Genomic DNA, 57671 nt, shown 5'->3' with positions numbered 1-57671 from the left:
TACGGACAATCGCATTTTCCAGCATTCGTACATTGCCTGGCCACGGTGCTGACATTAATTGCTGCAACGCATGTTCACTGATACCGGTGATCACTATATTGACATCAGTTTTATGTTTATCGATAAAATATCGTGCCAATACAGGGATATCTTCTTGTCTTTCCCGTAAGGCTGGAAGTTTGATTAAACCAACATTTAATCGATAAAATAAGTCACTGCGCATTTTACCGCTTTTTAACAATTCCGCTGGAGACTCATTCATCGCCGCTACAATTCGTACATCAGCATATTTCTCTTTATTTCCACCTAAAGACCAATAGGTTTTTTCTTGCAAAAAGCGTAATAGTTTGCTTTGCATTTCAAGAGGCATAGCGTTGAGTTCATCAAGAAATAAGGTTCCGCCATTGGCCAGTTCGAGATAACCTTGACGATTTTCAGCACCGGTAAAGGCTCCTTTAACCGTCCCAAATAAAGTACTTTCAATCAATGTGGTTGGTAAAGCGCTACAGTTTAGTGAAATGAATGCTTTATCTCGGCGTTGACTGGTTTGATGAATTAAGCGAGCAAATAGCTCTTTCCCTGTACCAGTTTCACCAACAATTAATACCGGAACATCATTACTACCTAAAATATTAGTTTGATCGATAACCTCTTGCATTTTTTTCGACGCAAAAACAATTTCCGGTAGCGGTTGTTCTTTATTGTGATATAACTTTCTATTAAGGCGAAAAACCTGATCTTGCAACTGCCGAACATTGGATATATTTCGACCTATTTCAACTGCGCCGATAATTTCTTTATTATGATTATAAAGCGGTACAGTTGTGTGTTGATAATCAACTAATTTACCCACATGATTATAGTAAGTTTGATAGGTATCTTGATATTCTTTACCTTGTAAAGCTTGTAGCATAGTACTATCTTCTTTTTTCAAATTAGGGTAAACTTTAAGCATTGGTTTACCGATGGCTTGCTCCATTGTATAGCCATCAAGTTCTGCGCTTTCCTGATTGTAGTAAATATATTTACCTTCTTTATCAATAATAGCCATTGGCTGATGTATTAAATCAAAAAAATGTTTAAATATTTCCAATGCTTGTAATAATTCAGGATCAATTATCATGATTCTAAAACCTTTTTAAAATTGGATTATTGCTAAGTATAGCTAGCGTTGATTTAAATATCTTTCAAGTATTAATAAAAATAGTGACAAATTTTCGTCAGAAAACCATATTTCTTACTAAATGACTAGTATTTTATTTGTAATTATTTCGTTAAGATATTGATTATTTGTGTTTTTATAAGTTGGCACGTTGATTGCATTGTAAGTGAGTAATCTTTTTACTTACCTTTTTTATGTACTAATTAACTGGAGGTCATATGTCCGACACAATTATGTCAAATTATAACAAATTACGTACCGATCTAATAACAAAAGATCGTCGTTTTAGTGCGCAAAACGGCAAACTTTGTTTTGATGGTGTGAATTTGGAAGAATTAGCAAAGAAATATCCAACACCTTTCTATGTATTTTCTGAAAAAGAAATCGATCGTAATATTCAGGAAATCAAAGATTCGTTTAAAGCTCATCCAAACACAAAAATTTTCTATGCGTCAAAAACATGTTCAGTAATGGGGGTACTTAAAGCGATTAAAGATGCGGGTATCTATGCAGAAGCGAACTCAATGTTTGAAGTGCGTAAATGTTTAGAAATTGGTTTCCCTGGTAGCCAAATTGTTTTCAATGGTGTAGTTAAAAAACCGGTAGATTTAGAATTTGCTATTCAAAATGATCTTTATATCATCAACGTTGATAGCTTATATGAATTAGATATCATCGATGAAATTTCTCGTCGTTTGAAAAAAATGGCTAATGTTTGTGTGCGTGTTGAGCCAAATGTTCCATCTGCTACTCATGCAGAATTAGTTACTGCTTATCATGCTAAATCAGGTATTGATTTAGAACAAGCTGAAGAAACTTGTCGTCGTATTCTTGAAATGCCTTATGTACATTTACGTGGTTTACATATGCACGTGGGTGACCAAGTGCCAGAAGCGGAACCATTTGCTAAAGCGACTAAAGTATTAGTTGATGAATCACGCCGTTTAGAAGAAGTTTTAGGCATTAAATTTGATTTAATCAACGTCGGTGGTGGTATTCCTGTTCCTTATAAATATGATGATGAAAATGGTAACCCATTACAAGACAACATGTATGCAGGTATTACAGCACAAGATTTCGCTGATGCGGTAATTAGTGAAGTACATAAATGGCGTAAAGACGTTGAAATCTGCATCGAACCAGGTCGTAAAGTTACCGGTTCAGCAGGTGTACTTTTAACTGAAGTTGCTTGTGAAAAACGTAAAACTAACTACGATTTAGATGGTAACATCGAAGAACATGTTGAATGGAAATTTGTTGACGCAGGTTATAGCGTATTATCTGATAGTCAACATTTTGATTGGTTCTTCTATGTATATGATGCATCAAAAATTACTGAACAACATGATGAATACATTAAATTAGCTGGTCCATTATGTGATGGTGGTGACTATTTCCATGTTGGTGTTAAAGGTGAAGAATTCTTATTACCTAAAGACACTGAGATTGGCGATATCATTGCTTTCCTTGATGCTGGTGCTTATACCATCGAAAGCCAAACGGTTTATAACAATCGCCCACGTACGGCTGTTGTTATGATTGATAAAGAAGGCAAAGACCGATTGATTCGCCGTGAAGATACTTACGAGGATATGGTTGGATACGACGTGTATTAATCATGAGCTATCTGGGGCACTCAGTGCCCCAGATATTATAATGTGAGGTTATTTTATGAGTGATTCTAAAGATTCAAGTTTACTTGGTATTAAAGACATTGTGTTTATGAATGTCATTGCGATTCTAAGTTTACGTCAAATTCCTAATGTTGCTCCTTATGGAGCGTCAGCAATGGTGCTTTGGCTACTTGCTGCATTTTGTCTGTTTTTCCCATTAGCTATGGTTTGTGGCGAACTTTCTACTGGTTGGCCTAAAGATGGTGGGATATTTGTCTGGGTAAAAGAAGCGTTTGGTAAACGAATTGGTTGGATAGTAGTCGTTTGTTTCCTATTCTCATGCGTGCTTTTCTTCCCACTCATGTTGCAATTTGGTTTTACTGCAATTGGTTACATGTTTAGTCCTGAATTAGCACAAAATCAGGTGTTTATTGGTGTTGGCTCTATGGTGGTATTCTGGATCTTAACATTAATGAATATCAAAGGGATGAAATGGACTAAAATCATTAACAGTGTTAGTGCATGGTTAGGGGTATTTATTCCTGCTGGTATTATCGTGTTATTAGCTATTGTATGGTTAATGACTGGTCATCCAATGGCAACTGATTATAGCCATGTTAGTGATTGGATTCCGGATTTAAGTAGCTGGGACACTATTGTATTTTTATCAAGCATGATGTTCGCTTTTGCTGGACTTGAAGTTGCACCAATGATTGCAGGCCGTACTCGTGATCCACAACGAGACTTCCCTAAAGCAATGGCAGTATCTGCAATTGTTATTGTAGGTATCTATATGATCGGAACTTGGGCAATTAATACTTTATTACCTGCTGCTGATACTGATATTGTTGCCGGTGTAATGCAAGCGATGGAAGCTGCCGCTGAAGAATTAAATATGCCTTGGTTATTACCTGTAATGGCAATCTGTTTATTCTTTGGTGCATTAGGTCAAATTAACTCATGGTTAGTTGGTCCTATCTATATGTTACAAGAAGCATCAAAAGAAGATAACTTACTTGGTGAACGTATTGGTCGTTTACATCCAGTATATCAAACACCAGCATTTGCTTTAGTTATCCAAGCGATAATTGTAACGGTACTTTGCTTCTCAACATTTGTATCGCCAAGTATTGCTGCTGCATATTGGATGTTAACCGCATTAACAACCATTTGTTATTTTATTCCTTACTTAGTAATGTTTATTGCCTATTATCGTTTACGTATTACTCAACCTGATGTACCACGTAGCTTTAAGATCCCAGGTAAAGTATTACCAATTGTTTTACCAGGTTTAGGATTCTTATCTACATTATTTGCGGTGATCTTAGTCTTTATTCCACCAGCACAAATTGATATGGGTGGATATGTTGAGTATATCGCTAAAATTGTTGGTGGTGCAGTGCTTGCAATTGTGTTAGCTGAATGGATATACCATCGCGCACAAAAACGTAATCGCTTGCAACAACAATAAGATATAGAGGAGTAATTTATGTACAAACCTATATTAGAAATTGATTTAGGTAAATTAAAAGACAATGCTCGTGTTGAAAAAGAGCTATTAGCTAAACACGGCATTGAAGTTATGGCTGTAAATAAAGTTTTTGATGGTTGCGTTGAAACTGCCAAAGCAGTGCTTGATGGTGGTATTGATGTTATTGCTGAATCAAGAACCTACAATTTGAAGAAACTTAAAGATGCATTAAATTGTAAAACTTGCCTATTACGCAGCCCTTGTTTAAGTGAAATCAGTGAAGTTGTTAAGTATGCTGATATCAGTTTAAATAGTGAAAAACAAGTTATTCAAGCACTTTCTGATGAAGCGGTAAAACAGCAAAAAGTCCATCAAGTTTTATTAATGGTGGATATGGGGGATTTACGCGAAGGGATTTGGTTTGAACATGTAGACGATATTATTGAAACGGTCAAACTGATCCTTTCTTTACCCGGTGTTGAGCTTTATGGGCTTGGTACTAACTTTAACTGCTATGGAACTGTGCTACCGACAGTGAAAAATGGCGTAGATTTTTTACACATAGCACGCAAAGTTGAAGAAGCTTGTAATATCAAGATCAAATATCTATCTGCTGGTAACTGTACTAGTTACCATCTGCTTGATAAAGGGATCTGGCCAGAAGGACTAAATCACATCCGTATTGGTGGTTTACATGAGTTTGGTATTGAGTATGTCGATATGAAATATCTTGATGAGTTTCATCACTCAAACAAACCGGTCGAGAAAGCTTGTAGTGACATGTATAAATTATATGCACAAGTTATCGAACTTAATAGTAAACCTACCGTGCCTGTTGGTGAATTAGGTGTTGATGCCTTTTTGAACAGCAAAACTTTTGTTGATCACGGTACTCGTAAACGAGCTTTGCTTGCTTTTGGTCGTCAAGATGTGCCGGCGGAAAACTGTGTACCGGTAAATGATAACATTACGGTATTAGGTCAAACGAGTGATCATACTATCGTTGATATTGAAGATGTTTCTGAAACATTGCGAGTTGGCGATATGATCGTTTTTGAGCTTGATTACACAGCTCTGCTTATGGCTTGCCAAACCAACGGCGTAGAAAAACGATTTGTTTATTAATATATAACTGCTGCTGGGCAACCAGCAGCTATTATTGATTACTAGGCGGTTTACATGGCAACATCAGAACCTCAAGAAAGTCCTTATCCCAGTACTTTAAAGAAAAACTTAAAGAATCGTCATTTATTGATGATTTCATTAGGTGGTTCAATTGGTACAGGATTATTTATTGGTATTGCAGCGCCACTTAGCACTGTTGGGCCTTTAGGGACCATTATCGCTTATCTACTTGCCGGCAGTATTATGCTGTCTACCATGCTTTGCTTAGGTGAACTTTCTTGCGCATTCCCTCATGCAGGGTCTTTCCAGCATTATGCATTAATGTTTATTCCACATCCTATTTGGAGTTATACTATTGGCTGGTTATATTGGTTAAGCTGGGTACTATCTATGGCTGCTGACTTAACAGCGGCGTCTATGATTGCTCATCAAGTTTTTTCCTCTATTCCTATCTACATTCTTAGTCTAATTATTCTAACCGTTATCACTTGTGTTCATTTAACCTCTGTTCGAGCTTTTGGTGAAAGTGAATATTGGTTTTCAACAATCAAGGTATTAGCCATTATTACGTTTATAGCAGTTGGTATATATCTACTTTATCAACAATATAATCAAACACATGTGTTACCAACTTTTAAGACAGAGCAGGGCTGGTTTCCTAATGGATTTTTATCAATCTTTGTTTGTATGACTATTGTGACTTATTCATTTCAGGGGGTTGAATTAATTGGTAGTGCCGCAGGTGAAGCGCAATCACCCCAAACTGTTTTGCCTAAAATTATCACCGGTGTGGCGTTTCGGATAATTTTGTTTTATGTGTTAGCAATAGCCGTGTTAGCACTGGTATATCCCTATGGTACAACACATGATGAAATTAGCCCATTTGTTTGGGTATTCAATAAAGCGGGGATAACCTTTGCATCGTATGCAATGCTGTTCGTTATATTTTGTGCTGCGATTTCGGCTGCTAATTCGGCAGTTTATGCTAGTTCTAGAATGTTATGGTCGATGGCTCAGGATAATTTAGCACCAAAATATTTCTCAGAAGTGAATAAACGTGGCGTGCCAACCAAAGGAATATTGTTTATTGCTATTATTGCTTTAGTTTCGCTATTTTCTAAGTATATCGCAGCTGAAAAATTATACCTCTATTTAGTAGCAAGTACTGGGCAAGTTGGTTGTTTTGCTTGGATTATTATTGCTTGGTGTCAGTATCAATTTCGGAAAGGAGTAAATGAAGGTAAATATAGTAAAGATATGATTAAATTTAAATCCCCACTATTTCCTTGGTTAGCGATAATATCTATTACCGTTAACATTGTTATTATTGTTGGGGTCTGGTTTGGTGAATCAGGACATTTTATTTTATTATCTGAGGTAATCTTAATTTTTGTTATCTTGAGTACATACTACTTTTTTAAAAAACGAAAAGTTAAGTTGGATAACCAAATAGATTAATCATATTCATTATATATGTAATCACCTAATGATTAATTATCGGTGATTACATACAATCAAATATTAATATTTGCTGACAATACACAAATTCTATTTCTAACCTATTGTTAGCCAAATTATTTTAAGAATGCGGAGACACCTGTAAATACCACTTGCGCTGCAATAGCCGATATTAATAACCCCGTTAGTTTTGATAGAATAGCAATACCTGTATTTTTTAATACTTTAGCAATGCTTTTAGCGCATAATAGCATGGCATAAATACCACTAGAGGCAATTAGTAGAGAAATTGCACCAATCAAATTTTGCATAATACCAACTGAACTTGTGCCCATTACAATAATTGTACCGATTGATGCCGGCCCCATACATAATGGTATTGCTAGTGGTACGACACTAATATCATCATCGTCACTATGAATTTTATTTTTTTCCGGTGAATCATTCATTAAAGCAACAGCGGTAATAAATAATAATGCTCCCGAGCCAATTCTAAACGCATCGAGTGTAAAACCGAACACACTAAACATGGCATTACCAAAAAAGAATAGCACAATACCAATAATAAATACTGCACAAGATGTTTTTAATGCTATTTTGCGACGTTGTGCTTCATCATATTGTTTGGTACCACTTAAAAATGCACTTAACACTGCTGGTGGCGTCATCAATGCGAATAACTTGGTTGTGGTGGCAAGAATCTCAACAAGATAGTTATCCATTATGTTACCTTTTATATCATTTAGATATTACTTGAATTGTGTCAACGATTGTTGGCGGGAATGAACATTTACTATACACATAAAAACGGTCACCATAAAGGTGACCATTTTAATTGGATATATTTTAATTAGTTTATTAAATATGAACCAATTGGAATTAGTTAAGGCGCTCTTTGATACGAGCTGCTTTACCACGAAGTTCGCGTAAGTAGTAAAGTTTAGCTTGACGTACTTGACCACGACGTTTCACAGTAATTGAATCAACAATTGGTGAGTGAGTTTGGAATACTCGTTCAACACCTTCGCCATTCGAAATTTTACGTACTGTAAATGCAGAATGTAAACCACGATTACGAATTGCTACAACTACACCTTCATATGCTTGAAGACGTTTTTTGTTACCTTCAACAACCCATACTTTAACTTCTACCGTATCACCCGGGCGAAAAGACGGGATGTCTTTTTTCATTTGTTCTTGTTCTAATTGCTGAATAATTGCATTTTTCATAATTTTGTCTCTTACTAGTTATACTGAAATATTATTGGCTCGGTTTATCATTATATTCCTGTTGGAATTCAGTGAGTAAACGTTGCTCTTCATCAGTCAGAGCTAGATTTTCAAGAAGATCTTCTCTTCTCAACCAAGTTCGTCCTAGTGATTGTTTTAATCGCCAACGACGAATCGCTTCATGGTGACCAGACATTAATACATCGGGCACCGCCATTCCATCTAACACCTCTGGACGAGTATAGTGTGGGCAATCAAGTAAACCGTTAGCAAAAGAGTCTTCTTCTGCTGATGATTCATGATTTAACACGCCAGGGATAAACCTTGCTAATGCATCAATCATTGTCATCGCCGGTAATTCACCGCCACTTAACACGTAATCCCCAATTGACCATTCTTCATCAATTTCGGTTTGGATAACGCGTTCATCTATACCTTCGTATCGTCCACAAATCAAAATCAATTTTTGATATTGTGACAACTCGCAAACTCCCTGTTGGTTTAATTTGCGCCCTTGTGGAGAAAGATAGATTACTTTAGTCTCTTCACCTGCTACAGCTTTGGCTGCATGAATCGCATCTCTAAGTGGTTGTACCATCATTAACATGCCTGGACCACCACCATAAGGCCTATCATCGACAGTCTTATGCTTATCATGCGCAAAATCGCGCGGGTTCCAATAATCTACTGTTAACAGCCCATTTTTAACGGCTCGACCAGTTACGCCATAACAGGTAATAGCTTGGAACATTTCGGGAAAAAGGCTAATTACGCCAATCCACATATTCTTACCTTACCAATTAAAATGCAGGATCCCAATCGACCACAATCATTTTTGTTGTTAAATCAACTTGTTTAATAAATTGTTCTTCAACAAAAGGGATTAAACGTTCTGTTGCTCCAAATGCATCTTTTAGATTTGCTTTAACAACCAATACATCATTAGAACCGGTTTCCATTAAATCAGTTACCTGACCTAAGTCATAACCATTAACTGTTTTTACTCGACAGCCAATCAAATCTTTCCAATAAAAATCACCTTGATTTAGTTCAGGCAATTTCTCAGCATCAACAAATACTTCAGCATTCGTTAACGCATTAGCTTGGTCGCGATCATCAACGCCTTTGAGTTTAACAATCATGTCCTGATTATGAGGTTTAAAGCTCTCAACGACTACTTCTTGCCATTTACCAGCACGCTGGATATACCAAGGTTTGTAATCAAAAATACTATCTGGAAATTCTGTAAACGAAAAAATCCTGAGCCATCCACGAATGCCGTAGCTTGAACCAAGTTTACCCACAACAATTAGATTCTCAGTATTCATCATCACAGTTACTATTACTTAATTAAGCAGCTTTTTGTGCTTGTTTGATCAATGCATTAACACGATCAGAAACAGTTGCACCTAAACCAACCCAATGATTTACGCGATCAAGATCTAAACGTAATTCTTCTGCTTTACCTTGTGCAATTGGATTAAAAAAGCCAACGCGTTCAATAAAACGACCATCACGTGGGTTACGGCTATCAGTGACAACTACTTGATAAAAAGGGCGCTTTTTAGAGCCACCACGAGCTAAACGAATAGTTACCATAACATCCTCTTAAATTAAAAAATAATCTTTCTTTTGCCCAACATGGACAAAATCAAAGCCCCAGAATTATACTCTTTCTAGCAAAAAGTGCAATGATTGATTGAGTGTGAAAAAGCGTGGTGGATTTGGTTATTGGCAAGTTTTGTTATGAATGAATATAAATTAATCTTTTAACCAATTTATATTATAGATAATAAGCTTAAGTTATGTTGGCTAATTAGCTGAATTATAATATTGCGATAGTTAGCCTTTTAAATAGCTGTGTGCCCAATAATTAAGGCTTTTTACGCCTAAATGCGCGAATTAAAACATCAAAAAAACCTAATGATTTAACCATTCTCTGACTATCAACATATACTCGGATAGCTCTTAATACTTGTTTGGGATCTTTAGATGCAAATGCAAATGTACCATCTTTTTTGGTTTGTATAGAGTAACGTGATATCCATCTTCCTTTAAAAAATACCGATGCGATGACATAATCGATTTCTTCCCAAGGTATTTGAATATATTTGCGAGGATCTCGCTGATGATAAAATTCGAACGCTTTATCGCCAATCATAATATGACCGTATTCTGAAAGTCCTGAAAAAGCTGTCGCTTTTACTGTTAAATCTATTTTGCTATTTAATGACTGAACCATTTAGTTGTTTGTATCCCTTATGCAAATTTGAGTTACTCATTACACCCTTTTTTGATTATTTTGAAAAAAGGGTGATTAATGTTTGAGGAAAGCGACAATTTTTGCTTTAAAAAGTACTCTCCTCAATTTTTTTAGTCAAAACGATTATTTTTATAAAAGACCGACAACGTGACCCAAAATACCGACTAAAAATAGTCCAAGAATAATTAAAATTGGCGATACTTTTTTACGAAGTAACCACATACATAAGAAAGTTAATAATAATGGCACTAGTCCAGGTATTAACTGATCTAAGTTATTTTGTAAAGTAGTGACTTTTTCTTGGTTAAGCGCCAATCCACTTTGCATTTGAATCAATGCTTGGTGAATACCTTCGGCACCAGCTGGAAGGGAATTCCAATCGATAAATGCACCATTATCTAATTTAACCGTTGATACAATTGGTTGGAATTTTATTGAAACCCATCTTTGCACTAATGCTGCTAGTACAAACATCCCCAAGATAGATGCACCTTTGGTGATTTTTTGTAGCAAACCACCACCTAAATTATCGGTAATTTTTGAACCAGTACGATACCCGAATTCCTGGGTAAACCACATAAAGCTCCCACGAATAATATTCCAAAATAAGAAGAATAAAATTGGTCCTAAAATGTTACCGCTTAGGGCGAGTGATGCACCAAGTGCGCCTAGCATTGGACGAACAGTAAACCAGAACACAGGATCACCTACACCGGCTAAAGGTCCCATCATTCCCACTTTTACCCCTTGAATTGCAACATCATCAACTGGTGCACCATTAGCTCGTTCTTCTTCTAAGGCTAGAGTTACACCTAGTACTGGTGATGCTAAATAAGGGTGAGTATTAAAAAATTCTAAATGGCGTTTCAAAGCCGCTGAACGGTCTTCTTTTGTAGTATATAATTTTTTGATAGCGGGAATCATTGAATAGGCCCAACCACCATTTTGCATACGTTCATAATTCCAAGAACCTTGGAGGAAAGTTGAACGCCAAGCTACCGCTAAACGGTCTTTTTTGCTTAATTGAATTCGATCTGTCATGTTCTTCTCCAAGTTCCTAGTAATCATTCAAAATATCATCAAGTGGATCGCCTTTACTTCCACCACTTGATGAATTACCACGTTCAGAAAGGTTTATATAAATCAGTGCTAAAGCGATACCTAAGGCACCGAGTGCAATCAAAGTTAATTGTGATATTGCTGCAACCACAAAACCGATAATGAAAAATGGCCAAACTTCGCGGTTTGCCATCATATTGATTACCATGGCATAACCAACGGCAACAACCATTCCACCACCAATAGCCATACCAGTTGTTAACCATTCAGGCATTGCGTTTAATGCTTCTTTGACGGCTTCAGCAGGAATAAATAATAGTGCAGCAGCTGGAATAGCAATACGTAGACCTTGTAAACAAACACCTAACATTTGTAGCCATTCTATTTTGCGAATATTACCTTCTTCAGCTGCGGCATCCATTAAGTGTACTAAAGGTACGGCAATCGTTCGCACAATCATAGTTAAAAATAGGCCGGCAACAGCAAGCGGAATGGCAACGGCAATCGCAGTTGATACACCTGCAACACCTTGACCACCAAGCACTAAGATAATCGATGAAGCGACAGCAGCAAGAGCGGCATCAGGTGCTACAGCGGCACCAATATTTGCCCAACCTAATGCAATCATCTGTAATGATCCACCTAGTACGACACCAGCTTCTAGATTACCTGTTACCAGACCAATTAAGGAACAAGCAACCAATGGTTGGTGGAATTGGAATTGATCCAAAATACCTTCCATCCCGGCTAAAAAAGCAATAACTATCACTAGAATGATAGCAACAATTGATAAAGTCATAATAATAACCCCTTAATTAAACTATTTTTGTTCAGCTAATTCTTGTTTCGCTTTTTTTAATAATTCATCCATATTATCGTTTGAATCATTAGGCACTTTGCGAACGTCAAATTTCACATTTTTCGCTTTCAATTTTTCGAATGCATCAACATCTTCAGCGCTCATTGATAACACTTTATTGACCATTACTTTGCCAACTGAATGTGCCATTGAACCCACATTTAATGTTTCAATATCGACACCACCGTCTAAAGCACGCAGTACATCTTCAGGGTTTTCGAACAGTAATAAGGCTTTGGTATTGCCAAAACGCGGATCATGGGCAACTTGAATAATCTTTTTAATTGGCACGACATTGGCTTTAACTCCAGGAGGAGCCGCCTCTTCAATTAGTTTTTTCCGTAATTCATCTTTGGCTACTGAATCGGAAACCACGATAATCCGATTAGGATTTGTGGCTTTAGTCCAAGACGTCGCCACCTGACCATGTAATAAGCGCGAATCAACACGAGCTAATACTATTTTCAACTTACCATCACCTAACACGGTACCTTCTGGGATAGTATTTGATTGTTGGTTGTTTACTTGTGGTTTAGCCGCAATTTCAACAGTTGTTCGAATTCCTTCCTGAGCTGACTCTATAATTGCTGTAGCCACTTGTTTGGCACTATCCATGGATAAACGTGATGAATAGGCTTCGATCAGCATAGGAAGATTCAAGCCAGCAACGATAGCCCAATTTGGGTGTTCGCCACAGAGTGTATTGGCTTGATTAAATGGTGTTCCACCCCATAAATCAACTAAAAACAGTACTTCATTTTGGTTATCGAAAGTAGCTATTGCTGCTAGCATCCGTTCTTTTAAACTTTCTGGACTATCACTTGGGTGCAAGGTAACGGCTTTAACGTTTTCTTGCTCGCCAAATATCATCGTCCCTGATTGTAAAATACCTTCAGCAAATTCACCATGAGTTGCTAGGATAATTCCAACCATAACGTACCTCCTAGGTTTTTATATTATTGCTAATATAAAGTTAATAAAATAAAGCAAAGTAATTTTATTTTAGTTAACAACATAAGCTATTACCTTGATCTGTATCAAAGATTAATAACAATAATTGTCAACTGATTAAATAATCTTCATTTAACTAACATATTAAAATTATGTCATGCTTTCTAAGGCTACAGCGTAATAAGAGAATAAATTAGGTATTATTTTGTACTAATGCTTTACGAATGAAGCCATTATTTTGTTCGAGTTTTGTTTTTGCTTGCTGAGCGGTTAGTCCGGCAAGAATCATTAAAATAGCTGTTTTACAATGTTGATTACATTGATTTAACGTTGTTATAGCTGTATCTCGGTTGCAATCGGTGGCTAGCATAACAATTGATATTTGCCGTTCAACAAGCTTAGCATTAGTGGCTTCAACATCAACCATTAAATTACCATACACTTTACCGATTTTAATCATACTGGCTGTTGTTAACATATTGAGGATCATCTTTTGTGCAGTGCCGGCTTTCATTCTTGATGAACCGGTAATGACTTCGGCTCCGACAATAGGAGTAATAGCAATATTAGCCAAATTAATCATTGGTGCATTAGGGTTGCAACATAAACTTACCACTGTAGCGCCAAGTGATTTTGCATATTGCATGCCTCCAATAACATAAGGTGTGCGCCCACTAGCAGCGATACCAACTAAAATATCTTTAGCACTAAAATTAATATGTTTTAAATCATTAATTGCCAATTCGGGGGAATCTTCTGCATTTTCGACAGCTTTAAATATGGCAGGTTTACCGCCAGCAATTAGACCAATGACTTGTTCTGGAGGGGTTCCATAAGTGGGTGGGCATTCGCTAGCATCTAAAATACCTAATCTCCCCGAGGTCCCAGCTCCAAGGTAGATTAAACGGCCATGATTTAGGAATGCATTGCTGATTGCATCCACGGCATTAGCGATGTAGGTAAGTTGTTTTTCGACTGCGAGTGCCACTTGTTTATCTTCATTATTGATAATTTGCAGAATTTCAATTGTGGATGCGCAGTCAATATTTTCGCTCGCATTGTTGCGATTTTCGGTGACCATAGCCGATAAATTAATGTTTGGCATGTGATTTTAATCCTAACCATACAAAAGCAATAAGAATAGCAAATAGCATACCAAAACCGACGCCAATTGTAATGACTGATAATCCACCAGCGACAGCTAAGGTATAAGCACTTAACATAATCATCATTGCGCTATACTCGCTTAAGTTCTGTATTGAAATAACACTTCCGGCACCGACAAGCTCTTTACCAATTTTTTGAATTAGTGCATTTAATGGCACTAAAAAATAACCGCCTAATGCACCAATCACAACTAATAATATATAAGAGCTAATCATATTACTTTGTAACGTGAATGCGATGACGGCAAATCCCATTAATATCCCAGCTGGAATACAACGTAATGTATTCGAAATTGAAACCAAAGCACTAGCCAATGCCGCACCAATAACAATACCTATTGCTACAACAGCATTTAGATTCGTTGGAGTTGAATTGTCGGTAATACCTAAAACAATTGGTACCCAGCTGATTAATAAGAAACGCAGAGTAATGCCTGCCCCCCAAAATAGACTGGTACCAAGTAAAGTATAAAGGGCTTGTTTATTATTGAAGATGATTTTGATGGTTTTAGCGAAATCTTTTATCATACTTATCAACTTCCACTCAATATCTTGTCGAGCAGCAGGTAATTTGGGAATAAAAATATTTGCTATTACCGCTAGTCCATACATAACAACACAAGTAAGCAACGCTAAAGTAATATCTAAATCAGCAATATGGCCACCGGCAAGTGAACCAAGCAAAATAGCTGCAATGGTTGACGCTTCTATTAAGCCATTCGCTTTAACTAAATTATCGCCGGAAGTGAGTTCTCCTAAAATACCATATTTTGCTGGTGAGTAACCGGCTGCGCCAACACCGACTAAAAAATAGCCTAAAAATGGATTGATATTTAAGCAGATAATCGCTGCACCTAATAATTTAACGCCATTTGCAATCATCATCGCTTTGCCTTTCGACATACTGTCAGCAAATTGACCAACAAAAGGAGAAAGAAGGATAAAAGGAATTACAAAACCGATTTGCAATGCTGATTGGCTCCATTCTGGATAATGGAGCTGCTTAATAAAAGCAAGAATAGCAAAAAAAATTGCATTGTCAGCAAAGGCTGAAAAAAACTGAGCTAGCATGGTCGCTGCCATGCCAACTGATAACAATGGTTGTTTAGACATATCGAATCCTTGCTGTTATTGATTCTCATCGGCCATTTTGCGTAAGGTAATAAAATCGATTTTACCTGTACCCAATAATGGTAACTCTTTAACAACACGAATATCTCGAGGGATCGCTAATGCAGGGATACCTAAATCCTGCGCAGCCTGATTCAGCTGTTCCCTAGTTAATTTAGTCGAGGTAGTAAATAGCACAATAGCTTCTCCTTTGGCTGCATCGGCTTTTACTGTTGCACCATGCATGGCATCAACATCGACCTTTTTAGCTAAAGCTTCAACATTTTCAAGTGAGACCATTTCGCCAGCAATTTTTGCGAAGCGTTTTAATCGTCCTTTGATAGTTAAAAACTCATCTTTATCAATCGCAACGATATCACCGGTATCATACCAACCTTTATCAACATTACCGTTTTCATCAATAGCAACTGGCTCTTCAAGTATCCCCGGTTTCTCAACACGTAAGTAACCCTTCATTACGTTAGGTCCTTTAAGTTGTAGCTCTCCGCCATTGCTAATGCCTGGAACGGGTATTAATCTTGATTCCATTCCCGGTAATAAACGACCAACAGTACCAGCTTTAAATGCCATCGGCACATTAAGAGCAACAACGGGTGCACATTCGGTTACACCATAACCTTCTAAGATTCGAATACCGTATTTATCTTTCCATTGTTCACGCACCGCATCAGAAAGTTTTTCAGCACCAGCAACTACGTAGCGTAAACGCATAAAATCGTATGGATGTGCATATCGGGCGTAGTTGGCTAAAAATGTTGGTGTTCCAAATAACACTGTACAGTTTTGGTCATAAATGATTTCCGGTACCATACGATAATGTAACGGATTTGGATATAAAAACGTACGACTGCCAGAGAACAACGGTAAAAATAAGCCTGCGGTAATGCCAAAGGCGTGGAAAAGAGGTAACGCCGACATAAAACGGTCAGCAGGCGTTGGATCGATAACAGTACGAATTTGTTCGACATTAGCCAATAAACTGCCATGGCTATGGACGACCCCTTTCGGATTACCTTCTGAGCCTGAAGTAAATAGAACTAAAGCCTCGTCTTGACTTGATTGTCGTCGTTTAACTAATCGAGGAATGTATTGATGTACGGCAACGTATAGTTTATCAAAAAAGTTCAAACTGCTGCGCAAATCTTCAAGGAAATACCAATTTACATCGTTAATTTCTTCTAAAAGGTAATCAAGCTTCCCTTTTTTAATAAATTTGCGTGAAGTAATAATGGTTTTTATTTCAGCAGCAGTAATTGCACAGGTTAATCCTTTAGTACCAGCCGTGTAGTTGAGCATTGCTGGAATACGATTTTTAACTGATAAACCAAAAATAGTGGCAACAGTAATTGTTGCATTGGGTAGTAATAGGCCAACTCGTTCTTTCGGTTTGGTAATTTTAGAAATAATACAACTTACACCGATAATCTGCTTAAGTAAGTTTCGATAGGAGGCTTCATGAGTGGTAGGGTCTTGAACCATTCTTGATTTTACGCCATAACGAACTTGAGCTTCAAGTAGAGCCTCAAAAAGGGTTAATTTAGGGCGACTTGCCATTCTGGCATTCATCATAATTTGATGTAATTTTTCACCAGCAATATATCTTCGATCACTTGCTTTTGCTGCGTCAGGCATTGGGATTGATTTTGGTTCCAATACATGAATAGTAATTTTTGGAAATAGACGACGTTTAAATAAGCCTTTTAAGCGACTGGTTAAGGTAAATTCGGCACCTTCTATCCAAACAGGTACAATGGTCGCTTGAGAACGTGCCGCAACAAATGCCGCACCATCATAAATCTTCATTAATGATCCGGTTATGGTAATTCGACCTTCCGGAAAAATAACAATTGGTCGGCCTTTTTCAATTTCACGGACCAATTTTTTTATTGCCATAGGACTTAATGGATCCATTGGCACAAAATCGACATAGCGTTTGGCTAAACGAACTAGCCAGTGATTAATATATCCTGCGTAGATAGCAAATACTGGTTTTACTGGTAAAAATACGCCGATTAAAACGCCATCTAGAAAGGAAACATGATTAGGAGTGATAAGAAGTCTGTCTTGTTTTAGGTTATCAAGATTACCTTGAATCTTGACATGGAATAAAATCTTTAAAAAAAATTTTAATATTTTAAATAACATCTGATTTCTCAATTTCCGTGCAAAATTGCACTCTGTCATAATAGTGAAAATTATTGCAATATACAAGAAGCTAAATTTCAATTGAATTTAATTGATATTAAACAAATTGTTATGCGAATTCTTTCAGTTTGAAATATTAATTAATAGACAATAAAGAGTAAAAAAGTAAAATAAAAGTTAAATAACAGTAAGGAATGAAAATGTTAATTTTAACAGCTCAAGATATCCAACAATTTTATACCATGAAAGATGCTGTAGCAGCAGATAAACAAGCATTAAAAATTTATACTCAGGGTAATAGTGAAGTGCCTTTACGTATCAACTTTGATATGCAAAAAGGACAATGCCTAGTTATGCCAGCTCATATTAAAGAAAACGATGTTGTTGGTTTAAAGATTGTCTCGGTTTTTCCTGATAATCCTAAATTGGGCAAACCATCGGTTCCGGCGCAAGTGTTTATGATCGATCCTCAAACTGGCGAAGTTTGTGCGATATTAGATGGCACGTTTGTTACGCAATTGCGAACCGGTGCGGTACAAGGTGCTGCTACCGATTTATTAGCAAAAAAGGATGCTAAACGAGCAGTATTAATTGGTACTGGTGGGCAAGCTGCTGCACAATTAGAAGCTATGTTAACGGTACGGCAGTTAACAGATGTAGCTATTTATGGGCTTGATGCCAAAAAAGGCAAGCAATTTACCGAAGAGATGAAAAAACGATTTGGCCATTTTTCGGCTAACCTCTATTTTTCACAAAATTTGGATGAAGATATTCGCCATGCTGATATTATTACTTCAGTGACTACATCAAAAGAAGTGACTTTCAATGGTGAGCTAGTTAAACCCGGAACTCATATCAATGGTGTAGGTGCTTACACACCTGAGATGCACGAAATCCCAAGTAATATAGTGGCAAAAGCAGATCTTCGTGTACTTGATACTAAAGATGGTGTATTTGCTGAAGCTGGTGATATTATCGACCCAATTAATCAAAATTTAGTCACAAAACAAGATTTTTATGAATTGGGAGATTTAGTTATCGATCCGCAAAAATGTCGTCAAAACGATCAGCAAATCACGTTATTTAAAACTGTGGGAACGGCAGTTTTAGATGTCTATGTCGGTTATGATATTTATCAGAAAGCTAAACAAAAGGGTATTGGAACGACTATCTAATAATTCTTTTTAACCCCAAATCACCCCTTAACCAAAAATTTGAGGAAAGGGGTTTTTTAATGTCTAAAATTGGCATTAATAGTGCTTATTATTAGTATTAACAATAAGTTAGTTCTATAAAATAAAAAATTATAGGAAAGTGTTTTTAGCGCTTAAAATTGTCGTTAATGGTATTACTTATTAACATCAACAATAGATTAGCCATTATCAATAAAATAATGCGAGGTAAGGGCGGTTCTAAGATCGAAACTTAGCTTTTCAGCTCTTCTTTTTGTGAACGACCTAATAATGACATGGCAGCCTGTTTTGGATCTTTATGTTCGTAAAGTACTTTATAGATTTGTTCAGTAATAGGCATATCGACGTGATATTTTTGTGCTAATGACCAAACTTCTTTAGTATTTCTACAGCCTTCAACCACTTGAGCAATGATCTCTTGTGCTTCTTGAATTGATTTGTTTTGACCCAGTAAAATACCAAAACGGCGATTTCGAGATTGATTATCGGTACAGGTTAGTACCAAATCACCTAATCCTGCCATCCCCATAAAAGTGGCGGGATCGGCACCAAGTGCTTCGCCTAATCGCATCATTTCAGCCAATCCACGAGTGATTAATGCTGTTCTGGCATTAGCACCAAAACCAAGCCCATCCGACAATCCAGCACCAATGGCGATCACATTTTTGACTGCTCCGCCAAGTTGAACTCCGATAAAATCTTTACTGCTGTAGACTCGAAACGATTTACTACAGTGGAATAAATTTTGTAGTTCTGTTAAAAATTGTTCATCAGTTGAGGCAACAGTCACTGCAGTGGGTAAACCAGATGCCACTTCTTTAGCAAATGTAGGACCAGAAATAACCGCTAATGGAATTTTGTCACCTAAAACTTCGCGTGCAACATCTTGTAATAATCGTCCAGTATCAACTTCAAGGCCTTTCGTTGCCCAAACAATTTTACTATCCTTTCTTAACAATGGTTTTATTTGTTTAAGAATACTACCAAACGCATGGCTAGGTACAACAATAAGTAAAATAGGTGCAGCAGCAACAGCAGTGGCTAAATTAGCTTCAATTTGCAGTTGCTCTGGGAAAGGGATATCAGGCAAAAACTGTCTATTTTGTCTATCATGCTGCAAAATAGCCATCTTATCTGGGTTATGTCCCCACAATAAGGTTTCATGGCCATTACGTGCTAGTAATATTGCTAGTGAGGTTCCATAAGAACCTGCGCCAATTACAGTCACTGCAGCATCTTTACTCATATATAATCCAATAGACTTTATTAATTAACTTAACAATTACGATTATTGTAAGGTTTCAGTTACACTATTTTGCGCTTGTTGTTCTTGTTGTTGTAAATAGTTAATGAACAATGCTTCAAAATTTACTGGCTCTAAATTAAGTTGTGGGAATGTCCCTTTATTCACTAGGCTTGAAATAACCTCACGCGCATAAGGGAATAAAATGTTTGGACAATAAGCACCAACACAATGTTGAATTTGTGCATCATCAAAACCAATAAGAGAGAAAATTCCTGATTGGGTAACTTCACAAATATACACAACTTCTTCTTGTTGTTTTACCGTTACGGTAACACGTAAAGAAACTTCATGCACTTCATCACTTAATGCTTGTGATGCTGAATTTAGCTCTAAATTCATTTCTGGTTGCCACTGCTTAGTAAAAATTTCAGGGACATTATTGGTTTCAAAAGAAACATCTTTAGTGTAAATACGTTGAATTGCAAATTGTGTTTCTGGTTGTTGTGTATTGTTTTGTTCTGTCATGATAAAACCTTATTTTAAAATTATATTATTTTCTAACTAATGGTAAGTTTTCGCCGTTCCAACCAGCAATACCATCTTTTAATGTAAATACATGTAAAAAACCTTGTTTGACTAATACTTCACCAATGCCTGCTGATGTTAAGCCATTTTCATCAATCACAATAATGATATTTTCTTTAAATTTTTCTATAGTTTTAGCACTAGCATTCTTTATATCAACAGGTAAGATGTTGTGTGATTCAGTGATATGCCCTTTTTTGAAGCTATCTGCTGAACGAATATCAACAATAACTGCATTTTGTTTATTGATCATATTAATTGCTTGCGCGTTATTAATTATTTTTACTTTTGACAATTTACTTTTTACGGTTAATACAATGATTGCAACAAATAACACAACCCAACCTAATGAAAGTAAAAGATGATTTTTGACAAAAGGTATAATTTCGAGCGTAACAAAGTCCATACTTTTATGATTACCTAATTTTTATTAAAAATAAGATAAGATTATAACGATATTGTCTACTGAAATACAGATCTAAAGGGAGAAATCTTATTTTAAGCTAATAAGAACTAAAGAATTCTAAGGTGAGAATTAATGTTATTTAGATGATTTATCTTAGTGGTTTTGCTTTTAGTTACTATAATCTCGTCTGTTTTAGCCGAACAAAATAATTGTGCTACAAATAAAACCGTAAACTTAGATCAAAACATGCAAATAACCGATGAGCCATTACTATTTGACCCAAATTTAACCTGTCGAAATTTTTTTCTGGAAATTGATGCTAATGCACCTGATTATTTTCAATATTATGATTGTCAAATACAAGATGAAGGTCAAACATGGCGGATAACTGTAGTTTATAAAGTTGACGGTAAATATGCTAAGCAAGCCCATTAATATTTGATTAAAACTATGAGGATGGGTGAACTGAAACATTTATGCTGTTATTGGCATCAATAAAATCCAGTTTTGATCGCTAATTCAAAAGATAACTTATTGTATGAAACTTCGTTTTTTTTAAATGAAACATTTAAACGTGATGGGGATGAAATGATTTTTTATTTAATCATAATCGGTTTTCGAAGATTCAATATATAACTTATTTATGCAGTGTAGCCAATCAACCACTTTGTCATGGAGCAAAACAGTGACATAAATGGCTTTATGTGACATTTTGGTGCATTGTTTTGGTGCTTTATGCATTATCATGGTGCATTAATGCTTTTTCTGCTATTATTTAATCATTAAAAACCGTCTAAAATGGTTAATGAAAAACTGGCATCATATTTGCATATAATCTAATAAATAGGCAAAATGCCTTTAAACTGAACAATTATTATATGTCCTCAATGGAGAAGCTACATGTCTACACAAAAAGTTTTAACGCTAATAAAAGAAAACGATGTTAAGTTTGTTGATTTACGTTTTACTGATACTAAAGGTAAAGAACAACACGTTACAATTCCTGTAAGTCAAATCGACGCTGATTTTTTTGAAGATGGTAAAATGTTTGATGGCTCTTCCATTGCTGGTTGGAAAGGCATTAACGAATCAGATATGGTTTTAATGCCAGATGCATCAAGCGCAGTAATTGATCCGTTTTTTGAAGACGTAACATTAAATATTCGTTGTGACGTTTTAGAACCAGCGACTTTACAAGGTTATGACCGTGATCCTCGTTCAATTGCTAAACGTGCTGAAGAGTTTTTAAAATCATCAGGTATTGCAGATACCGTTATTTTTGGACCAGAACCTGAGTTTTTCTTATTTGATGATGTTCGTTTTGGATCGCCAATGTCTGGTAGCTTTGTTCATATTGATGATATCGAAGCAGCTTGGAACTCTGGTACTAAATACGAAGAAGGTAATAAGGGGCATCGTCCTGGCGTTAAAGGTGGTTATTTCCCACTTCCTCCGGTTGATTCATCACAGGATATTCGTTCTGAAATGTGTTTAATCATGGAACAACTAGGCTTAGTTGTTGAAGCGCATCACCATGAAGTTGCAACTGCAGGCCAAAATGAGATTGCTTGTCGTTTCAATACATTAACTAAAAAAGCTGATGAAGTTCAAATTTATAAATATGTTGTACAAAATGTTGCTCATGCTTATGGTAAAACCGCAACATTTATGCCAAAACCTATGTTTGGCGATAACGGTTCAGGTATGCATTGTCACCAATCTCTTGCTAAAGATGGCGTAAACCTTTTTGCTGGTGATAAATATGCTGGCCTTTCTGAAATGGCGTTATTCTATATTGGTGGTATTATCAAACATGCTAAAGCAATTAATGCTTTTGCGAACCCAGCGACTAACTCTTATAAACGTTTAGTACCAGGTTATGAAGCACCAGTTATGCTTGCATATTCTGCGCGTAATCGTTCTGCATCAATTCGTATTCCAGTGGTTACTAGCCCTAAAGCGCGTCGTATTGAAGTTCGCTTCCCTGATCCAGCAGGTAACCCATACTTATCATTTGCAGCGCAATTAATGGCTGGTTTAGATGGTATTATCAATAAGATTCATCCGGGTGATGCGATGGATAAAAACTTATATGACTTACCACCAGAAGAGTCTAAATTAATTCCACAAGTTGCTGGTTCACTTGAAGAAGCTCTTGACGCGTTAGATGCGGATCGTGAATTCTTAACTCGTGGTAATGTATTTACTAATGACACTATTGATGCTTATATTGACTTAAAACGTCAAGATGTTGATCGTGTTCGTATGACACCACATCCGGTTGAATTTGAACTCTACTACAGTCTATAAGTCATTATTGTATTATTTAAAGCTTTAACCACCGCTGAAGGGCGGTGGTATCTAATGAGAACGGAGAGCCAACGATGACATTTGATAATGAATCTGATGCAAATCTTGTTCTCGACTCAATGATTACCAATATTTTATTACTCGATAAAAAACTCAATATTCTTTATGCCAATACCGCGGCACAGCAGTTACTTGCTCAAAGTTCGAAAAAAATATTAGATAGTTATTTTCCTGACTTATTAGGTTATTTTTCCCTCGACCTTGAGTTGATGCAAAATGCATTAGATCAGAATCAAGGATTTACCGATAGCGAAGTTAATTTAGTCATAAACAATGAATTACATATTTTATCATTAACCGCACAATTGCTGGCTAATGGTCATGTACTTATCGAAATGGCACCATTAAATAGTCATAAAAAGTTGAGCCAAGAACAACTACAACAAGCTCAACAAAACGCTGCACGTGAATTAGTGCGCGGACTTGCTCATGAAATTAAAAATCCGCTTGGTGGACTAAGAGGCGCGGCGCAATTATTGTCACGAGAACTACCTAACAATGAGTTGCAAGATTATACAAAAATTATCATTGAGCAGGCTGATAGGTTAAGAAATTTAGTTGATAGATTATTAGGTCCTCAACAGCGGTTACAACAGAAACAACAGAATATACATCAAGCTATCGAACGGATCTATGCACTTTTATGTTTAGAAAAACAGCTAAATGTTGAGATTATCCGTGATTATGATCCTAGTTTGCCTGAATTCACTCACGATTCAGAACAGATTGAACAAGTGGTTTTAAATATTGTTCGTAATGCTTTACAAGCAATTGGTACGAAATCTGGTTGTATTAAGATTAGGACTCGAACAGCATTTCAAGTTACCTTGCATGGTCAACGTTACCGACTTTGTGCGCGTATCGATATTGAAGATAATGGTCCTGGAGTACCCGTGCATATTCAAGATACATTATTTTACCCAATGGTTAGTGGTTATGAAGGTGGTACCGGCATTGGCTTGTCGATTGCCCATAATATTATTGACCAGCATAATGGTAAGATTGAATTTAATAGTTGGCCAGGTCATACTGAGTTTTCTATCTATTTACCAATCAAACAATGAGGTTAATGACAATGAATGTTTGGATTGTTGATGATGATAGTTCGATTAGATGGGTTTTAGAGAAAGCGCTTACTAATGCTCATTTTAACTGCATCAGTTTTTCAAGCGGTCAAGAAGTAATTGATGCTTTAGTTAATCATCCACAGAAGCCAGCAGTATTATTATCCGATATTAAAATGCCGGGTATTGATGGGTTATCTTTGCTTAATTATATCAAAGAGCAAATGCCTAATTTACCGGTGATCATTATGACTGCTCATTCAGACCTTGATGCTGCAGTGAATGCTTATCAAAAGGGAGCTTATGATTATATTCCTAAACCTTTTGATGTCGATGAAGTCATTCAATTGGTTGAGCGGGCTATTTTACAAAGTCAAAGTAATAAACCTACTAGTTCCTCTACTAGCAAAGCTTCTACGGGTATTATTGGTGAAGCTCCCGCCATGCAGGAAGTGTTTCGTATTATTGGACGACTATCTAAATCATCTATCAGCGTACTTATTAATGGTGAATCAGGAACGGGTAAGGAGTTAGTGGCTAAAGCTTTACATACTCATAGCCCACGCTCACAGTCACCATTTATTGCACTAAATATGGCTGCTATTCCTAAAGATCTGATTGAATCGGAACTATTTGGGCATGAAAAAGGGGCATTTACTGGCGCTGCTCAAATAAGGCATGGCCGATTTGAACAAGCTAACGGTGGAACGCTTTTTTTAGATGAAATTGGTGATATGCCATTGGATGTGCAAACTCGATTATTAAGAGTTCTTGCTGATGGTCAATTTTATCGGATAGGTGGTTATTCACCTGTAAAAGTTGATGTACGTATTATTGCCGCTACGCATCAAGATTTACAAGCTAGAGTAAAGGAAGGTAAATTTAGAGAAGATTTGTTTCATCGGCTAAATGTGATTCGAATTTTATTACCACCATTACGTGATAGAGCGCAAGATATACCTAAATTAGCTGAACATTTTTTACGGACCACTGCCAAAGAATTAGGTGTTGAAAGTAAAGTGCTAAGCCTTGATGCTCTCAATCTTTTATGTCTGTTCAATTGGCCGGGTAATGTAAGGCAACTAGAAAATGTTTGTCGTTGGGTAACAGTAATGTCGTCCAATAATGAAGTTTATGTACAAGATTTACCACCAGAACTATTACAATTATCGGCTTCTGATGCCTCAGCTAATTATGAGGTTACTACCAATGTAACCAATCAGATATTACCAGAAACCGATTGGAAAAAACTGTTAGAACAGTGGGCTAAACAAGCCTTATTAGCTGGTCAAACCGGAATTTTGACGCAAACAGTGATTGATGTCGAAAGAATTTTATTGAGGTGTGCGCTTAATTTTACTCGCGGACATAAGCAAGATGCGGCTAATCTGCTTGGCTGGGGACGAAATACTTTAACGAGAAAACTCAAAGAATTATCAGATGATAATTGATTATGATAGCATGCCGATTTTTTCGGCAATAAGTCATAATGTTATCATCTAATGTTTTTACCAATTTATTTATTATTATTTTACTGTTTGCTTAAAGTTCATTGAACACTTATTTATTTTTAGTTACAATCGAATGCAAATGATAATTATTCTATTTATCATCCATTCGCTTTTGGACTAAGCTAATAACTAGGAGTTACAATGTATTCATCTATCAAAGTTAAATTTTTAGTATTAATAGCCGCTTTATTTGTATTAGCTGGCTGTGACGATAAAAAACAAGAAGCACCAGTAGCTAATAAAACTATAGCTGTTGAACATGCTCAAGGTAAAACAGATGTTCCTGAAAACCCGAAAAAAGTGGTAGTTTATAACACAGCGACACTGGATATTATTGATGCATTAAATATTCCTGTAACTGGTGTTCCGCAATCGGATGTTCATTTCCCTGAATTCTTATCAAAGTATGCTGATAAAGCTTATACCAATGTTGGTACTTTATTTGAGCCAAATTATGAAGTGTTAAGTTCATTACAACCTGATGTGATTATCGCTGGTGGCCGTGCCAATGATGTTTATAAAAAATTAAGTGATATTGCACCAACTATTTCGCTTGATATTGATCCTAATAATTTTGTAGCTAGCTTAACCGAGCGTACTGAACAGTTAGGCGATATTTTTGGTAAACAAGCAGAAGCTAAAAAATTAATAGCTGATTTTAACCAAAAAATTGAAACACTAAAACCTAAAACAGATACAGCAGGAACTGCCTTAGTGATTATGGTTAATGGTGGTAAAATGTCTGCTTATGGCCCTAAATCACGTTTTGGCTTTATCTTTGATGTATTAGGTTTCAAACCTGCAACAACCTTCCAAGAAGCTGGTCGTCATGGTAATGCAGTAACTTCTGAATTTGTATTAAGTGTTAATCCACAATGGTTATTTGTATTAGATAGAGACAATGCAATTGGTAATAAAGAAGCTCAATCAGCACAACAAGTTCTAAATAACGAATTAATTCAAAAAACTGATGCATGGCAACAAAATCATATTGTTTATTTAGATTCAACTTCAATGTATATCTCTGGCGGTATTCAAACTTATAGTCAATTAATCGACCAAATAAGTGATGTTTTACAAAAAACATCAGCCAACTAATCATAAGTTATGACAAAAACGGTTTATTTTATTGCAGGCATTGCTCTTTTAATAGCAATGGCTGCATTAAGTCTGTTTATTGGTGCTGGGCATGTGACGTTGGCCGATCTTTGGTCAGATAGTAATATGCGACAAATCTTTTTTGTTAGCCGTGTTCCTAGAACGGTTGCATTAATACTAGCTGGTAGTGCTATGAGTGTTGCCGGCTTAATTATGCAGTTACTTACGCAAAATCGGTTTGTTGAACCTTCATTAGTGGGGACAACCCAGTCTGCGAGTCTTGGACTATTAGTTATGATGGTATTTGCTCCTGGCGCAACTGTAATGACGAAAATGGTAGTGGCAAGTTTATTTGCAATGGCTGGCACGATGTTGTTTATGTTTATCTCACGTAAAATCATCTTTAAATCTGCCTTAATGGTACCACTTATTGGGATTATGCTTGGCGCAGTAATCAGTGCAATTTGTACTTTTTTTGCCATGTATTTTGATTTATTACAATCACTAGGTGGTTGGGAATCAGGTGATTTTTCTGGCATTTTGCAAGGCCGCTATGAACTATTGTGGTTAGTTGGTGGTATTACCTTACTTGCCTGTTGGAGCGCCGATCGTTTCACTGTCGCTGGATTAGGGCGGGACTTTTCCGTCAATGTCGGACTTAATTATAATAGAGTAATGTTAACAGGCCTGATTGTCATTGCACTTATTGGTGGGATTGTAGTTGTGGTGGTAGGTGTACTGCCATTTTTGGGCTTAATTGTTCCTAATATTGTGAGTTTATTGTTTGGCGATAATGTTCGTAAAACTATTCCGTGGATCTGTCTACTAGGCAGTGGTTTGGTTTTACTCTGTGATATTATTGGACGGGTTATTCGCTACCCCTTCGAAATTCCAGTTAGTGTAATCCTTGGTGTAGTCGGAGCTGTCATATTTTTAGTATTGTTGAGTAAAAAACGTCATGCTGGTTAATCAAAAACGCTTTATTTCAAGTCGAAATACTGTACTGATATTACTAGGTATTGCGCTATTTTGTGTCATTTTTTTCATGACATTCAATTTAAAAGGCAATATTAGTTATATATTGACTCATCGTGCTTGGATTGTTTTAACGATGATTTTAGTCGCTTTTTCAGCTGCAACGTCGACTTTGCTTTTTCAGACTGTTACTAATAATCGAATTTTAACCCCTTCGATAATGGGATTTGAATCTTTGTTTGTATTGATTCAAACAGTTGTAATATTTTTTATTGATGCGCAAGGTATTCCTTATATTGGTATTGTGGGTAAATTTATCTTCGAATCATCATTATTAATTTTATTTTCTCTATTTCTGTATCGAGGATTATTTACCAAACTTAAACAAAACCTTCATTTGGTTTTATTAATTGGCATTATTTTAGGAACACTATTTCGTAGTTTCTCCAATTTATTACAACGATTAATGACGCCAACGGAATTCGCTGTTTTGCAAAGCCGTATTTTTGCAACATTTACCCGAGCAGAACCTGTCTTAATCGTATTTTCATTAGTCATTGCCTCAATTATTGGCCTGTTTTTATGGCGAATGCGCTTTCGATTTGATGTATTAGCTTTAGGACGGGATAATGCCATTAATCTTGGGGTCGATTATCAGAAAAGTGTCACTATCATTCTATTACTCGTTTCGGTATTAGTTTCAATATCAACCGCGTTAGTTGGGCCTTTCACATTCCTAGGTCTACTTATTGCTAATTTAGCTTATAGTATTAGTGGCTCTAGCCAGCATCGTTTTTTATTACCGACAGCGTTTTTATTAGGCGTGATTTTTCTTGTTGGTGGACAGATGTTTTTAGAACGGGTCCTAAATATGGTGGGCGCATTATCGATAGTCATTGAGTTTATTGGTGGTTCATTGTTTATCTTCTTATTATTGAAAAAGGTTCCGATGTGATAGAAATTGATAATATTAGTAAAAAGTATCAAACCATACCTGTATTAAAAAATGTGAAAGCAACCATACCTCAAGGTGGTATTACGGCGATCATTGGTCCAAATGGTGCAGGCAAATCAACCTTATTATCAATTATTAGCCGTCTATTACTTGCCGATGAGGGACAAGTAAAAATTCAGAATATGGATGTGGTTAATACGCCTAGTGATAAACTTGCGACCTATTTATCTGTGTTAAGACAAGAGAACCGTTTTACCAGTCGATTGACTGTGTTTGAATTGGTTGGATTTGGCCGTTATCCTTATTCAAAAGGCCGATTAAATAAAGGTGATTTAGTCCATATTAATCGTGCCCTAGAATTTTTAAATCTAACTGAATATAAAGATAGATTTTTAGATGAACTGTCAGGCGGGCAACGGCAGCGTGCTTATGTGGCAATGGTACTTTGTCAGGATACTGAATATGTATTACTGGATGAACCATTAAATAACCTTGATATGAAACATGCGGTTGCTATGATGAAACAGCTAAGGCGAGCTGCTGATGAACTGGGGAAAACCATTGTGATTGTTATTCATGACATTAACTTTGCTTCAGTCTATTCCGATTATATTTTAGCGATGAAAGATGGCCAATTGGTTTATCAAGGCAGCCCTAAACAAATTATGGATTCAACGATATTAGAGGAAATTTTTGATACACCAGTCAAAATAGAAAATATTCATAATCAAAATATTGCTATTTATTATTAGTATCTAATTTTCCTTAACTACAAGGATTTAGAGAATAGCTAAATCCTTTTTTTATTTCTAGCATTTAATTATTTAACTTATTTATAAATAGTATAACTTTTGTTTACATTTAATTTATGTTCTTGTTAAATAATCATTAGTTTTTTTTGAGATTTAGTCATGAAATTAGAGCAGATTGCATTGTTAGCTGGCGTATCGAGAACCACAGCGAGTTATGTGGTTAATGGTAAAGCCAAACAATATCGGGTTAGTGATAAAACCATTGCAAAGGTGATGGCGGTGGTAAATGAATACAATTATCAACCCAACGCAGTAGCTGCCGGATTAAGAGCAGGTAAAACTCGCACTATTGGTATCATTATTCCTGATTTCGAAAATATCAGTTATACCCGAATTGCTAGTTATTTAGAGCAATTAGTAAAAAAAGAAGGTTATCAATTACTTCTCTCTTGTTCTGAAGATGATCCGAAAATTGAAAAAGAGTGTGTTCGGCATTTAAAACAGCGACGAGTGGATGCGTTGGTGATCTCTTCGTCATTTGTTGCTGAATCAGATTATGCATTTTATGATGGTTGGCGAAATAGTGATATCCCGCTGTTCGCATTAGATAGAACATTATCGGTATCAGAGTTTAGGAATGTTGTTGGTGCGGATAAAGAAGATTCAAAAATGTTAGCTAAAGCATTTGATCAGTTAGTCAATGGCACAGTAGTTTATATTGGTGCCTTACCCAATCTATCCGTTAGCCAGCAACGTATGGAAGGCTTTAAGGAAATTGCATTAAATAGTAGCAATAAAGTTGATTTTTTATGTGCAAATAATTATAGTCGTCGCGACGCTGAGGCTACCTTTAGTCAATGGTTAGAATATAATGATTTACCAGATGGTATTTTTTCTACTTCTTTTTCTTTGTTACAAGGCACAATTGATGCAATTTTGAAAAAGTTTGATCATCTGCCAGAAAATCTAACTATAGCCACTTTTGGTGATAATGAGTTACTTAATTTTTTACCTTGCAAAATGATTGCGTTATCACAAGATCATAAAGCGATATCAGAAGTAACCATTAAACTATTATTTGATAGTTTACATAATAAAAACTATCAGCCAGGAACTACAGTTATTCCTCGACGCTTAATTTATCGAGGTAGCCTGAGTCGAAAAAGTATTGCTAAAAAGTCAATTTAAGTCGACATATCGACAATTATTTTCCTCAAAAAAACGATCTAGATCACACTTTAGGAATTAATAGATATAATTTATTTGATAATTAGCCAGTTTATATTCATTATTGCTGAAACGATTCAATATGATTCAATAACGAACTATTGTGGGATTGCTGAGTTGTTTTTAGTTGACCCAACATTATAACCCAGAGGTATTTATTTTATGTTTCATTTAGTTAAAGAAGATATTCATTTAAATGAACAAGCAACCAATAAAACGGAAGCAATTAAGAAAATTGCAGCTGCATTAACTAGTGCCGGCTTTGTCGGTGAAGGATATGTTGATGGTATGCTTGAGCGTGAAGGTCAGGCGGCAACTTATTTAGGTATTGGTATTGCTATACCTCATGGTACGCCTAAAACTCGTCACTTAGTTAAAAAAACGGGTGTTCAAGTTTTCTGTTTCCCTGAAGGTGTAGAATGGGGAGATGATGGTGAAAAAGCCTATCTTGCCATCGGTATTGCGGCAAGTTCTGATGAACACTTAGAATTACTTCGTCAATTAACTCACGTACTTGGTGCTGATGGTGTTGAAGAAAGAATCAAGAATATTCAATCAGCCGATGAAGCTCTCGCTATTTTAACTGGTAAAGAGAGTTTAGAAGATAGTCAATTTGTTATTAATGAATCTACATTATTATTAAATATTCAAGCTGACAGTTTGGCTACTTTACAAGCTTTAAATGCATCACGATTAAAACAACAAAATGCTGTTAATGCTAGCTTTATTACTAACGTCCTTGATAATACACCGAATTATTTGGGTGACGGCGTATGGTTAAATGACAGCCGTGAAGGTAATTTAAAAAATGCAATTGCGATTAGTCGTACAGTAAGTGAGCTAAATCAAGACGGTAAGCCAGTTAAACTTCTAATCACTATTTCAGCGGTTGATGATAATGTTACAGCTATTGTAAATAACATTGCTACCTTAGCTTACAATCAAAAATTAAACTTACTAATCGCTGCAAATAGCGATGATTTCAGCAATATTTTATTATCAGGTTCGCAGTCAGTTTCATCTCAACGAGCAGAAACTCAATCTACAACATCAAGTGCTTCGTCAGAAAGTGTTGGATCTAATGGTGAGCTAAGTAGAGAATTTGTCATTCCTAATGAAAATGGATTGCATACTCGCCCTTCATCGGTGCTAGTTAAATTAGTAAAAGAATTTAATAGCAAAGTCACCGTTGCCAATATTGATGGTAAAAATGAACCTGTAAGTGCTACCAGTTTAATGAAGATTGTGGCATTAGGAGCTAAAAAAGGCAGTCGATTACGCTTTACTGCTGTAGGTGATGATGCGGAGCAAGTATTAGATGCAATTGGTAAAGCTATTGAAAGTGGCTTAGGTGAGGGTGTTTAATCATGACTTATCGTGTTGCGACTATTACCTTAAATCCTGCTTATGATCTATTAGGTTTTTGCCCTAAAGTTGAGTTAGGTGATGTTAATTTAGTGCAAACTAATGCTTTACTGCCAGCAGGTAAAGGTATCAATGTTGCTAAAGTTTTATCTGACTTAGGTATTAAATTAACCGTTGGTGGTTTTTTAGGTAAAGAAAATCGAGATGGTTTTAATTTACTGTTTGAATCATTAAATGTTACTGATAAATTCCAAACAGTCGAAGGCCGTACTCGTATTAATGTTAAATTAACCGAAGAAAACAGTGAAGTTACTGATCTTAATTTTTCTGGTTTTACTATTAGCGAGCAAGATTGGCAAACATTTGTGACTACTTCATTGGAATGGTTGAAAGAGATTGATATGGTTGCCATTAGTGGCAGTTTACCTGCAGGCGTATCTCTTGAAAAATTTACTGAGTGGATGAAACAAGTAAAAGCAATTTGTCCTAAAGTTGTGTTTGACAGTAGCCGTGATGCTTTAGATGCTGGGCTTAAAGCTAATCCATGGTTAATTAAACCGAATGATAAAGAACTCGAAATGTGGGTTGGTAGAAAACTAACTACATTATCAGAAATCAAAACTGCTGCTATGGAGCTTATCGATGGTGGCGTAGAAAACGTAGTAATTTCACTAGGAAGTAAAGGTGCTTTATGGGTTACTAAACATGAAGCATGGTTAGCCAAACCGCCTAAATGTAAGGTGGTTAGCACGGTTGGTGCTGGTGATTCAATGGTCGGTGGTTTAATGTATGGTTTATTAACTAACCAATCAATTAAAGACACCTTAGTATTTGCATCAAGTGTTGCCGCTTTATCAGTTGAACAAGCCGGTGTTGGGGTATCAGACCGTCAAGCGGTTACCAACATGTCGGAAAAAATTGAAATAATTGCGGGATAGGAGTATACATGAATATATATATTGTTGAAGGAAGTAATTCAGGCCCAGTTAATGGCCGTTTAGCTAAAGCGGAATTAGCGTTAGCCGCTAATTCATTAAATTTCAAAGTTGTTGATAATGCGATATCAGCCGATACGATTATTTCGGTTGGTGATGGAAATATCAGCGATAAATCAGTGATTGGCAAAAAAGTTTATGTGGTAAGTGATCTCAATGAAATTTTTGCTGATCCTAAAAAAATCTTAAATAATGCAAAACTTAAAGCAACTGTTTATGAACAATCTGCTAGTTCTGCATCTGTATCAGCAGCAAATAACGGACAAAAACGTATTGTTGCGGTAACCGCTTGTCCAACTGGTGTTGCTCATACATTTATGGCTGCTGAAGCGATTGAAGAAGAAGCGAAAAAACGTGGCTGGTGGTGTAAAGTTGAAACTCGTGGTTCGGTTGGTGTTGGTAATGAATTAACACCAGAAGAAATCGCTGCAGCTGATGTAGTGATTGTAGCATGTGATATTGATGTTGATTTAAGTAAGTTTGCAGGTAAAAAAATGTACCGAACTAAAACCGGTCCAGCCCTTAAAAAAACTGCACAAGAATTAGACAGAGCTTTTAACGAAGCTACAATCTATCAACCAACTAGTTCTGCTTCAACAACAAAATCAAGTAACGAAAAGAAAGGTGTCTATAAGCATCTATTAACTGGTGTATCTTACATGTTACCAATGGTGGTTGCAGGTGGATTAATCATTGCTTTATCGTTTGCTTTTGGTTCATTTGAAATGGTTGATGGCGTACAAAAACTGGTAGGTGAATCTCATTTAGCACAAATAGGTGGGCTTGCATTCTCGCTCATGGTACCTTTACTTGCTGGTTATATTTCTTACTCAATTGCCGATAGACCAGGTTTAGCTCCAGGGCTTGTTGGTGGTTTACTTGCCGTTTCAACTGGTGCAGGTTTCTTAGGTGGTATTATTATTGGTTACTTTGCCGGTTACTTAGCAATGTTAATCACTAAATATTTACCATTACCAAAAACACTTGAAGCATTAAAACCAATTCTTATTGTGCCATTACTTGCTACATTAGCGACTGGCTTAGTTATGCAGTTTATTGTTGGTACGCCGATAGCATGGCTAATGGAAGCTTTAACTGAATGGTTGAAATCGATGGGAACAGCAAACGCTGTTCTGTTAGGTGCACTTTTAGGTGGTATGATGTGTACTGATATGGGGGGACCAATCAATAAAGTTGCTTATGCATTTGGTACAGGCTTAATTTCGGCTCAAGTATATGCACCAATGGCAGCGGTTATGGCTGGTGGTATGGTTCCACCTTTAGCAATGGGATTAGCAACTTTAATCGCTCGCAAAAAATTTGCTAAAGCAGAACAAGAAAGTGGCAAAGCTTCATTAGTATTAGGCTTATGTTTCATTTCTGAAGGGGCAATTCCTTTCGCTGCTCGTGATCCATTACGTGTTATTCCTTGCTGTATTATTGGTGGGGCAATCACGGGTGGTTTATCATTAGCATTTGGTTCTGAGCTTATGACACCACATGGCGGTCTATTTGCTTTAGCAATCCCTGGCGTAGTTAAACCAGTTGGTGGTTATTTACTATCAATTGTTGTTGGTTCGGTTATTGCTGGTGTTGCTTACGCATTGATTAAAAAACCTGAAGCACAGACTTCTGAATTAGTTAGCGCATAATACATTATGCAACTAAAAACGCCATCAGATGATGGCGTTTTTTTATTCTTGTCTTAATCTATTTTTTTACCCAACGCTGTAAATCTTTTGGGATAAAATTATCCATCTTTTCTAACATTTCTTCAGCAACATCTGCTACGATCAATGTCCGATAAAAACTGTCTCTTATAAAGCCTTCTTGTACTGCGTGTTCTAAAAAATTGAGCATAGGTTGCCAAAATTGGCTATTTAATAAGGCAACTGGTTTTTCATGATAACCAATTTGCATGCCAGTCCATACCTCAAACAGCTCTTCTAATGTTCCTGTGCCTCCAGGCATAGCAATAAAACCATCAGCTAGCTCAGTTAATCTTGCTTTGCGTTGATGCATATTTTCAACAACTTCCAAACGCGTAATACCATGGTGTGCAGTTTCAGCTTTAACTAACCGCTCAGGAATAATGCCAATAACTTCACCACCATGAGCGAGAACGGCATTAGCAATAACACCCATTAGTCCTTTATTGCCTCCACCATAGATTAATCGTCTATTATGTTTGGCAATGGTCATACCTAATTGCTCTGCTGCCATACGATATTCTGGACGATTACCTTCACTTGCGCCACAAAACACACAAATATTTTTTTTCATCAATTTTACTCTATTGGTTATGCTAATTTCTCGCTATTTTAGCATAGTTTTCCCTCGATTTGCTTACAAGCTGAGCAGTTAAACCTAATTAGTGTTTTAGAGATTGACAGAATCGTCATAGATGGTTAATATCTTGTCCGTTAAGTGTTCCTCCATAGTTCAGTCGGTAGAACGGCGGACTGTTAATCCGTATGTCACAGGTTCAAGTCCTGTTGGAGGAGCCAATTTCAGTTTTTAAGAACCTGCTTATATAGCAGGTTTTTTTATATCTACCATTCAATAGATACTTCAAGATCACTTTTATCTGCATAAACATTATTAATTCGCCGTTTAACCATGTTTGAACAGCGATATATAATTATTTTTTATAAGGCGTGTTTTAGCTGGAAAGCCTTATTCTTGCAGGGTATAATTCAGCCTCCCTCCAATTAATACCAAAGTGTGAAATCAACATGAAACATAACGTAGTAATTGCAGTATTAATGGCAACTAGCTTATCTTGTGCCGCTTCAGGACATTCATCTCATTGGGGATATGAAGGTCAAGAAAAACCAGAAAACTGGGGTAAATTATCACCAGAGTATTCTACCTGTGAGAATGGTAAAAATCAGTCACCGATCAATATTGATCATGCATTAAAAACAGAGCATGAAAACTTAAAGTTCTCATTTAAACCTAGTAAACAGGAAATTATTAATAACGGACACACTATTCAGGTTAATGTTACTGGGGATAATCAGTTAATATTAGATGAGCAAACCTTTACGTTACAACAATTCCATTTTCATAGTCCAAGTGAAAATACTATTAAAGATAAAAGTTATCCAATGGAAGCCCACTTTGTTTACAAAAATAAAGCTGGTGCGCTTACCGTCGTTGCCTTGATGTTTAATAATGGTGAAGCGAATCCTGAAATTGCAAAAGCTTGGCAGCAAATGCCTGCGGAAGTGGATAACAAAGCAATTTTAGACAAAACTATTGATATCAATACATTATTTCCTAAAACACTCGATTATTATCGCTTTAGTGGATCATTAACAACACCACCGTGTACAGAAGGTGTAAGGTGGATTGTATTAGAACAACCAGTAACCGCCTCAGAACAACAAATTGAAAAATTCCACTCAATCATGCATCACAACAACAACCGCCCAGTACAGCCATTAAATGGAAGAGTTATTGTTGATTAATAAATGAGTTTTAATTGGCTTTATTAATATTTATTATAAAGCCAATTTTCATATCTTAATCGGATCATCATAATAAGAAAATTTATAATATTTATATATTCGAGTAAATAGTTATTATCGATATATACTTATTTGGGGAAATAAGAAAGAATATCTAAACTTTTTCGAGATTTAGTCATTTGTATAAATACTATTTTTATTGTTAAAATAATCATCAGGTGAATAATTGTACAAACAATTAAGTATTAATAATTTTTTTGATGGATAAAAAATGCAAATTTTCTCAAATAAAAAACAATCTCTTATTCTTTTAAAAGAGAAACCATTTAAATTAGAAAAAGAAATCCAAACATTATTTGAGAAGAATTTAGATATAATTGGTAATTTAACCTTTGTAAAATCTGAATTCAAAATTAAAGATTACCGAATTGATACCTTAGCTTATGATACCGAAGCAAATGCTTTTGTTATTATTGAGTATAAACGTGAACGTAATTTTAGTGTTATCGATCAAGGCGTGACCTATTTAAACCTTATGCTCGATTATCAAGCTGACTTTATTGTTGAGTATAATGAATCCTGTCAAGCTAACTTGAAACGCAATCAAATTGATTGGTCGCAAAGTAAAATTATCTTTGTTTCCCCTGCGTTTACTGACTATCAAAAACAATCGACTAACTTTAAAGATTTAGCTATTGAACTATGGGAAATTAAACGGTTTGATAACGACTTAATTTCGATTAATCCCATCAAACGCTCTAAATCAGCTCCAAGTATTAAACAAGTGCAACATACCAAAGATTCAGCATTAGATAAGGTGACCAGAGAATTAGTTGTTTATGATGAAGATTACCATTTAAATGGTAAATCAGATGATGTACTCGAACTATACGAAAGCTTTAAGAGCGCTATTTTAGCTTTATCGACAGATCTAGAAATCTCACCTAAAAAACTTTATGTTGCTTTTAAACAGGGCAAAAATAATATCGTCTCCATACACTTACAAAATAAATCATTAAAAATCTGGATTAATGCTAAAAAAGGTAATCTAGACGATCCTAAAAAATTAACAAAAGACGTTTCAAATGTTGGTCATTGGGCGACTGGTGATTATGAGTTAACTGTATCTGATACTAAAAATTTAGAATATATTATGAGTTTGGTGAAGCAGGTTTTGTAAAAAATAAAATACCAAATTAATTTGATGATATATAAATACTAACAAAGAGAAATTATTGATGTCTGATTTTTACATATCAAGAAAATTAAAAGAAAATGGCAATATAATTCAACAAAATGAAGTTTTTTCATCTCAAATTAAATATAAATTTATAATTTTATTAGCTGAACCAGGTGCCGGAAAAACAGCCCTTTTATCAAATCTTGCAAAACAGTATAAAACTAAGTTTTATAGAGCAAATGTCATTAAAACCAAATTATCTATTGATAAACAAAAAGTACTTATAATTGATGGATTTGATGAAGTGGCTAAATTAAATGAAAAATCCGCCATTGAATCTATTTTGACAAAAATAGAAAGTATTAATCCAGAGATCACTGTGTTATCAAGTAGATCTAGTGAATGGGATGATATACGTAATACACAATTGATCTGTGATTATTTAGAACTTAATCCAGAACAAATCAAAACATACTATTTATCACCATTAGACATTGATGAACAAAGATGTTTTTTTAATTATCATTGTGAGGAAAGCAACTTTTCTGATTTTTATGAGCAATTATCCATATTAGATTTGGAAACATTAATTAGTAATCCTCAATTACTATATCTTTTTATTGTAGCTTATAAAAAAGAGTTAAGTTTTGGGACAAAATCAGATGTTTTTAATAATTCAATAAAATACCTAGCACAAGAACATAATACTAATACCCCTTCATTTGATAGATGTAAAACAGATGATTTAATAATTTTTGCAGAAGAAATTTTTACAAAAATATTACTATCAGGAGAGTCTGGTGTTAGCCTTTCAGAAAAAACTGAAATCGATAATTTTCATTATTTATTTGGTTTAAGTAAAGTTGAACCTAAAAAGATAAAACAAATTTTAGATACAGGGTTGTTTAAACAAGTAGATTCTTCATATCTTTATGAACCTATACATAGAATAGTAGCTGAATATTGTGCTGCTAATTATTTAGTTAAAAGAATAAAAAATCCAAGTGATGCGATAACATTGAATAGCTGTTTTTCCATTATCGCTCCTAATAATATTGTAAGAACCGAATTACGAGGGTTATTGGGTTGGATGGCATCACTAGGTAACGAAACCATTCAACAGGAAATAATTAAGCTCGATCCTTATGCGTGTATTGCAAATGGAGATCCATTATTACTATCACAATCTAGTAAAGATATATTAATCAATGAACTAATTAAATTAGGTAAAGAAAATCCTTTTTTTAGAGCAAGTGATTGGCATCGTAGTTTTAATTTTAAAGGTTTTATTTCACAAAGTATGGCTTCGAAGATTAAAGAAGTTATTTTAAGTAATAATATAGATTTTGATCTAAAATCTTTATTGGTATCGTTAATAGAAGGCTCGGAATCAGTAGCTTTATTTCAGGACGAACTTATTACATTATTAATGAATTTAGATGAATCTGCTTATATTAGAAGAACTGCTTTGGAAGCATTAATCAGAGATTCAAATAATAATTGGCCTTTTCTATCTATTTTCCAACGTTTAGTTAAACGTTGCGGAGAATATGATTTACAATATGCTTCTACTATTACAGAAAAATTTGGTTTTCATACTATTGGCGAAGAAAATGTAATCCATCTTTTTAAAAAATTAGCTGACCTTTATCCCAAAAAAGAAAGCAGAAAAATAGTTATAGGTGAACGATATTTTATTTATAAATTAATACAATCATTTAGTTTAGAGCATATAACAAATTTACTTGATGCTTTAACGCCAACTATTAAATGTATATGCCATTCGAAAGAAGAGTATAAATGCCAATGTAAAGTAGGGATTAGTAAAATCATTGGGCATTTATTGGATCGTTATTTTGAGATGGTCGATGATAATTATAATGTACATAAATTGGCACTGTGGTTAAAAGATCTACGATATACAGAAACAACTAAAGTATGTAACAGCGTAAGTGTAACAACACTTTTATCTAATCCGATTTTAAAATATAACATTTATATCAATTTGATCGAATTAGATTGTTTCAGTTATTTTTATCATATAGCTAACTATCAAATAGTTCATTCTGGAATAATTGTAAATTTTGAAGACCGCATTAAACTTCTGGATTATGCTTTCAATTCAAATAATATGGAACTATGGAGGCTTTTATTTTTTTCTCATAATTATTATTGGTATCAAAATAATAAAAAACAACAAATAATTTATAGAAGAAATTTACGTCAACAAGCATTACAAAATGACGCTTTTATGAAAATATGGGCTAAAGATGTTGCTGAAAGAAAGATTAAGAAAAAGGACAAGATAACTGCTAAATGGGGAAAAAAATTAGCTAGAAAATTAAAACTAGCTGAAAAAAGAAATTTAGCTCGTTTTGAGCATAATAAAGAATATCTAGATAAGCATGAATCTATTATTTATAACGGAAAAGATTGGGGTTGGTTAACATTTTTTGCTAAGGGGTATTTAGTTGATAGACAAAAGATTATTAAATATAAAGATACAAAATTTATTGAAGAAGCACTTATTAATGGCTTACAACTTCTCAAGTCTAAATTACCCTCTTTAGAAAGATTATCATTAAAAAATACAGTATCTAATAATTTTTATGATTCAATAATAATCCTTTTTGCAACTAGTTATGTTATTTTTAAAAAAAATGGAAATTTAAATCAAATATCAAAAGAGTATTTGATTTTATTATTTCCAAGACATAATGTTAGTTTTCCTGAAATAGTTGAAAAAGAGAAAAATTTATTTATTAATGAAATAAAAAAGACATTATTTCAATCTAATGCAGATAAAGAACTATTTATTCAACGATATATGGTTCCTCAATTTATTTATTACCATGAAAGCATACTTTCGTTAAGCTGGTTGTTAAATATGGATGGTTGGGAAGCTATAAACATTAGATATTGTATCGAGTGGATTCAATTGTATCCTAGAATGAATATAGATAATTTAAAGGTGATATTTACTTTTTTATGTAAGAATCATGAAGAAAATAAACTTATTGCCATCATTGATGAAAAAATTAAAAACTTCCTAATTACGAATGATAATATTATTGGACCACCTACACAAAATAGCTTAACTGAAAAGAAATTTTGGTTTGAAGCTGCTTTCTTTTTTTTAGATGATGATATTGATGAAGTTTGGTGTTATTTAAAGCAAGAACCAGAAACAATAATTTTATTTTATAATTTGGTATCTGGTTGGACTGATTATAAAGAAAATTGGCCTACATTAACGGCAAAGAAAATTTATAAAATACTAGATTATTTTATAGATGTTTGTGTGCCAACCGAAGAAACTCAAGCTTGGTCTAGTGATAATACCAGAGAAGAAAAAGAATATAGTACATTAGTAGCTTTAATAAAATATATAGATAAGGATCACAAAAATTGCTTTGATATTTTTAATAAACTATTAATTGATCCCCGCTTTGAAAAACTACATAAATATATTCTTCATCATCGTTATGAAGCTAAGAAAAATTTAATTTTGAATAATTATTTACCTCCTAAGATACAAGATATAACCGATTTTCTCGATAATAATAAAATTGTTAGTGTAGAAGGTTTGCGAGCCTATTTAATTGAAAAATTGAAATGTTATCAGAAAGAATTAATAGGTCTTGGAACTAACCCTGTCAATGTTTTCTATCACTTAGATCAAAGAGTAGATGAAAATACTGCACGTGATAGGATTGTTGACTGGCTTAGGCCTTATTTAGCTCCTTTAGATATTATACTCAATATTGAGGCTTATATGAGTCAGAATAATCGGTGTGATTTTACCGCGACATTATCTTTAAATGGACAAGAACATTTACTGGTTATTGAAGTAAAAGGTCAATGGCATCCTAATCTCTATACTGCAGCGTCAGAACAATTATATGAACATTATTCAATACATCCCAATGCAGAGGAACAAGGTATATATCTTGTTCTTTGGTTTGGTCAACAAGAAAAAGTAGCTAACAAAAAAAATCATTCGATAAATAATGCTCAAGAATTAAAAGTAAGCATACAAGAAAAAATGCCAAAAGAACTTGATGGAAAGATAGACATTTTTGTTTTGGATGTTTCTAAATAATAATTTTCAGAACTTCAATATTAATTCACCAAATGACTTAGGCTAACTAATATTGAATTATTGGCATGAAATTTTCCGTTTTTATTCCAATGAGATAAATGCACGTGCATTTCTGAGGACAGATATAGTTCGTGTGTAGTAGGTTTTTATAAATGTTTTATTTTAAGTTATTTTTTAGGAGTGGAGGTTAAAAAAGACTTTTGAATCTTTTTCAGTAAATAATTAATTTTTTTATATTTGTTATCATACCCCATTTTTACTCCCAGAATAAAAAGTGACCCTTAAAATTGGGTATTTTTAATACTCACTTATTTTAGAGTTTTTTACCGGCATTGATATAACTTTTATAATTTAATGTTTTTTAGCTGTATAAGCTTGTACTTCAATTTTTATGACGCTAATTGGTCTAACATCACTTTCGGTAAAAGAGAATGTTTTATTAGGAGCAAATTTATTCAACATTACTTGTAACGCCGCTATTTTTGCGGTGGGTTCTTCAATAAAGGTTGCACATCCATTGCCAATAACACTGGCATAATCAAAGGAATATTTGCAGGCTTTTTCATTAGTAATTAACTGGTGCCCTGTATCTAGCTCAAAGCTAAGTAAAGGATTTTGTCTGAGTAGTTCAACTTTAGTACCAACTTTTGCGCCATGAATATAAAAAATAAGTTGATTATTTGTTGTTAGTTCATAACAAAAATTGACTGGAACAATATAGGGATAATCACCATTATTCATGGCTAAACGAATAACATCAGTATGCTCTAAAATATCGATCACTTCATCAAGATTAGTTATTTCTCTATCTTTGCGTCTCATAAATATCCTTTTTTATATTATAGATAACTTAGATTTAAGTAATAATAGATTGATATGTTTTTATTATTAATACCAAACTGATATTAAACCTAAATTGGAATTTCTGCAAAATTTGCAACAGCCTTAAAACTTAGATTAGATGGTAAGTAATATTACTATAGGCGCAATTTATTTTGCACTTTGGGATATATATTTCCAAATACAGGTTAATGTTATCTTTTGGTTTGATATGTTTTAAAGGATTTAAAAGGAAGTCATTAAATAGTAAATTATTGGCATGAAATTCAGTGGGTTAGTTCGAATGAAAATGACGGCATGCATAAATTATGTGCATTTCTGGGCGTTAATATAGTTCGTGTGTAGTCGATTTATATATAGAAACAGCGCGTTAATTTTTAATTATTTGATTTTATATGGTTTTTGTTGGTGGAGCTGGCGGGAGTTGAACCCGCGTCCGAAATCTCTACATCCTTGGTACTACATGCGTAGTTTGTCTTTGAATTTCGCTTACCCGCTGCGGACAAACACGCCACTGATAAACTAGCTTGATTAAATTTAATGCTTCCGCCCCAAGCAAGGCTTCCACACGATCTCGTTTAGGTTTGACTCCTCTTGATCCCCGTCCTACGAGCGGAGGCTAGGGAGAGAAGGCTCTATACAGGTTATTAAGCTGCTAGTGCGTAGTTTTCGTCGTTTGCGACTATTTTTTTGCGGTTTATTTACGAGGCCTACCGCACCTCGGCATGCACCTTGGGTTTCGCAAATCCCGTCGAATCCAGAATCAGCCCCAATTGTGATTGTTGTTTATAGACAATATTGGGGCATTATAGGTGAATTCAAGCAGTAATACAAGTTACCCGACTTCTGGATTAACCCAATTTTCAGTTGGTTGTTCTGGTTTTAACGCAGAAATAATGTTATCAACAGCGCATTTGGCCATGGCATACCGAGTTTCAGTGGTTGCTGAACCGACATGTGGTGATAATAAAACATTATCAAGTTTTAATAATGGCGAATCTTTGGCTAATGGTTCAACTTCAAAAACGTCTAAGCCAGCAGCCTTAATTGTTTTATTTTTTAATGCTTCATAGAGCGCTTGTTCATCAATTATTGCACCTCGAGCGCCATTGATAAGGATAGCTGATGATTTCATTAACGCTAATTTTTGTTTAGTAATAAGTCGTTTTGTTTGATCGGTTAGCGGTAAAATGATAACAACAAAGTCAGCTTGTTTAAGGACATCATCTAGTTCAAGACGTTTAGCATGATAGGCTTGTTCAATATAGGTATTGGCTGAACGATTATAATATATGATGTTCATATCAAAACCACAATGTGCTCGTTTAGCTATGGCTTGACCAATGCGACCCATGCCTAAAATACCAATGGTTTTACCATAAATATCTGTACCAAAATACTCAGATGTGATGCTTTTATTCCAGCCACCATGATGAATAAGATTAGATAATTCAACGGTTCGACGAGCGGTAGCCATGAGTAAGGTAAAAATGAGATCAGCGGTACTTTCAGTGAGAACTTTCGGAGTATTCATTAATCGGACGCCATGTTTTTTCAAAGCAAGCAAATCATAATTATCAAAACCGACTGAAATTGTCGCCGCCGCTTTTAATTTAGGGGTTTGTTGTAAAAAATTATCATCAATCCGAGTTGGAATATTAGATCCAATCATACCGTCAGCATTGGCTAATATTTGGATAAATTCACTAATATCGGTTTTGGGATCACCTTGAAATAGTGTTAGATTGAAAGCTTGCGCTAGTCTTTCTTGCTGATCAGCTGGAATTTTACTAAATAAAACAACATTCTTTTTCATAAATACTCCTATATAGCTATATAGACTATTTTTACCGCAGTATAGCGTTAGATTATTTAAATTTGCAATGAAATTAAGTTTTAAGCAAATTAGTTTTTATGTGCTGAAAAATGAGAAATATTTATATTTTTTTAAATATTTTTTAAAATAATTATTTATATAAATCAATATAATATAATGTTTTTTTAGAAAAATATTAAATTTTTTTGAAATTAATTGGAACTTTTTGTGATTTAGTCTGTCTATATATTCAGATTACGTTAATTCATTTTTTTGCCCTCCACTCATTTTGAGTGGATTTTTTTTGCCTACAATTTTTATTAGTGCTAACTAGTCCTGCTATAGAATTATATAATCTACATAAATAATCGATATATGAAAATATATTGAACAATTATTAACAGCAAGTTAATATCTAGCGATTTTCATTATTCTAATAAATAGTGTTATTTTTATTATTATCAAGCCTTTTATCTATTCTCAATTTATTTGGTATATTTAGTCTGGTAACTAAGTAATAAGGTAATGGATGGTGCTTAAATACTAATAAGTGAGCAGAGAGAATTTTTATGTTATTTTCATCAAGGACAAAAGGCCACCTAATCGCACTGATGACAGTGTTTATTTGGGGAATCACTTATATTGCCACCAAAGTTTTACTGACAGATTTTAAACCGATTGAAATTCTCTTTTTTCGATTTACCTTAGGCTATATCACGCTTTGGTTGTTAGCACCTCGCTTTTTCACTTGGAAAGGGATTAAACAAGAGTTGATGTTCCTTGGCGCTGGATTTTGTGGTGTCACTTGTTATTTTCTTTGTGAAAATATTGCTTTAACCTATACTACCGCATCAAATGTTGGTGTGATCACCACACTAGCTCCAGTCTTTACTGCTATATTGGCCATCTTTTTCCTTAAGGCTGAAAAACCAGCGAAAGTATTTTATATCGGCTGTCTATTCGGCATGATAGGTATAGCCTTAATTAGCTTCAATGGTCAGTTTGTATTATCGGTTAATCCGCTTGGTGATTTACTGGCGGTGTTTGCTTGCCTATTTTGGGCGTGTTATTCAATTTTAACTAAAAAAAGTAGTAACTATGGTTACAATATTATTTTATTGACGCGAAGATTCTTTTTTTATGGTCTAATGTTTATGTTACCCGCACTGTATTTGTTTAATTTTGAATGGAATTTTTCTCGATTTGAGCAACCAATAAACTTAATGAATATCTTATTTTTAGGCGTCGGTGCTTCAGCTATCTGCTTTGCCTCTTGGAACTATGCGGTAAAATTAGTGGGTGCGGTCAAAATTAGCATCTATATCTATTTAGTACCAATTTTGACAATTATTAATGCAGTATTAATTTTAGATGAACCTTTTACATGGATTGCGGCAATAGGTACCTTATTTACACTTGGTGGCGTATTCTTATCAGAAGGTAAAATCAAACTTAAAAAGCATTAATATTTTTATAATTTTTTATTAATGCTTTTATTTAAAAAATAATACCTAAAGTGCCACATTTATTGCATACGTTTGTCGATAGCTTGCATAATAATTTGCCCTAAGTGCTGATAATTTTCATCAAAATGATGGCCACCCGGTAGTTGAAATGCTTCGCCTTTCATCTCCGGTTGTAGGCAACCGCTATCATCTTTCTCTTCTGCGCCATAGATACAGAATAATTTCTTTTCCGGAATCTGCGCAACCTCTGCTGCTGTTTTCATTTCATCGCCAGATTGCCCCAGCCAACCACTGACTTCTATTTCAAAATTAGCATCTTTAGAAAAAGCAATCATGATCAATGCTTGAACGCTTTGTTGATCTGCTTTGGATAAGCGATTATATAGTGCTGGTAAAATGTCACCACCAAAAGAATAACCCGCTAGTACAAATTTATTCACACCCCATTTATCACGGTATTCTTGCATTAAATAAGTCAGATCTTTAGCACTACGTTCAACCGAGCGATGTTGCCAAAAAAGTTTTAACGCATCGACCCCAACCACCGAATAACCATGTGAAGCCATATATTCTGCTGAAACTTTATCTAAATCTCGCCAACCACCATCACCTGAATAATAAAAGGTAGCACTATTCGGATGTTGTGGATTAGCTTTAGCTGGTAATTCAATGACAGGTAATGGTTCATGTTTACCAAATAAAATCGAGGATAAATGTAAACTTAACAGTTCGCTTGGTGACGCTTGATACTCACCAATTGACGTGGTTACTTTAATCTGTTTTTGTTGGCGAGGAAAAATAGCCACTTGTTCATCAGGTGGATTGTTCCAAATAACCTGCCATGTTCCATGGCTGGCCTGTGCAGGTAATGGTGCGTCGCAATCTTTATGATCTAAAGTAAACTCAATGGATAAAGCTTTAGCATCATCATCTTGTTGTTTGCTTAACCAACGATAAGCGAAAGCTGCACCTTCTTGCATGCCGGCAACAGTAAATTTATCCTCATTTAAGATCTTCTTCGCTTGTTCAAAGCGTGTTTGTTGTTCGGCACAACTTCCTTGTGGTTGTAATTCAAATTGCACCAATTTAGCACCCATTGATTCAGATAAGGTTAATAATTGATTAGCGGTAAAGTGATTATCTTGTGTCGCAACAATTATTGCTGAAGCTTCTGCTGACTGTCTAGGGCTAGCAGATAAGATAGTAAAGTTTTGATTAATTGTAAAAGTATTAACCGAAGCAGTTCGTTGGTTTTTATAACTGTACCAACCTTTAGCAATACAAAATGTAATGAATACTAAAATAATGAATAATAAAACATAAAGTATGATTTTTTTCATTTGATTAGTTCTTCTGGTTAGTTAATGTTGTTTTGCCACCTGAAATTAACATGGTAGTATCAATTAAAGCAACTAAGGGGTCGAGTCCGGCAGGAACCGCCATATAACGGGGTTGCCAATGCGTTGCAAATTTTTCTTTAAACCGACGTAGGCCTTGGAAGTTATAAAATCGGCCACCTCGGCGAAAGACTAATGCGCCTAAACGTTGGATCATTGGTGCACCACGTCTTCTTTGCATGCCGGCAAGTGGTACCATTCCCAAACTAAAATACTGATAACCCTTTTCTTGATAATGTAAAATTAAACCAACCATTAAAAACTCCATGGTCGATTTTGGAATATCTTGTAAAACTCGCATTAGATCAATACTAGCACTATAGTTTTGCTGGGTTTCTAATAAATTCACAAAAGCAATAATTTTCCCCTGATATTCAATTGCGGCAACCGTGAAATTATCTAAATAGGATTTAGAAAAAGCCCCTAATGAGAATTTTTTCTCTTTGGTATGTTTATTTTTTAACCATGCATCGGAGACGGCTTTCAATTCATCAATTGGTGCAGTACCCGGTGGATAAAATCTTAAACTAAGCCCATCCCGTTGCCCACGGTTCCAAGTATATCGAAGATCTTTATATCCCTTAGAGGTTAAATTAAACTCTTTTAAATTAACTAAGGCTTCTTCACCAAGTTTGACAATTCTAAGACCGATATCCATATAAAATGGTAAATTGTTTGCTTTAACTTGGTAGAAAACCGGACGTAAATGGTGTTGATCACAAAGATCTCTAAATGCCCAGATTAAATCAGCCCGAGCTGTGCTATCATTGCCAATAGGATCATATAGCACAACCATGCTTCTTCCTCGCCTTGCATACATAATGAAAGCAGTATGTGATTGATTGAAGAGCAGTGACTTATCACCACTCATCGCTAATCCGCCTTCAGGTTGTTTTGAGTTAAGCATGATTTGATAGGCTTCACTTAGCTCCTCTTCAGTCGGAATCTTCAAGATAGGTAATGCCGGTTTAAATGACCAAAATAACATTACGCCACTTAATAAGATAAAACTACCTAATGCTGCACGTAATGCTCGGGGAACTCGGCTATCTAACTCAAATTGCCACCATAAATCATGGCTATAAGGAATATCTTGATAAATAAATAAGATTAGCCAAACAAATAAGGCAATTAAACCAAAACTGATAGCAAAGAATTTTAATGAAAAAGGTAAAATACTTAATCGGCTTTTACGATAAAAAGCATGCCTAAAATTGATTAATAGTATGGCTATTATTAATAATGTCGCTGCTTCGATCCAGTGTAAACCTCTTAGCAATGAGCAGATACTGCCTAATATCAACAATATAACCGATACTCCCCATGCCGAATAAAGTCTGCGACGTAATCCTACCGCCATTAGTAGACATAAAACCCCGATTAAATTTGTGGTTAAATGAGCAAAATTGACAATTTTTTTCGGAAAAAAAGTGCCGAAAAAATCATGATTAAAGCCAGGTATAACACTTGAAAACATCATGACTACTCCGGCAAAAAATACCGAGGTGGCCATAATCGTTGCCGCAATACCGGTATCGGTTTCCTTAACTTGAGGCGCGGTTAACAAGTGTTTTCCTTCGTTAATTAGCAGTAAAATTCCGGCAGGAATCAATGGTAATATGATATAAATTAGACGGTAAATGACCAAAGCAACCGTTAATGATGCAGTATCAATTTGTGATGAAAATGCCGCTAATATAACCGCTTCAAATATGCCAACTCCACCAGGAACATGACTAAGTATCCCAGCAACTAATGCCAAGATATAAATCATAATAAAGGTAATAAAGTTTGGTTGATTCGGGAGTAAAAAATAGAGAATAGCACCGGCTAAAATGGCATCGATTAAGGTAATTAAAAATTGTCCACTGGCTAATTGCCAGTTAGGTAAACGGATCTGCCAATGGAAAATTTGATATAGCCAAGTATCTTTATTGGGTTTTTCTGCTAATCGGTGCGCATGTAAAAATAACAATACACCAGCATAAATGATCAATACTGCACTAGCGATTAATTCAATAGTGATTACCGAGATATGTAGCGCTAGCATGGTATTTTGTATATGTATTAATGCAGCAATTGTGGCAATTAAGGGTAATGTAAGGCCTAACGAAAGGCTAACAAAAATCGACATGCGAGCAACATCTATGGTGGTTAATCCATATTTAAAGTAGAGCCGACAACGAATTGCACCGCCGGATAGGGCGGATAACCCGACTGCATTACCAATGGCGGAGGCACAAATTGCACCAGTAGCTATTGTCGATGGTTTTAAATCAACGCCTGCATATCGTGCAGCTGACCATTCATAACCCATCAACATAATATAACTCGCTATCGCCGATAGACATGCTAGTAAAATTGCATGGTAAGGCAGTTTATGCAGAGCTGATTGTAAATCGATAAGGTTAATTGATTGTAATAAATGCCAACACACAACCAGTGCGATACAAAAAATAGTGAGTCCAAATAGTAGAGCGATAAATTGACGATATCGAGTGAAACATTCTATAAGTTGCCAAGGCAAAACTTTGCGTGCTGATATTTTCACTTAATCAACTCCAGTTATTTGCATTGATAATAAATTGTGATTGGAGCATTCTACCTTTCGTAATTAGTGAAAACAATCGAAAGAAATTAAAAAAAATATAAAAAAAACATTAAATGCAAGGAATTTTTTGGTAAATCAGTCTAAATAATCATCAATAATGATATTAAATATAATTTTTAACTCATTTTAAATTGATTTTTTTGGTTTTATGCAAGAATAAATGACTGATTGATAAAGTATTAACTAAAACCATCAATAGCGATTAGATTTTAACTGCGGTAATATACATAATATCTCGATCAAATATAATCTATCATTACTATTTTTAATTAAGCCTAATAAAATGACCAACCGAATAACTGCCCAACAACAACTAATTCTTAATTCGATTAAACTATTTGTTCAACAAAAGCTTTCGCATGATTTTTCGGGTCATGATATGGCGCATATTGAACGAGTTGTAAAATTAGCCGAAAAAATCCTTAATGATCAGCCACAAGCAGATGCATTTATTGTATTGATGAGTGCTTACTTGCATGATGTCATTGATGAGAAAGTGGTTGAGGATGTTGATAAAGCAATAATTGAATTGCGTGATTATCTGCAATTATTAAAGATAACCACTAACGAGATTAACGCTATTTTTGCTATTATCGAAAATATGTCTTATCGGAAAAATCTTTTGCAAAAAAACGAGTTATCTTTGGAAGGACAAATAGTTCAAGATGCTGATCGTCTTGATGCTATTGGCGCAATAGGTATTGGTCGTACTTTTTATTATGGTGGTAATAAGCATAATATTATGCACGATCCAAACATTCCACCTAGAACGAAACTTAATGAAGACAATTACAAACAGCCCAATACAGTAATTAATCACTTCTATGAAAAATTATTTTTACTCAAAGATATGATGAATACCGACACAGCTAAACAGATCGCCGAGCAACGCCATAAAATTTTAGTTGAATTTGTTAATCAATTTGAGCAAGAGTGGCTGAGTAACGATTAAGTTTTATCAAAACTAAATCCTGATGTTTAATCAGGATTTAGCTAGCAGATTTTAAAGTATCTATGATGCATCGCTTCTATTTAAAAGGGGATTGGTGCACCAACTAAAGAGAGAACGATTGGTAGTGTAATTAAACTCAATAAAGTACTGACTAAAGTAGCACTTGATACCAGTGCTGGGTTAGTATCAAATTGAACTGACATTAGTGTGGTATTGGCAGCACTTGGCATTGCCGCTAGAACAATAAGGATTTGTTTTGCCATTGGAGTAATAGGCATAAAATAGACCATTGCAAAAGCGACCAGCGGTGATATCACCATCCTCGTTACTAAAGCAAAAGAAAGTTTTGGATAATCAAGTTGTTTAATTTTGATTTTGGCCAATTGCATGCCCAAAATAATCATAATTATCACAATGGAAGAATCACCGATCATACTAATCGAAGTCATAATCGATTTTGATAATGGTATTTGACACAGTTGGAAAAGAATACCCGCAAAGGCACCATAGGCAACCGGCATTCTAATTACTTTGTTAATGACATCTTTTTGACTGACAATATCACTATGTGTGCTGCCCTTGGCTGCATAATAGATGCCAACAGTGCTCATAACAAATTGTTGTAACACCATCATTATGACACCTAGATCAAAACCGATCGTGCCAAAAAAAACCAGTAGTACTGGTGTACCATAATTACCATTGTTCATAAAACACGAACTCAAAATCATTGCACAGCGTTGTTTGACCGAATACTTCATTATCATTGACCAGATGCTGACAATAAGAACCAAGGAAAAACAGAGTCCAATGAGATAAGCAATATAGATTAAATAATCGCTGGTTAAGGTATGTGTATAAAATGTTTTAAATGCCAAAAAGGGTGATAACACATATAGCGACATCTTTGAGAGATTAGCAACATCAAAATTAAGAATCTTTTGACCAATAAATCCAACAATAAAAATACAAAAAATAGGAAACAAAATAAGGAAAAATTGCATAATTTTAACTTTAAACTTTTTGGTTAATTAATTTATTGAATCAATAGTTTCAACTATCGATTCGGTTAGTTTTTGACAGGTGTTATCATCAAGGGCTTTATTGTGTTTATCGGTTAGAATAAACAGATCTTCAATATGTTCGCCAATTGTGGCTATTTTAGCACTGCTTAGCGATAAGTCTAATTTTGCAAACACTTCACCAACACAAGCAAGTAAACCCGGTTTATCAAGCGCAATGAGTTCCATATAAGTTTGGTTTTCGTTAAATGACGAAATAAAGTTGACTTGTGTTGGTACAGAAAACGAACGTAGTCGCTGTTTAGCCGGTTTTATTGTCACGCCTTTGTAGACTGATTGATGTAGTACTTTATGTAGCGCTTGGATAATATCTTGATGTCGATTTTCTGGCACAATTTGCCCATTAGGTTCAAGCACAATAAAGGTATCTAATGCAAATCCATTTTTATTAGTAATAATCAATGCATCATGAATACTCAAATTTAACATACTTAACGCATTACATGCTGCGGCAAATAAAAAAGGTCTATCAGATGAGTAGATGATGATTTCGCTGCCACCATGATATGGATTGGAATTAATCGAAACTAATGTTTGATTCAAATCATGATTTAATAATAGTTGAGCGTGCCAAACGATCTGTTCAGCGCTATAGCGCAAAAAGTAATCGACACGATAATCTTGCCAAAGGTTTTTTATCATTTGCTCGTCGTAATTTTGTGCCAGCAATTCAGTTAGTGCTTGTTGTTTATGTTGACGAGCAACACTTCGTTGTTCTGGTATTTGATGAATGCCCGAATCAAATGATCGTTTAGCGGTTAAGTAGAGCTCACGCATTAAGCTCTGCTTCCAACTATTCCATAAGGTTTCATTAGTAGCACAAACATCGGCAACCGTTAAACAGAGTAAATAATGTAAACGGCGTTTGCTTTTTACTAATTGAATAAATTCGCGAATAACATCGGGATCTTGGAGATCTCGACTTTGCGCAGTTACCGACATCAATAAATGATAACGAACTAACCAAACAATCAAATCGGTATCTTTCGCATCGAGTTCATGTAATTGACAAAAAGATTCGACTAATTTAGCGCCTATTTCCGAGTGATCACCATGTCGACCTTTGCCAATATCATGGAATAATCCCGTTATTACCAGTAATTCAGGTTTAGATAGTTTGGCAAATACAGTTGAACTATTAGGATGTTTTTCTTTACCCACTTCGGTTTTTAAACGATCGAGTTCTAGCAATAAGCGGATAGTATGTTCGTCGACCGTATAAGCATGAAACAGATCAAATTGCATCATGCCTGAGATTTGCTGCCAACCAGGTATATACACCGCCAAAATACCATATTGATGCATTGGCAAAATGGCTTTTTTAATTGCATCTGGATGTTTGATGATTTTCATAAACAATGTTCTTGCTTCTGGCGTTTCACTAAGTAAATAATTGAGTCTTCGTCTTGCAGAACGAAGTTGCCTAATCGTATTAGAATATAATCCTGTAATTTGCGGATTAAGCAAAATTGTATAAAACAGATTGAGGATCATCAGCGGGTTATCAGTAAACACGCTGTTATGTTTAACATCAATTAGGTTGCCTCTGACTTGAAAATGTTGATCAATATCATAGGTCTTTTGTGATGAGTAACGTTTTAATAATGACTCATCAAATAGTTGTAAAAGCATTTGGTTGAGTTCGGTAATATTATGCGCAACACGATAATAATCATGCATCATATTTTCAACCGGTGTATTGCCTTCACCACTATAGCCCAACATTTTAGCGATACTTAGTTGACGATCGAATAATAAACGATTGTCATAGCGGTTGATCACGCAGTGAAGCGCAAAGCGCATGCGCCATAAAAATTTGCGGCAAGTCTTAAATTCGGCCACTTCTTCTGGCGTTAAATAGTCAAACTGGGCAATTTTTTTTAAAAACTCTCCGCCAAAATGTCGGATTGCAACCCATTGGATGATTTGCATATCACGTAAACCACCTGGACTATTTTTTAGATCTGGCTCTAAATTATAGGTAGTGCTGTGATATTGTTGGTGTCTTTCTTGTTGCTCTTGCATTTTGGCTTGATAAAAAGCTGGAGAAGGCCAGATTTTATCGCTAAAAATTTCACATCGGAGCTTATTAAGTAATGACTCACTTCCGGCAATTAATCTTGATTCAATTAAGTTTGTCATGATAGTGATATCATTTTTAGCTTCTTGCAAGCAGGTTTTTAACGTTCTAACGCTGTGGCCAATATCAAAATGCAGATCCCAAAGTAGACGGACTAAATCACCAATTTGTTTTTCCAGTTGTTTGGTTAGTGAGTTATCACTTAGTATCAAAATATCAATATCGGATAATGGATGAAGTTCGGTTCGACCATAACCACCAACTGCAATCAGAGCAATGCGATTTTGTTTAAACAGCGATGAAACTTGTTCGGGAATTCGATAATAATGCCATAATCGTTGAAGTAGCTGATCAATAAACTGACTGCGCAGATGAACTAAGTCATCAATATCGGCGTTATTTTTAAATTGGGTCACTGACCATTGTTGAAACGCATTTAGTTGCTGTTTTAGATAGGGGACAGTTATTTGCTCATCACTAAAATCAAGCGGAGAGATAGAATAAAACAAATGCGCATCAGTCATAGTCATCATATCAAATTAGCAAAATCGAATTGTTATATCGTCCACCGATTTTAAAGCAGTGTCAAGCTGGAATGACAACAGTTTTCATACAATAACATTAAGCAATAACGTTTATTCAATCCATTCGCGACTTTTAAAATTGATGAGTAAATATTTTTTGTAAAAATAATTGAGAAGTCTATACCATCAAATATGATTTATTGCGGGTAAATAAGAGTATTAAATCAGTTAAGCTTGATTTTTTATTCTATTAGCTTACTGAGTGGTTTAGCTAGTAGATAAAGGTCGATTATCTGTTGTTTAAATAACATTTTCCGTTCTGCCAATAATAACATCCGAGTATTGGGTGATCGGGCAATAAAGAACATTCCATAATCAGTAGTACGAAAAAAAATCACGATATAGACATTATATTGTTGTATATCAATTAGAAACGATTAAAATGGCTAAAAAACAAAGGATAAATAATAAATATTTTTAATAATTTCAAATCAAAAAGAGACATTAGGAATGGGAATACAATGAGGTAAGTTAAGTGAATAAAAAAATACTATTTTTAATTATGTTGTTTATCAGTCACTTTGCACAAAGTGCTGAAGTCACTTGGGATCTAAATTTTGATGACAAATATAATTTACCTTTAATCATGATGGATTTTCAAGGTGAAAAAATTGCCATGACATTGGATACGGGTTCGAAAATAGCTTTACATCTACCCATGGATTTAATTAATAAGATTCCTAATAAAACCGAAAAACCTGAAAAAATCAGAAATACTGATCTTTCTGGTAATGTCACAGAACTGCGAGCATTTATCATCGATAAGTTAGTGTTAAATTCTTTTATCTTTAATAATGTGCAAGTGGTTGAATATAAAGACTGGGGGTTATTTATTTCGAGTGATCCGATGGATAATGATAATAGTGAGGATAGCAATGCATTTAAAGCTGTTATTGGCCTTAAATTGTTTGATAATTATGTATTAACTATCAATTATCCTGAAAGTAATTTAACAATATCCGATGATACTTCAACCGACTTAAATCCAAATTGGGTTGCTATCCCCTTTGATTTAAATGATGAAGGTTTGGTCGTGACTCTGTCTGACGGTATCAAGAATTATAAAATGGTTTTAGATACAGGGGCGACAGTATCACTCATCAAACAACAATCACTTTCACCGGAATCAATTACAATAAGCGATCCTGAAGATAATTTTAAATCTATATCACTTGATGTGAATAATGTCGCGAATGATAGCGTTCTGCCAATAATAATTGATTCATTTCCTAATGAATTTCAATCTGACGGATTATTAGGCGCTGACTTTTTAAGTAAAAACAGAGTTAAAATTGATTTTAAAAATAAGCAAATGTGGATCCAACCGGTTGCGAAAAAATGATTTTAACTTATTACTTAGTAGAACTAATAAAATCATTACAAAAAAGACCTACATTAGTAGGTCTTTGCTTTAGGGGGTTATGAGTTATTTTTCAATTAAATCACATGTTCAGTTCTAGCAATAATATCATCTTGAGTAACAAGTGTTGTAATCGTTTGGCTACCAAATGATACATTGACGACATGCTTTGACGCGCGTGTTTACTATCAAAGTGGCTTAAAAATCATGGCAGAAGAATTGACGTCATTAACGGCTTTAAATATAGTTAAATTATGCTTTGATAGTTTAATGTAGAAGCAATGATTGTTGTGCATAATTGATTAATAATATTAAAGGAACCGATAAGGTTCCTTTAATAAAAAATTTGAGGAAAGGGGTTTTTGCGATTAATAATTATAAGGTAAAATCGCTTAAATCATCTTCACTAATTTCTGAATCGATTTGTCCAACTAAATATGAGCTCATTTCAGCTTCTTGTGGCGCAACCTGTACGTTATCAGAAACAAGCCAGTTATTGATCCATGGAATTGGATTCGATTTTACTTCAAATGGTAATTTGAGACCAACCGCTTGCATACGAATATTAGTAATATACTCAACGTATTGGCATAGAATATCTTTGTTTAAACCAATCATTGAACCACCTTCAAATAGATATTCAGCCCATTCTTTTTCTTGATTAGCAGCTTGTAAGAAGAGGTCGTAACAATCTTGTTCACACTCTTTAGCGATTTCGGCCATTTCTGGATCATCTTCACCGCTTCTTAGGGTATTAATCATGAACTGTGTACCGGTTAGATGTAATGCTTCATCACGAGCAATCAGTTTGATTATTTTGGCATTACCTTCCATTAATTCACGTTCTGCAAAGGCAAATGAGCAAGCAAAACTCACATAAAAACGAATCGCTTCAAGCGCATTAACGCTCATTAGGCATAAGTAAAGTCGTCTTTTTAACTCTCGTAGATCAATAGTGATAGTTCGATTATTGACAGTGTGTTTACCTTCACCTAACAAATTATAATAACTAGCATAACTAATTAATTCATCGTAGTAGCCTGCAATATCACCAGCCCGTTTTTGAATTTCTTTATTAGTCACAATATCGTCAAATACAACCGATGGATCATTAACGATATTACGAATAATGTGGGTGTATGAACGTGAATGAATCGTTTCTGAAAATGACCAAGTTTCTATCCATGTTTCAAGTTCAGGAATAGAAATTAAAGGTAATAACGCCACATTTGGACTTCGACCTTGAATGGAATCGAGCAGAGTTTGATATTTTAAATTACTAATAAATATATGTTTTTCATGTTCTGGGAGCGCTGCATAGTCAATACGATCTTGCGATACGTCGACCTCTTC

Annotated in this window: 46 protein-coding genes, 1 tRNA gene, 1 other RNA gene and 2 pseudogenes (2 of these 50 cut by a window edge); 24 read left to right on the top strand and 26 right to left on the bottom strand. The window is 35.0% G+C overall.

Annotated elements, in window-relative coordinates; translation table 11 throughout:
- Positions 1 to 1126 carry the 5' portion of a sigma 54-interacting transcriptional regulator gene (locus H3S74_RS10570; protein ID WP_181414698.1) on the bottom strand. It extends 311 nt beyond the left edge of the window, so only the first 1126 of its 1437 coding nucleotides appear in the window; it begins with the start codon at positions 1124 to 1126; the stop codon falls past the left edge of the window.
- Between the two features lie 254 nt (positions 1127 to 1380).
- Between H3S74_RS10570 and lysA the strand changes: the two genes are divergently transcribed.
- From lysA to H3S74_RS10550, 4 genes are read left to right on the top strand one after another with little or no spacing between them, the layout of a single operon-like run.
- Positions 1381 to 2778 carry a diaminopimelate decarboxylase gene (lysA, locus tag H3S74_RS10565; RefSeq protein ID WP_086362972.1) on the top strand — a complete coding sequence of 466 codons (1398 nt, stop codon included), beginning with the start codon at positions 1381 to 1383 and terminating at the stop codon, positions 2776 to 2778.
- Between the two features lie 55 nt (positions 2779 to 2833).
- Entirely contained in the window at positions 2834 to 4246 is a 1413-nt protein-coding gene (locus tag H3S74_RS10560) for an APC family permease (protein WP_086362971.1), read from the top strand.
- 18 nt (positions 4247 to 4264) lie between these two features.
- Positions 4265 to 5371 carry an alanine/ornithine racemase family PLP-dependent enzyme gene (locus tag H3S74_RS10555; RefSeq protein WP_110448519.1) on the top strand — a complete coding sequence of 369 codons (1107 nt, stop codon included), beginning with the start codon at positions 4265 to 4267 and terminating at the stop codon, positions 5369 to 5371.
- A gap of 54 nt (positions 5372 to 5425) precedes the next feature.
- A complete protein-coding gene (locus H3S74_RS10550; protein WP_198222131.1) occupies positions 5426 to 6829 on the top strand; it encodes an amino acid permease in 1404 nt (467 codons plus the stop codon).
- Positions 6830 to 6945: 116 nt separating this feature from the next.
- Here the strand turns inward: H3S74_RS10550 and H3S74_RS10545 are convergent, their stop codons facing one another.
- The 13 genes and pseudogenes from H3S74_RS10545 to aas form a co-directional block, all read right to left on the bottom strand.
- The gene (locus H3S74_RS10545) at positions 6946 to 7551 is read right to left on the bottom strand and encodes a MarC family protein (protein WP_065613828.1); all 606 of its coding nucleotides are present in this window, start codon (positions 7549 to 7551) and stop codon (positions 6946 to 6948) included.
- Between the two features lie 157 nt (positions 7552 to 7708).
- Entirely contained in the window at positions 7709 to 8059 is a 351-nt protein-coding gene (rplS, locus tag H3S74_RS10540; protein ID WP_025314641.1) for a 50S ribosomal protein L19, read from the bottom strand.
- Positions 8060 to 8090: 31 nt separating this feature from the next.
- Positions 8091 to 8843 (bottom strand): tRNA (guanosine(37)-N1)-methyltransferase TrmD, encoded by a 753-nt coding sequence (gene trmD, locus H3S74_RS10535; RefSeq protein ID WP_198247848.1) that lies wholly within the window; start codon positions 8841 to 8843, stop codon positions 8091 to 8093.
- Between the two features lie 16 nt (positions 8844 to 8859).
- On the bottom strand, positions 8860 to 9390 hold the full coding sequence (gene rimM / locus H3S74_RS10530) for a ribosome maturation factor RimM (protein WP_086320463.1): 531 nt from the start codon (positions 9388 to 9390) through the stop codon (positions 8860 to 8862).
- A 19-nt stretch (positions 9391 to 9409) separates the two neighbouring features.
- A complete protein-coding gene (gene rpsP, locus H3S74_RS10525) occupies positions 9410 to 9658 on the bottom strand; it encodes a 30S ribosomal protein S16 (protein WP_034900786.1) in 249 nt (82 codons plus the stop codon).
- Between the two features lie 274 nt (positions 9659 to 9932).
- Entirely contained in the window at positions 9933 to 10301 is a 369-nt protein-coding gene (locus H3S74_RS10520) for a DUF956 family protein (protein ID WP_198247847.1), read from the bottom strand.
- A 150-nt stretch (positions 10302 to 10451) separates the two neighbouring features.
- On the bottom strand, positions 10452 to 11363 hold the full coding sequence (locus tag H3S74_RS10515; RefSeq protein ID WP_110448516.1) for a PTS system mannose/fructose/sorbose family transporter subunit IID: 912 nt from the start codon (positions 11361 to 11363) through the stop codon (positions 10452 to 10454).
- Between the two features lie 16 nt (positions 11364 to 11379).
- Positions 11380 to 12180: a PTS mannose/fructose/sorbose transporter subunit IIC gene (locus tag H3S74_RS10510; RefSeq protein ID WP_110448515.1), complete on the bottom strand. Its 801-nt coding sequence runs from the start codon at positions 12178 to 12180 to the stop codon at positions 11380 to 11382.
- Between the two features lie 21 nt (positions 12181 to 12201).
- Positions 12202 to 12741, bottom strand: a pseudogene (locus H3S74_RS12730) (PTS system mannose/fructose/N-acetylgalactosamine-transporter subunit IIB); the annotation flags it as partial.
- A 65-nt stretch (positions 12742 to 12806) separates the two neighbouring features.
- Positions 12807 to 13173 (bottom strand): annotated as a pseudogene (locus H3S74_RS12725) (PTS sugar transporter subunit IIA); the annotation flags it as partial.
- A gap of 211 nt (positions 13174 to 13384) precedes the next feature.
- Positions 13385 to 14296 (bottom strand): N-acetylmuramic acid 6-phosphate etherase, encoded by a 912-nt coding sequence (murQ, locus tag H3S74_RS10500; RefSeq protein WP_232354890.1) that lies wholly within the window; start codon positions 14294 to 14296, stop codon positions 13385 to 13387.
- Entirely contained in the window at positions 14283 to 15470 is a 1188-nt protein-coding gene (gene lplT / locus H3S74_RS10495; RefSeq protein ID WP_198247846.1) for a lysophospholipid transporter LplT, read from the bottom strand. Before lplT ends, murQ begins: the two co-directional genes overlap by 14 nt.
- 15 nt (positions 15471 to 15485) lie before the next feature.
- Positions 15486 to 17633, bottom strand: a complete 2148-nt coding sequence (gene aas, locus H3S74_RS10490; protein ID WP_198201394.1) for a bifunctional acyl-ACP--phospholipid O-acyltransferase/long-chain-fatty-acid--ACP ligase — start codon at positions 17631 to 17633, stop codon at positions 15486 to 15488.
- A gap of 200 nt (positions 17634 to 17833) precedes the next feature.
- On the opposite strand from aas, the gene H3S74_RS10485 reads away from it, so the two are divergent.
- Positions 17834 to 18808 carry a hypothetical protein gene (locus tag H3S74_RS10485; RefSeq protein WP_198247845.1) on the top strand — a complete coding sequence of 325 codons (975 nt, stop codon included), beginning with the start codon at positions 17834 to 17836 and terminating at the stop codon, positions 18806 to 18808.
- A gap of 250 nt (positions 18809 to 19058) precedes the next feature.
- Here H3S74_RS10485 and gpsA read toward each other — a convergent pair whose 3' ends face one another.
- Genes gpsA through H3S74_RS10470 form a run of 3 tightly spaced genes read right to left on the bottom strand, consistent with a single transcriptional unit; the run spans position 19059 to position 21063 of the window.
- Positions 19059 to 20072, bottom strand: coding sequence for an NAD(P)H-dependent glycerol-3-phosphate dehydrogenase (gene gpsA / locus H3S74_RS10480; protein ID WP_110448510.1), 1014 nt, complete (start codon positions 20070 to 20072; stop codon positions 19059 to 19061).
- A gap of 42 nt (positions 20073 to 20114) precedes the next feature.
- A complete protein-coding gene (secB, locus tag H3S74_RS10475; RefSeq protein ID WP_110448509.1) occupies positions 20115 to 20597 on the bottom strand; it encodes a protein-export chaperone SecB in 483 nt (160 codons plus the stop codon).
- 25 nt (positions 20598 to 20622) lie between these two features.
- Complete coding sequence (locus tag H3S74_RS10470) at positions 20623 to 21063, bottom strand: rhodanese-like domain-containing protein (RefSeq protein WP_110448508.1); 441 nt, start codon at positions 21061 to 21063, stop codon at positions 20623 to 20625.
- Between the two features lie 246 nt (positions 21064 to 21309).
- Here H3S74_RS10470 and H3S74_RS10465 point away from each other — a divergent pair, with 246 nt between their 5' ends.
- The 12 genes from H3S74_RS10465 (at position 21310) to fruA (ending at position 35027) form a co-directional block, all read left to right on the top strand.
- The gene (locus tag H3S74_RS10465) at positions 21310 to 21498 is read left to right on the top strand and encodes a hypothetical protein (RefSeq protein WP_146208347.1); all 189 of its coding nucleotides are present in this window, start codon (positions 21310 to 21312) and stop codon (positions 21496 to 21498) included.
- Between the two features lie 465 nt (positions 21499 to 21963).
- On the top strand, positions 21964 to 23373 hold the full coding sequence (gene glnA / locus H3S74_RS10460; protein ID WP_086353793.1) for a glutamate--ammonia ligase: 1410 nt from the start codon (positions 21964 to 21966) through the stop codon (positions 23371 to 23373).
- 74 nt (positions 23374 to 23447) lie between these two features.
- Entirely contained in the window at positions 23448 to 24497 is a 1050-nt protein-coding gene (gene glnL, locus H3S74_RS10455) for a nitrogen regulation protein NR(II) (RefSeq protein WP_110448506.1), read from the top strand.
- A gap of 5 nt (positions 24498 to 24502) precedes the next feature.
- Positions 24503 to 25948, top strand: a complete 1446-nt coding sequence (gene glnG, locus H3S74_RS10450) for a nitrogen regulation protein NR(I) (RefSeq protein WP_198247844.1) — start codon at positions 24503 to 24505, stop codon at positions 25946 to 25948.
- Positions 25949 to 26149: 201 nt separating this feature from the next.
- Positions 26150 to 27106 (top strand): siderophore ABC transporter substrate-binding protein, encoded by a 957-nt coding sequence (locus H3S74_RS10445; protein WP_198247843.1) that lies wholly within the window; start codon positions 26150 to 26152, stop codon positions 27104 to 27106.
- 9 nt (positions 27107 to 27115) lie between these two features.
- A complete protein-coding gene (locus H3S74_RS10440; RefSeq protein ID WP_110448503.1) occupies positions 27116 to 28075 on the top strand; it encodes an ABC transporter permease in 960 nt (319 codons plus the stop codon).
- A complete protein-coding gene (locus H3S74_RS10435; protein WP_110448502.1) occupies positions 28065 to 29036 on the top strand; it encodes an iron chelate uptake ABC transporter family permease subunit in 972 nt (323 codons plus the stop codon). The genes H3S74_RS10440 and H3S74_RS10435 overlap by 11 nt, the downstream gene beginning before the upstream one ends.
- Positions 29033 to 29788 (top strand): ABC transporter ATP-binding protein, encoded by a 756-nt coding sequence (locus H3S74_RS10430; RefSeq protein WP_198247842.1) that lies wholly within the window; start codon positions 29033 to 29035, stop codon positions 29786 to 29788. Before H3S74_RS10435 ends, H3S74_RS10430 begins: the two co-directional genes overlap by 4 nt.
- A 159-nt stretch (positions 29789 to 29947) precedes the next feature.
- Positions 29948 to 30976 (top strand): catabolite repressor/activator, encoded by a 1029-nt coding sequence (gene cra, locus H3S74_RS10425; RefSeq protein WP_198201389.1) that lies wholly within the window; start codon positions 29948 to 29950, stop codon positions 30974 to 30976.
- Between the two features lie 201 nt (positions 30977 to 31177).
- Entirely contained in the window at positions 31178 to 32380 is a 1203-nt protein-coding gene (fruB, locus tag H3S74_RS10420; protein ID WP_110448499.1) for a fused PTS fructose transporter subunit IIA/HPr protein, read from the top strand.
- A gap of 2 nt (positions 32381 to 32382) precedes the next feature.
- Positions 32383 to 33318 (top strand): 1-phosphofructokinase, encoded by a 936-nt coding sequence (gene fruK / locus H3S74_RS10415; RefSeq protein WP_198201387.1) that lies wholly within the window; start codon positions 32383 to 32385, stop codon positions 33316 to 33318.
- A gap of 8 nt (positions 33319 to 33326) precedes the next feature.
- Positions 33327 to 35027, top strand: coding sequence for a PTS fructose transporter subunit IIBC (gene fruA / locus H3S74_RS10410; protein WP_198247841.1), 1701 nt, complete (start codon positions 33327 to 33329; stop codon positions 35025 to 35027).
- A 58-nt stretch (positions 35028 to 35085) separates the two neighbouring features.
- Here fruA and H3S74_RS10405 read toward each other — a convergent pair whose 3' ends face one another.
- Complete coding sequence (locus H3S74_RS10405) at positions 35086 to 35658, bottom strand: TIGR00730 family Rossman fold protein (protein ID WP_198247840.1); 573 nt, start codon at positions 35656 to 35658, stop codon at positions 35086 to 35088.
- 148 nt (positions 35659 to 35806) lie between these two features.
- On the opposite strand from H3S74_RS10405, the gene H3S74_RS10400 reads away from it, so the two are divergent.
- The 4 genes from H3S74_RS10400 to H3S74_RS10385 all read left to right on the top strand — a co-directional run bounded on the left by H3S74_RS10400 (position 35807) and on the right by H3S74_RS10385 (position 42130).
- Positions 35807 to 35882 (top strand) — tRNA-Asn (locus H3S74_RS10400).
- A 228-nt stretch (positions 35883 to 36110) separates the two neighbouring features.
- A complete protein-coding gene (locus H3S74_RS10395) occupies positions 36111 to 36848 on the top strand; it encodes a carbonic anhydrase (RefSeq protein WP_198247839.1) in 738 nt (245 codons plus the stop codon).
- Between the two features lie 271 nt (positions 36849 to 37119).
- A complete protein-coding gene (locus H3S74_RS10390; RefSeq protein ID WP_198247838.1) occupies positions 37120 to 38028 on the top strand; it encodes a DUF5655 domain-containing protein in 909 nt (302 codons plus the stop codon).
- A 58-nt stretch (positions 38029 to 38086) separates the two neighbouring features.
- Positions 38087 to 42130, top strand: a complete 4044-nt coding sequence (locus H3S74_RS10385; RefSeq protein WP_198247837.1) for an NACHT domain-containing NTPase — start codon at positions 38087 to 38089, stop codon at positions 42128 to 42130.
- A gap of 351 nt (positions 42131 to 42481) precedes the next feature.
- Here H3S74_RS10385 and H3S74_RS10380 read toward each other — a convergent pair whose 3' ends face one another.
- The 3 genes from H3S74_RS10380 to H3S74_RS10370 all read right to left on the bottom strand — a co-directional run bounded on the left by H3S74_RS10380 (position 42482) and on the right by H3S74_RS10370 (position 44786).
- A complete protein-coding gene (locus H3S74_RS10380) occupies positions 42482 to 42952 on the bottom strand; it encodes a pyridoxamine 5'-phosphate oxidase family protein (RefSeq protein ID WP_198247836.1) in 471 nt (156 codons plus the stop codon).
- A gap of 424 nt (positions 42953 to 43376) precedes the next feature.
- Positions 43377 to 43741, bottom strand: a transfer-messenger RNA (tmRNA) gene (ssrA, locus tag H3S74_RS10375).
- Between the two features lie 64 nt (positions 43742 to 43805).
- A complete protein-coding gene (locus H3S74_RS10370) occupies positions 43806 to 44786 on the bottom strand; it encodes a D-glycerate dehydrogenase (RefSeq protein WP_198247835.1) in 981 nt (326 codons plus the stop codon).
- Between the two features lie 569 nt (positions 44787 to 45355).
- Between H3S74_RS10370 and H3S74_RS10365 the strand changes: the two genes are divergently transcribed.
- The gene (locus H3S74_RS10365; RefSeq protein WP_198247834.1) at positions 45356 to 46252 is read left to right on the top strand and encodes a DMT family transporter; all 897 of its coding nucleotides are present in this window, start codon (positions 45356 to 45358) and stop codon (positions 46250 to 46252) included.
- Positions 46253 to 46311: 59 nt separating this feature from the next.
- Here the strand turns inward: H3S74_RS10365 and H3S74_RS10360 are convergent, their stop codons facing one another.
- Positions 46312 to 47592 (bottom strand): virulence factor family protein, encoded by a 1281-nt coding sequence (locus H3S74_RS10360; protein WP_198247833.1) that lies wholly within the window; start codon positions 47590 to 47592, stop codon positions 46312 to 46314.
- 4 nt (positions 47593 to 47596) lie between these two features.
- Positions 47597 to 50200: a bifunctional lysylphosphatidylglycerol flippase/synthetase MprF gene (mprF, locus tag H3S74_RS10355; protein ID WP_198247832.1), complete on the bottom strand. Its 2604-nt coding sequence runs from the start codon at positions 50198 to 50200 to the stop codon at positions 47597 to 47599.
- A 343-nt stretch (positions 50201 to 50543) separates the two neighbouring features.
- Between mprF and H3S74_RS10350 the strand changes: the two genes are divergently transcribed.
- Positions 50544 to 51212, top strand: a complete 669-nt coding sequence (locus H3S74_RS10350; RefSeq protein ID WP_198247831.1) for an HD domain-containing protein — start codon at positions 50544 to 50546, stop codon at positions 51210 to 51212.
- 80 nt (positions 51213 to 51292) lie between these two features.
- On the opposite strand, the gene H3S74_RS10345 is transcribed toward H3S74_RS10350, so the two are convergent.
- Together H3S74_RS10345 and glnD are read right to left on the bottom strand one after the other, a co-directional pair.
- Complete coding sequence (locus H3S74_RS10345; protein ID WP_086362308.1) at positions 51293 to 52216, bottom strand: AEC family transporter; 924 nt, start codon at positions 52214 to 52216, stop codon at positions 51293 to 51295.
- Between the two features lie 27 nt (positions 52217 to 52243).
- Positions 52244 to 54898, bottom strand: a complete 2655-nt coding sequence (glnD, locus tag H3S74_RS10340; RefSeq protein WP_198247830.1) for a bifunctional uridylyltransferase/uridylyl-removing protein GlnD — start codon at positions 54896 to 54898, stop codon at positions 52244 to 52246.
- Positions 54899 to 55433: 535 nt separating this feature from the next.
- Here glnD and H3S74_RS10335 point away from each other — a divergent pair.
- On the top strand, positions 55434 to 56300 hold the full coding sequence (locus tag H3S74_RS10335) for a hypothetical protein (RefSeq protein WP_198247829.1): 867 nt from the start codon (positions 55434 to 55436) through the stop codon (positions 56298 to 56300).
- Positions 56301 to 56693: 393 nt separating this feature from the next.
- Here H3S74_RS10335 and nrdB read toward each other — a convergent pair whose 3' ends face one another.
- On the bottom strand, positions 56694 to 57671 hold the 3' portion of the coding sequence (gene nrdB, locus H3S74_RS10330; protein ID WP_110448536.1) for a class Ia ribonucleoside-diphosphate reductase subunit beta. The gene runs 153 nt beyond the window's last position; 978 of the gene's 1131 nt are visible here — the last part of the coding sequence; its start codon lies off the right edge, out of view — the gene reads right to left on this strand; the stop codon is at positions 56694 to 56696.

This window comes from Gilliamella sp. W8126, assembly GCF_016102185.1.
GTDB classification, from domain to species: domain Bacteria; phylum Pseudomonadota; class Gammaproteobacteria; order Enterobacterales; family Orbaceae; genus Gilliamella; species Gilliamella apis_A.
Note: the sequence above shows the minus strand (reverse complement) of the source record. Positions and strands in the feature narration are given on the sequence as shown.

Excerpts from the sequence above, each read along its gene's own strand:
- lysA (WP_086362972.1), top strand. The coding sequence starts at position 1,381 with ATGTCCGACACAATTATGTCAAATTATAACAAATTACGTACCGATCTA.
- H3S74_RS10560 (WP_086362971.1), top strand. The coding sequence starts at position 2,834 with ATGAGTGATTCTAAAGATTCAAGTTTACTTGGTATTAAAGACATTGTG.
- H3S74_RS10555 (WP_110448519.1), top strand. The coding sequence starts at position 4,265 with ATGTACAAACCTATATTAGAAATTGATTTAGGTAAATTAAAAGACAAT.
- H3S74_RS10550 (WP_198222131.1), top strand. The coding sequence starts at position 5,426 with ATGGCAACATCAGAACCTCAAGAAAGTCCTTATCCCAGTACTTTAAAG.
- H3S74_RS10545 (WP_065613828.1), bottom strand. The coding sequence starts at position 7,551 with ATGGATAACTATCTTGTTGAGATTCTTGCCACCACAACCAAGTTATTC.
- rplS (WP_025314641.1), bottom strand. The coding sequence starts at position 8,059 with ATGAAAAATGCAATTATTCAGCAATTAGAACAAGAACAAATGAAAAAA.
- trmD (WP_198247848.1), bottom strand. The coding sequence starts at position 8,843 with ATGTGGATTGGCGTAATTAGCCTTTTTCCCGAAATGTTCCAAGCTATT.
- rimM (WP_086320463.1), bottom strand. The coding sequence starts at position 9,390 with ATGATGAATACTGAGAATCTAATTGTTGTGGGTAAACTTGGTTCAAGC.
- rpsP (WP_034900786.1), bottom strand. The coding sequence starts at position 9,658 with ATGGTAACTATTCGTTTAGCTCGTGGTGGCTCTAAAAAGCGCCCTTTT.
- H3S74_RS10520 (WP_198247847.1), bottom strand. The coding sequence starts at position 10,301 with ATGGTTCAGTCATTAAATAGCAAAATAGATTTAACAGTAAAAGCGACA.
- H3S74_RS10515 (WP_110448516.1), bottom strand. The coding sequence starts at position 11,363 with ATGACAGATCGAATTCAATTAAGCAAAAAAGACCGTTTAGCGGTAGCT.
- H3S74_RS10510 (WP_110448515.1), bottom strand. The coding sequence starts at position 12,180 with ATGACTTTATCAATTGTTGCTATCATTCTAGTGATAGTTATTGCTTTT.
- murQ (WP_232354890.1), bottom strand. The coding sequence starts at position 14,296 with ATGCCAAACATTAATTTATCGGCTATGGTCACCGAAAATCGCAACAAT.
- lplT (WP_198247846.1), bottom strand. The coding sequence starts at position 15,470 with ATGTCTAAACAACCATTGTTATCAGTTGGCATGGCAGCGACCATGCTA.
- aas (WP_198201394.1), bottom strand. The coding sequence starts at position 17,633 with ATGTTATTTAAAATATTAAAATTTTTTTTAAAGATTTTATTCCATGTC.
- H3S74_RS10485 (WP_198247845.1), top strand. The coding sequence starts at position 17,834 with ATGTTAATTTTAACAGCTCAAGATATCCAACAATTTTATACCATGAAA.
- gpsA (WP_110448510.1), bottom strand. The coding sequence starts at position 20,072 with ATGAGTAAAGATGCTGCAGTGACTGTAATTGGCGCAGGTTCTTATGGA.
- secB (WP_110448509.1), bottom strand. The coding sequence starts at position 20,597 with ATGACAGAACAAAACAATACACAACAACCAGAAACACAATTTGCAATT.
- H3S74_RS10470 (WP_110448508.1), bottom strand. The coding sequence starts at position 21,063 with ATGGACTTTGTTACGCTCGAAATTATACCTTTTGTCAAAAATCATCTT.
- H3S74_RS10465 (WP_146208347.1), top strand. The coding sequence starts at position 21,310 with ATGCAAATAACCGATGAGCCATTACTATTTGACCCAAATTTAACCTGT.
- glnA (WP_086353793.1), top strand. The coding sequence starts at position 21,964 with ATGTCTACACAAAAAGTTTTAACGCTAATAAAAGAAAACGATGTTAAG.
- glnL (WP_110448506.1), top strand. The coding sequence starts at position 23,448 with ATGACATTTGATAATGAATCTGATGCAAATCTTGTTCTCGACTCAATG.
- glnG (WP_198247844.1), top strand. The coding sequence starts at position 24,503 with ATGACAATGAATGTTTGGATTGTTGATGATGATAGTTCGATTAGATGG.
- H3S74_RS10445 (WP_198247843.1), top strand. The coding sequence starts at position 26,150 with ATGTATTCATCTATCAAAGTTAAATTTTTAGTATTAATAGCCGCTTTA.
- H3S74_RS10440 (WP_110448503.1), top strand. The coding sequence starts at position 27,116 with ATGACAAAAACGGTTTATTTTATTGCAGGCATTGCTCTTTTAATAGCA.
- H3S74_RS10435 (WP_110448502.1), top strand. The coding sequence starts at position 28,065 with ATGCTGGTTAATCAAAAACGCTTTATTTCAAGTCGAAATACTGTACTG.
- cra (WP_198201389.1), top strand. The coding sequence starts at position 29,948 with ATGAAATTAGAGCAGATTGCATTGTTAGCTGGCGTATCGAGAACCACA.
- fruB (WP_110448499.1), top strand. The coding sequence starts at position 31,178 with ATGTTTCATTTAGTTAAAGAAGATATTCATTTAAATGAACAAGCAACC.
- fruK (WP_198201387.1), top strand. The coding sequence starts at position 32,383 with ATGACTTATCGTGTTGCGACTATTACCTTAAATCCTGCTTATGATCTA.
- fruA (WP_198247841.1), top strand. The coding sequence starts at position 33,327 with ATGAATATATATATTGTTGAAGGAAGTAATTCAGGCCCAGTTAATGGC.
- H3S74_RS10405 (WP_198247840.1), bottom strand. The coding sequence starts at position 35,658 with ATGAAAAAAAATATTTGTGTGTTTTGTGGCGCAAGTGAAGGTAATCGT.
- H3S74_RS10395 (WP_198247839.1), top strand. The coding sequence starts at position 36,111 with ATGAAACATAACGTAGTAATTGCAGTATTAATGGCAACTAGCTTATCT.
- H3S74_RS10390 (WP_198247838.1), top strand. The coding sequence starts at position 37,120 with ATGCAAATTTTCTCAAATAAAAAACAATCTCTTATTCTTTTAAAAGAG.
- H3S74_RS10385 (WP_198247837.1), top strand. The coding sequence starts at position 38,087 with ATGTCTGATTTTTACATATCAAGAAAATTAAAAGAAAATGGCAATATA.
- H3S74_RS10380 (WP_198247836.1), bottom strand. The coding sequence starts at position 42,952 with ATGAGACGCAAAGATAGAGAAATAACTAATCTTGATGAAGTGATCGAT.
- H3S74_RS10370 (WP_198247835.1), bottom strand. The coding sequence starts at position 44,786 with ATGAAAAAGAATGTTGTTTTATTTAGTAAAATTCCAGCTGATCAGCAA.
- H3S74_RS10365 (WP_198247834.1), top strand. The coding sequence starts at position 45,356 with ATGTTATTTTCATCAAGGACAAAAGGCCACCTAATCGCACTGATGACA.
- H3S74_RS10360 (WP_198247833.1), bottom strand. The coding sequence starts at position 47,592 with ATGAAAAAAATCATACTTTATGTTTTATTATTCATTATTTTAGTATTC.
- H3S74_RS10350 (WP_198247831.1), top strand. The coding sequence starts at position 50,544 with ATGACCAACCGAATAACTGCCCAACAACAACTAATTCTTAATTCGATT.
- H3S74_RS10345 (WP_086362308.1), bottom strand. The coding sequence starts at position 52,216 with ATGCAATTTTTCCTTATTTTGTTTCCTATTTTTTGTATTTTTATTGTT.
- glnD (WP_198247830.1), bottom strand. The coding sequence starts at position 54,898 with ATGACTGATGCGCATTTGTTTTATTCTATCTCTCCGCTTGATTTTAGT.